At 72.6% G+C, this 40,799-nt stretch carries 35 protein-coding genes and 1 pseudogene; 6 read left to right on the top strand and 30 right to left on the bottom strand.

Going from position 1 to position 40,799, the window contains the following annotated elements:
- Positions 1 to 182 precede the first annotated feature (182 nt).
- On the bottom strand, positions 183 to 1,112 hold the full coding sequence (locus tag V7E45_RS22810; protein WP_333776058.1) for a LysR family transcriptional regulator: 930 nt from the start codon (positions 1,110 to 1,112) through the stop codon (positions 183 to 185).
- A 70-nt stretch (positions 1,113 to 1,182) separates the two neighbouring features.
- Between V7E45_RS22810 and V7E45_RS22805 the strand changes: the two genes are divergently transcribed.
- On the top strand, positions 1,183 to 2,343 hold the full coding sequence (locus V7E45_RS22805; RefSeq protein WP_333776057.1) for a TDT family transporter: 1,161 nt from the start codon (positions 1,183 to 1,185) through the stop codon (positions 2,341 to 2,343).
- On the opposite strand, the gene V7E45_RS22800 is transcribed toward V7E45_RS22805, so the two are convergent.
- Positions 2,255 to 2,974, bottom strand: coding sequence for a helical backbone metal receptor (locus V7E45_RS22800; RefSeq protein ID WP_333776056.1), 720 nt, complete (start codon positions 2,972 to 2,974; stop codon positions 2,255 to 2,257). The genes V7E45_RS22805 and V7E45_RS22800 overlap by 89 nt on opposite strands.
- Positions 2,974 to 3,546 (bottom strand): helix-turn-helix domain-containing protein, encoded by a 573-nt coding sequence (locus tag V7E45_RS22795; protein ID WP_333776055.1) that lies wholly within the window; start codon positions 3,544 to 3,546, stop codon positions 2,974 to 2,976. The genes V7E45_RS22800 and V7E45_RS22795 overlap by 1 nt, the downstream gene beginning before the upstream one ends.
- A 446-nt stretch (positions 3,547 to 3,992) precedes the next feature.
- Between V7E45_RS22795 and V7E45_RS22790 the strand changes: the two genes are divergently transcribed.
- The 3 genes from V7E45_RS22790 to V7E45_RS22780 all read left to right on the top strand — a co-directional run bounded on the left by V7E45_RS22790 (position 3,993) and on the right by V7E45_RS22780 (position 6,870).
- Positions 3,993 to 4,913, top strand: a complete 921-nt coding sequence (locus V7E45_RS22790) for a 5'-3' exonuclease (protein WP_333776054.1) — start codon at positions 3,993 to 3,995, stop codon at positions 4,911 to 4,913.
- Positions 4,914 to 5,025: 112 nt separating this feature from the next.
- A complete protein-coding gene (locus tag V7E45_RS22785) occupies positions 5,026 to 5,874 on the top strand; it encodes a siderophore-interacting protein (RefSeq protein ID WP_333776053.1) in 849 nt (282 codons plus the stop codon).
- A gap of 42 nt (positions 5,875 to 5,916) precedes the next feature.
- On the top strand, positions 5,917 to 6,870 hold the full coding sequence (locus tag V7E45_RS22780; RefSeq protein ID WP_333776052.1) for a pseudouridine synthase: 954 nt from the start codon (positions 5,917 to 5,919) through the stop codon (positions 6,868 to 6,870).
- Between the two features lie 25 nt (positions 6,871 to 6,895).
- Here the strand turns inward: V7E45_RS22780 and V7E45_RS22775 are convergent, their stop codons facing one another.
- From V7E45_RS22775 to V7E45_RS22700, 16 genes are all read right to left on the bottom strand, one after another.
- Positions 6,896 to 8,383, bottom strand: coding sequence for a cytochrome P450 (locus tag V7E45_RS22775; RefSeq protein ID WP_333776051.1), 1,488 nt, complete (start codon positions 8,381 to 8,383; stop codon positions 6,896 to 6,898).
- Between the two features lie 72 nt (positions 8,384 to 8,455).
- Positions 8,456 to 9,076: a GTP-binding protein gene (locus V7E45_RS22770; RefSeq protein WP_333776050.1), complete on the bottom strand. Its 621-nt coding sequence runs from the start codon at positions 9,074 to 9,076 to the stop codon at positions 8,456 to 8,458.
- Positions 9,057 to 9,470, bottom strand: coding sequence for a DUF742 domain-containing protein (locus tag V7E45_RS22765; protein ID WP_333776049.1), 414 nt, complete (start codon positions 9,468 to 9,470; stop codon positions 9,057 to 9,059). Before V7E45_RS22765 ends, V7E45_RS22770 begins: the two co-directional genes overlap by 20 nt.
- Complete coding sequence (locus tag V7E45_RS22760; RefSeq protein WP_020938984.1) at positions 9,467 to 9,871, bottom strand: roadblock/LC7 domain-containing protein; 405 nt, start codon at positions 9,869 to 9,871, stop codon at positions 9,467 to 9,469. The genes V7E45_RS22765 and V7E45_RS22760 overlap by 4 nt, the downstream gene beginning before the upstream one ends.
- Positions 9,868 to 11,532, bottom strand: a complete 1,665-nt coding sequence (locus V7E45_RS22755; protein ID WP_333776048.1) for an ATP-binding protein — start codon at positions 11,530 to 11,532, stop codon at positions 9,868 to 9,870. Before V7E45_RS22755 ends, V7E45_RS22760 begins: the two co-directional genes overlap by 4 nt.
- A gap of 467 nt (positions 11,533 to 11,999) precedes the next feature.
- On the bottom strand, positions 12,000 to 14,852 hold the full coding sequence (locus tag V7E45_RS22750; RefSeq protein ID WP_333776047.1) for a DEAD/DEAH box helicase: 2,853 nt from the start codon (positions 14,850 to 14,852) through the stop codon (positions 12,000 to 12,002).
- An 88-nt stretch (positions 14,853 to 14,940) separates the two neighbouring features.
- Complete coding sequence (tatC, locus tag V7E45_RS22745) at positions 14,941 to 15,882, bottom strand: twin-arginine translocase subunit TatC (RefSeq protein WP_333776046.1); 942 nt, start codon at positions 15,880 to 15,882, stop codon at positions 14,941 to 14,943.
- A gap of 48 nt (positions 15,883 to 15,930) precedes the next feature.
- A complete protein-coding gene (gene tatA / locus V7E45_RS22740) occupies positions 15,931 to 16,215 on the bottom strand; it encodes a Sec-independent protein translocase subunit TatA (protein WP_333776045.1) in 285 nt (94 codons plus the stop codon).
- A gap of 257 nt (positions 16,216 to 16,472) precedes the next feature.
- The gene (locus V7E45_RS22735; protein WP_333776044.1) at positions 16,473 to 16,667 is read right to left on the bottom strand and encodes a hypothetical protein; all 195 of its coding nucleotides are present in this window, start codon (positions 16,665 to 16,667) and stop codon (positions 16,473 to 16,475) included.
- A gap of 20 nt (positions 16,668 to 16,687) precedes the next feature.
- Complete coding sequence (locus V7E45_RS22730; protein WP_333776043.1) at positions 16,688 to 16,948, bottom strand: hypothetical protein; 261 nt, start codon at positions 16,946 to 16,948, stop codon at positions 16,688 to 16,690.
- Positions 16,949 to 16,994: 46 nt separating this feature from the next.
- Positions 16,995 to 18,032: a helix-turn-helix transcriptional regulator gene (locus V7E45_RS22725; protein ID WP_333776042.1), complete on the bottom strand. Its 1,038-nt coding sequence runs from the start codon at positions 18,030 to 18,032 to the stop codon at positions 16,995 to 16,997.
- Between the two features lie 19 nt (positions 18,033 to 18,051).
- Entirely contained in the window at positions 18,052 to 19,029 is a 978-nt protein-coding gene (locus tag V7E45_RS22720) for a helix-turn-helix transcriptional regulator (RefSeq protein ID WP_333776041.1), read from the bottom strand.
- Between the two features lie 147 nt (positions 19,030 to 19,176).
- Entirely contained in the window at positions 19,177 to 19,548 is a 372-nt protein-coding gene (locus V7E45_RS22715; protein WP_333776040.1) for an FKBP-type peptidyl-prolyl cis-trans isomerase, read from the bottom strand.
- Between the two features lie 93 nt (positions 19,549 to 19,641).
- Positions 19,642 to 20,652, bottom strand: coding sequence for an FKBP-type peptidyl-prolyl cis-trans isomerase (locus V7E45_RS22710; RefSeq protein WP_333776039.1), 1,011 nt, complete (start codon positions 20,650 to 20,652; stop codon positions 19,642 to 19,644).
- Between the two features lie 144 nt (positions 20,653 to 20,796).
- Positions 20,797 to 22,158, bottom strand: a complete 1,362-nt coding sequence (gene pafA / locus V7E45_RS22705) for a Pup--protein ligase (protein ID WP_020938995.1) — start codon at positions 22,156 to 22,158, stop codon at positions 20,797 to 20,799.
- Positions 22,159 to 22,167: 9 nt separating this feature from the next.
- A complete protein-coding gene (locus tag V7E45_RS22700) occupies positions 22,168 to 23,427 on the bottom strand; it encodes an MFS transporter (RefSeq protein WP_333776038.1) in 1,260 nt (419 codons plus the stop codon).
- A 104-nt stretch (positions 23,428 to 23,531) separates the two neighbouring features.
- Between V7E45_RS22700 and V7E45_RS22695 the strand changes: the two genes are divergently transcribed.
- The gene (locus V7E45_RS22695) at positions 23,532 to 24,554 is read left to right on the top strand and encodes a LacI family DNA-binding transcriptional regulator (RefSeq protein WP_333776037.1); all 1,023 of its coding nucleotides are present in this window, start codon (positions 23,532 to 23,534) and stop codon (positions 24,552 to 24,554) included.
- A gap of 864 nt (positions 24,555 to 25,418) precedes the next feature.
- On the opposite strand, the gene V7E45_RS22690 is transcribed toward V7E45_RS22695, so the two are convergent.
- The 8 genes and pseudogenes from V7E45_RS22690 to arc all read right to left on the bottom strand — a co-directional run bounded on the left by V7E45_RS22690 (position 25,419) and on the right by arc (position 36,441).
- Positions 25,419 to 29,747, bottom strand: a complete 4,329-nt coding sequence (locus V7E45_RS22690; RefSeq protein ID WP_333776036.1) for a cation-translocating P-type ATPase — start codon at positions 29,745 to 29,747, stop codon at positions 25,419 to 25,421.
- 90 nt (positions 29,748 to 29,837) lie between these two features.
- Positions 29,838 to 30,392, bottom strand: a complete 555-nt coding sequence (locus V7E45_RS22685; RefSeq protein ID WP_333776035.1) for a hypothetical protein — start codon at positions 30,390 to 30,392, stop codon at positions 29,838 to 29,840.
- A gap of 148 nt (positions 30,393 to 30,540) precedes the next feature.
- Positions 30,541 to 31,287 (bottom strand): proteasome subunit alpha, encoded by a 747-nt coding sequence (prcA, locus tag V7E45_RS22680; protein ID WP_333776034.1) that lies wholly within the window; start codon positions 31,285 to 31,287, stop codon positions 30,541 to 30,543.
- A gap of 58 nt (positions 31,288 to 31,345) precedes the next feature.
- A complete protein-coding gene (gene prcB, locus V7E45_RS22675; RefSeq protein ID WP_333776033.1) occupies positions 31,346 to 32,191 on the bottom strand; it encodes a proteasome subunit beta in 846 nt (281 codons plus the stop codon).
- Positions 32,143 to 32,385: pseudogene (locus tag V7E45_RS22670) on the bottom strand (endonuclease domain-containing protein); the annotation flags it as partial. The gene prcB and the pseudogene V7E45_RS22670, both read right to left, overlap by 49 nt.
- Positions 32,386 to 32,500: 115 nt before the next feature.
- Entirely contained in the window at positions 32,501 to 32,719 is a 219-nt protein-coding gene (locus tag V7E45_RS22665; RefSeq protein WP_020939002.1) for a ubiquitin-like protein Pup, read from the bottom strand.
- A 210-nt stretch (positions 32,720 to 32,929) separates the two neighbouring features.
- Complete coding sequence (dop, locus tag V7E45_RS22660; protein ID WP_443056143.1) at positions 32,930 to 34,441, bottom strand: depupylase/deamidase Dop; 1,512 nt, start codon at positions 34,439 to 34,441, stop codon at positions 32,930 to 32,932.
- Positions 34,442 to 34,674: 233 nt separating this feature from the next.
- The gene (gene arc / locus V7E45_RS22655; RefSeq protein WP_020939004.1) at positions 34,675 to 36,441 is read right to left on the bottom strand and encodes a proteasome ATPase; all 1,767 of its coding nucleotides are present in this window, start codon (positions 36,439 to 36,441) and stop codon (positions 34,675 to 34,677) included.
- A gap of 530 nt (positions 36,442 to 36,971) precedes the next feature.
- On the opposite strand from arc, the gene V7E45_RS22650 reads away from it, so the two are divergent.
- Positions 36,972 to 37,274 (top strand): ferredoxin, encoded by a 303-nt coding sequence (locus V7E45_RS22650; RefSeq protein ID WP_333776032.1) that lies wholly within the window; start codon positions 36,972 to 36,974, stop codon positions 37,272 to 37,274.
- 167 nt (positions 37,275 to 37,441) lie between these two features.
- Here the strand turns inward: V7E45_RS22650 and V7E45_RS22645 are convergent, their stop codons facing one another.
- From V7E45_RS22645 to V7E45_RS22635, 3 genes are all read right to left on the bottom strand, one after another.
- Positions 37,442 to 38,026 carry a hypothetical protein gene (locus V7E45_RS22645; RefSeq protein ID WP_333776031.1) on the bottom strand — a complete coding sequence of 195 codons (585 nt, stop codon included), beginning with the start codon at positions 38,024 to 38,026 and terminating at the stop codon, positions 37,442 to 37,444.
- 234 nt (positions 38,027 to 38,260) lie between these two features.
- Positions 38,261 to 39,160, bottom strand: a complete 900-nt coding sequence (locus V7E45_RS22640; protein WP_333776030.1) for a tRNA (adenine-N1)-methyltransferase — start codon at positions 39,158 to 39,160, stop codon at positions 38,261 to 38,263.
- A gap of 73 nt (positions 39,161 to 39,233) precedes the next feature.
- Positions 39,234 to 40,694, bottom strand: coding sequence for a site-2 protease family protein (locus tag V7E45_RS22635; RefSeq protein WP_333776059.1), 1,461 nt, complete (start codon positions 40,692 to 40,694; stop codon positions 39,234 to 39,236).
- Between the last annotated feature and the right edge of the window lie 105 nt (positions 40,695 to 40,799).

Raw genomic sequence — 40,799 nt, 5'->3', positions numbered from 1 at the left:
CTGCGGCGGGCTGAGCGGGGGGGTCGTGGGGGGCCGTTGAGCTTGCGGTGCGGTGTCGGGTGCGGGTGCGTTGGGGTTCTTCGCGCAGTTCCCCGCGCCCCTGGGGGGCCACGGTGCGGTGTCGGGTGCGGGTGCGTTGGGGGGTCTCGGCTTTGCCGGGCCGTTGTGTTGCTTCTGGAGGGTCAGGCTCGGGTGAGGGTGAGGAGGTCTCGGGCCGGGCCTGTGGGGCGGTGGCCCGTGGGCCAGACGGCGCGTAGGTCGCGGCGGAGGGAGACGCCCTCGACCGGGATGCTCACCAGGCGGCGCATGGCCAGTTCCTCGCCGACCGCCAGCTCGCTCAGGACCGAGGGGCCGGCGCCGCTGACCGCGGATGCCTTGACCGCCGTGGTCGAGGACAGTTCGATCAGCGGGCGGGCCAGGCCGCCCAGGGCGGTGTGCAGGACCTGGCGGGTGCCGGAGCCCCGCTCGCGCAGGATGAGCGGGGTGGCCGCGAGCTCCTCGGGGGTCAGCGGGCGCCGGCGGCGGGCCCAGGGGTGGCCTGGGGCGGTGACCACGATCAGGCGGTCGCGAGCGATCACCGTGGAGTCCAGGCCGGCCGGGACGGTGACGCCCTCCACGAAACCCAGGTCCGCCTCGTCGGCCAGCAGGAGTTCGGCGACCTTCGCCGAGTTGCCCGCGAGCAGGGACACCGCGGTATCGGGCCGTTCGGCGTGCAGGGCGAGGAGCCAGCCGGGCAGCAGGTACTCCGCGATGGTCATGCTGGCAGCGACCCGCAGCCGCGAGTCCCGCCGGTCGCGCAGGGCCCGCGCGCCCGCGTCGAAGGCCGCCGCCGCCTCCACCACCCGGCGGGCCCAGTCCGTCACCAGGGCGCCCGCGTCGGTGAGCCGGGAACCCCGCGGCGAGCGGTCCACCAGGGCGACGCCCAACTGCCGCTCCATGGAACGGATACGGCTGCTGGCGGCGGGCTGGGTGATGCCGACCTCCCGCGCCGCCGCCCCGAGGCTGCCGAGCCGCGCCACGGCCAGCAGGAGTTCCAGCGCGCCGAGGTCCGGCACCCGGTGGGCCAGCGAGCCGGTGGGGCCGCCGTCAACGGTCGCGTACTCCTCGCTCATAAGACCAGCTTATGCCCTCATAGACGCGTACTCCCTGGTCAGCGCGGCACGGCCACGGGACGGTGGTGTCATGGTCATCGCAGCAGCTCCGTCCGTGCCCCTCCCCCGGTCCGCCCGCGTGCGGCACCTGGGCCCCAACTGGTACGCGGCCGTCATGGGCACCTCCGTCGTCGGCACCGCCGGGGCCGCGCTGCCGGTCCGCGTCGAGGGACTGCGGGTAGTCGGCACGGCGGTCTGGGCGCTGGCCCTCGTACTGCTGGTGGTCCTGCTGGCCGGGCGCGTCCTGCACTGGACCCACCACCGCGACCAGGCGCGCGCCGACCTCCTCGATCCGGCCATGGCGCCGTTCTACGGCTGCCTGTCCATGGCGCTGCTGGCGGTGGGCGGCGGCGCGGTCACCGTCGGCCGGGACTGGATCGGCCTCCGCGCGGCCGTCGCCCTGGACTGGGTGCTCTTCCCGGCCGGCACGCTGATCGGGCTCGCGGCCGCCGTGGCCGTGCCGTACCTGATGGCGGTGCGCCACCGGGTGCGGGCCGCCGAGGCCACCCCGGCCTGGCTGCTGCCGCTGGTCGCGCCGATGGTCTCGGCCGCGGTCGGCCCGCTGCTGGTGCCGTACCTGCCGCCGGGCCAGCCGCGCGAGACCCTGCTGCTCGCGTGCTTCGCACTGTTCGGGCTCAGCCTGCTGGCGACACTGCTGATGCTGCCGCTGGTCTTCGCGCGGGTGATCGGCTCCGGCCCGCTGCCGCTCCCCCTCACCCCGGCCCTGTTCCTGGTCCTCGGCCCGCTCGGGCAGTCCACCACGGCGGTCGGCCTGATCGCCGACCGGGCCGACGGGGTCGTACCGGCCCCCTACGGCCACGGTCTCGGTGTCTTCGCCGTGCTGTACGGGGTGCCGGTCATGGGGTTCGCGCTGCTGTGGCTGGCGCTGGCCGCCGCGCACGTGGTGCGGGCCCGGCGCCGGGGCATGGGCTTCTCGATGACCTGGTGGGCGTTCACCTTCCCCGTGGGCACCTGTGTCACCGGCGCCGCAGCCCTCGCCCGGCACACCGGTCTCGCCGTGTACGACGGGCTCGCCGTCGGCCTGTACGCCCTGCTGGTCGCCGCCTGGCTGGCGGCCGGCACCGGGACCGTGCGCGGCCTGCTCAGCGGCGAGCTGCTCGCAGGGCCTCGGCCAGCACCCGCGGCGCCCGCGCCAGTGAGGGGCCGTACCACGTCAGATGGCGCCCGCTGACCAGGGCGCAGGGCAGGCCGGGGAAGGCCTCGGGCCCGTCGTCGGCGGTGAAGCGGTAGGGCTCGTCGGGCAGGACGACCAGGTCGGGGGCGGCCGCCGTCAGCTCGTCGAGGGGCACGCGTGGATAGCGGTCGGGATGGCCGCTGTACAGGTGGTGGACGCCGAGGCGGGCCAGGACGTCGCCCGCGAAGGTGTCGCGGCCGAGGACCATCCAGGGGCGGCGCCAGACCGGCACCACCGCCGTCCTGCGGCTCGCGGTCGCGGGCAGCGTGCTCCAGGTGGCCTCCGCCTCGTCCAGCCAGCGGGGCCGGGCCGATGCGCCGCACGCGGTGAGCACCCGCTCCAGCTCCCGAAATGCCTGCGGCACCGAGCGCACCTCGGTGACCAGGACCGGCAGGCCCGCCGCGCGCAGGGCGTCCAGGTCCGGCGCGCGGTTCTCCTCCTCGTTGGCGATCACCAGGTCGGGGGCGAGGGCGCGGATCCGGTCGACGGCTGGGTTCTTGGTGCCGCCCACCCGGGTCACGTCGAGGCCGGGCGGATGTGTGCACCAGTCGGTGGCGCCGGCGAGCGTCCCGGGCAGGGTCACGGCCACCGCCTCGGTCAGCGACGGGACGAGGGAGACGACCCGCACTAGCGGGTCCGGTCCTGGACCGCCTCGATGTGTTCGGCGACCGCCACCACGATGATCCGGGTGTCCGGGACGGTCGCCCGCCAGCGGTGGCGCACCCCGCCGGTCAGGTAGAGGGTGTCACCGCGGCCGAGGCGGTAGGCGCGGCCCTCGGCCTCGATCTCGACGGCGCCGTCGGCGACGTACATCAGCTCGTCGTTGCGGTGCTGGAACTCGCGTCCGGCGTCGTGGTCGCCGGTGTACTCGGAGGCGTGCAGCTGGTGGTGGCCGCGCACCAGGGTGCGGGTGCGGGGGGCGAAGTCGCCCTCGGCCGGGGCCTCGGCCCGGACGACGTCCACACTGGCCGCGGGGTCGGCGGCGGCGAGCAGCTCGACGGCGGTCGTGCGCAGGGCGTCGGCCAGCTTCTCCAGGGAGCTGTGGCTGGGGCGGGCCTTGTCGTTCTCGACCTGGCTGAGGAAGGGCACCGAGAGGCCGGTGCGCTCGGCCACGACGGCGAGGGTGAGCTCGAGCGCGCGGCGGCGCCGCCGGACGGCCGCGCCCACCCGCGCGGGCTGTTGCTCTTTGTGGTCGCCCATCGCTCCGGCTCCCTCCTTCACTCGTAGTGTCCCCTGCCGGGTGCCCGTCGCCGGGCACACCTCTGAGGAGTTCTCTGCACCCTACGCATGTTCGGCAAACCGTTTCAGGCGGCCGTCACATCCCTGTCACGTCGCTGGGCCCGCACCCTCACGGTTCGCGCCATGCGGCGGCTGCCCGCGCGGGACGGGTCTCCCCTGGTTCAAGGCGCGCGAGGCCGCGGGTGTTCCCGGGGCGACCGGGTGCACGGCACTGTGTGGTTGGCCGGATCCTTACCGTAGCCGGTGGGCGTCGCAGGACGCCGGGCGGTCGCCGGAAAGGCACGATTCGGGGGGCGACCGGGGGGGATTTGCCCACAGCGACCCGTTGGCACCTTCCCCGCCCCGCTCCCCCGCCGCTCTTGCGCCGTCGCCGGGGCGCTGTCGGTGCCGTGCGGCATGATGCGAGCGTGACCGGACGACTGATGCTCCTCGACACCGCCTCGCTCTACTTCCGCGCCTACTTCGGCGTGCCGGACTCCGTGAAGGCTCCGGACGGCACGCCGGTGAACGCCGTGCGCGGACTGCTCGACTTCATCGACCGGCTGGTGAAGGACCACCGGCCGCAGCAACTGGTGGCCTGCATGGACGCGGACTGGCGGCCGCAGTGGCGGGTGGACCTGATCCCGACCTACAAGGCGCACCGGGTCGCCGAGGAGCACGCGGGCGCGCCCGACGAGGAGCAGGTGCCGGACACGCTGTCGCCGCAGGTGCCGGTCATCGAGGCGGTGCTGGACGCGGCCGGCATCGCCCGGGTCGGGGTCCAGGGGTACGAGGCGGACGACGTGATCGGCACGTTCACCGCGCGCGCCGCCGGGCCGGTGGACATCGTCACCGGCGACCGGGACCTGTACCAGCTGGTCGACGACGGGCGGGGGATCCGGGTGCTGTACCCGATCAAGGGCGTGGGCACGCTGCAGCTCACGGACGAGGCGGTGCTCCGCGAGAAGTATGGGGTGGACGGCCGGGGGTACGCGGATCTGGCGCTGCTGCGCGGCGACCCGAGCGACGGCCTGCCGGGCGTGCCCGGCATCGGCGAGAAGACGGCCGCCAAGCTGCTCGCCGAGTTCGGCGACCTGGCCGGGATCATGGCGGCGGTCGACGACCCGCGGGCCAGGCTCACGCCGTCGCAGCGCAAGCGGCTGACCGAGGCACGGCCGTACGTGGCGGTCGCGCCGAAGGTGGTGCGGGTGGCGGACGACGTCCCGCTGCCGGACGTGGACACCGCGCTGCCCCGCACCCCGCGCGATCCCGCGGGGTTGGAGGCGCTGGCGGCCCGCTGGGGCCTGGGTGGCTCACTGCAACGGCTGCTGACGACACTGGCGGAGTGATCCTGATCGGAATATTCCGGCAAAGGGCGATCGCCGAGTCCTCAAGGGAGCCCGGCCGACTGGGGAGAGATGCTAACTTAGGTAAACCTAACCAATGCAGCAGGAGGCCGTGATGGCAGAGCGCCCGGGACGGAAGCCGCGCAAGCCCCATACCGCCCAGGTGGTGCGCACCGAGCGACTGACCCCGCACATGCAGCGCGTCGTGCTCGGTGGCGAGGGCCTCGCCGGCTTCGCCGCGGACACCTGCACCGACCACTACGTGAAGCTGCTCTTCGGCCCCGAGGGCGTGACCTACCCGGAGCCCTTCGACCTGGAGCGGGTCCGCGCGGAGTTCCCCCGCGAGCAGTGGCCGGTGACGCGGACCTACACGGTGCGCGCCTGGGACCCCGAACACCGCGAGCTGACCCTGGACTTCGTGATCCACGGCGACGAGGGGCTGGCCGGCCCCTGGGCCGCGCGGGTGCGGCCGGGCGAGAGCGTCCGCTTCATGGGCCCCGGTGGCGCCTACGCGCCCGACCCGAGCGCCGACTGGCATCTGCTCGCCGGTGACGAGAGCGCGCTGCCCGCGATCGCCCGCGCCCTGGAGTCGCTGCCCCCGGGTGCCGTGGCGCACGCCTTCGTGGAGGTGCCGGGTCCGGAGGAGGAGCAGAAGATCGACTCCGAGGTGCCGGTGGTCTGGCTGCACCGCGGGGACCGTCCGGTGGGTCAGGCACTGGTGGAGGCCGTACGGGGGCTTCGGTTCCCGGCGGGCCGCCCGCACGCGTTCGTGCACGGCGAGGCCGGTTTCGTGAAGGAGCTGCGCCGGCTGCTGCGGGTCGAGTCGCAGATCCCGCGCGAGGACCTGTCGATCTCCGGATACTGGCGCCTCGGCCACAACGAGGACGGCTGGCAGGCGTCCAAGCGGGAGTGGAACGCCCGGATCGAGGCCGAGCAGGAGAGCGGTGACGCGGCGGCCGCCTGAGCCCGGGCAGCCCGGGTCGCGGCGCCCGTACCCTTGTCCCTGATGAGACGCCGTACGCCAGCCCCGCCCGCCCCGCTCCCGCAGCGCGACGGTGTCGACCCGGTCCGGGTGCGGCTGCCGTTCGGCGGGGCGTGGGACACCGTGCGGGAGCATCTCGTCCACCGGCTGACGGGCGCCGGGCCCGGCATGGTCGAGGCGATGTTCGAGGCCGGGCAGGTCGTCGGGGCCGACGGACGGGCGGTGGCGCCCGACGCGCCGTACGAGCCCGGGATGTTCGTGTGGTTCCACCGCGATCCGCCCGCCGAGGTGCCGGTGCCGTTCCCGGTGGAGGTCGTCCACCGGGACGAGCACATCGTCGTCGCCGACAAACCGCACTTCCTCGCCACCACCCCGCGCGGCGCGCACGTCACCCAGACCGCGCTGGCCCGGCTGCGGCACGAGCTGGGCATCCCCACGCTGACCGCCGCGCACCGCCTGGACCGCCTCACCGCCGGACTCGTGCTGTTCACGGTGCGGCCCGAGGAACGCGGCGCGTACCAGGCCCTGTTCCGGGACCGCGCGGTACGCAAGGAGTACGAGGCCGTCGCGCCGTACGACCCCTCGCTCGCCCTGCCGCTGACCGTGCGCAGCCGCATCCTCAAGGAGCGCGGGGTGCCCGCGGCGCGGGAGGTCGAGGGCGAGCCGAACGCGGTGACCCGGGTGGAGTCGGCCGGCCACCGCGACGGCCTGGGCCGGTACCGGCTCGTCCCCGAGACCGGGCAGACCCACCAGCTGCGCGTCCATCTCAGCGCCCTCGGCGTGCCGATCCTCGGCGACCCGCTCTATCCGCTGGTGACCCCGCCGGTGCCGGCCGGTGACTTCCGGCGCCCCCTGCAACTCCTCGCCCGCAGGCTGGAGTTCACCGATCCGGTCACCGGCGCCGAGCACTCCTTCACCAGTGGCCGCACGCTCCGGGCCTGGGCGTCCCCGCGGGAGTGGACCGCCGGGACGCGGTAGCGGGGCCGGTTGCGCGGGCGGACGGTCATTCGCCGCGCCACCAGCGCAGCAGACGGTGCCACAGGGTGTCCCGGCGGGCGGGCTCCGGCGCCGCCGGGGCGGGCTCCACCGGGGCCTCGGGCGGTGCCACCGGCCGGGGGTCAGGGGCCGGCGCCGGGTCGGTGTGCAGGGTGCCGATCTGCCAGGTGGAGCGCTGGGGCGGGATGGGTGAGGAACTGGGCGGCAGGCCCACGTCCTGCTGGGGCTTGGGCTCGAAGCGGACCGGCAGGGCCACCAGGTGCCGCGAGGCGATCGAGGACCGCCAGCGCAGGTCCTCCTCGGGGCAGTCGAGCCGGATGTCGGAGAGCCGCGTCAGCAGGGCGTCCACACCGACGTCGGCGATGGCCCGGCCGATGTCCTGACCCGGGCACTCGTGCGGGCCGCCACCGAAGGCCAGGTGGGAGCGGTTGCCCTGCATGTTGGCCGACAGGTCCGGCCGCACCCGGGGGTCCACGTTGCCCGGGGCCGGTGCGAAGAGCAGCCCGTCGCCCTTGCGGATGCGCTGGCCGCCCAGCTCCGCGTCCTGCTTGGCGAAGTAGCCGAAGACGGTGCTGAACGGCGGCTCGTCCCACAGGGACTGCTCGATCGCCTCCGGCACGGTCATCTGGCCCCCGTTGAGCTGGGCGCGGAAGCCCGGCTCGGTGAGGACCATGCGCAGCGCGTTGGCGAGCAGGTTGGCGGTCGCCTCGTAGGCGGCGAAGAGGACCAGGCGCAGGTGCTCGCGGACCTCGTCGTCGCTCAGCCCGGCGGGGTGGGTGATCAGGTGGCTGGTGAAGTCGTCGTCGGGCCTGGCCCGCCGCCGGGTGGTGAGCCGGCTCAGCGCGTCCATGACGTAGCCGTGGCTCTCGATGGCGGTCTCGGTGCCCTTGAGCGCGTCCCGGGCGGCCTGCACCATCCGGTCGTTGTACTCCTCCGGCATGCCGAGGATCTCGCACATGACCGCCATCGGCAGGTGCTCGGCGAACTGGGAGACGAGGTCGGCATGGCCGCGTTCGCAGAACTCGTTGACCAGTTCCTGCGTGTGGCGGCCGATGTGACGGCGCATGCTGCGGTGGTCGATGGTCGACATGGCACCGGTGACCGCCGCGCGCAGCCGCTGGTGCTCGTCGCCCTCGGCGTGCGAGCAGATGGGCTGCCAGGCGATGTGCGGCATGAGCGGGTGGTCGGGCTTGACCATGCCCTCCTGCAGCGGGGTCCAGATCCGGCTGTCGCGGCAGTACTGGGAGGGGCTGCGCACCAGGTGCAGGTTCTCGGCGTGCCCGAGCACCACCCACATCGGTACGTCGTCGTGCAGGAGTACGGGCGCGACGGGCCCGTGCTCCTCCCGCAACCGCTCATAGAGGTCGCCGAGTTCCTCCACGTCGGGGCCGTAGAGCCGGTGCAGTCCCCCGGGCCCCAGGCCGTGCGCCGGGCAGCCCGGCGGTGGGCCGGAGGTGGGGTCGGTGCCGGTCAGGGATTGCTGTTCTGGCGTCACAGTGTCGCTCCGGGGACGGATGATGTGCGGGGTCCGGTCGGGTGGGGGCCGGTCGGTGGGCGGTCGCGCGGGTCAGGTGAGCGCGCCGGACAGGGCGAGCGTGTGCAGGAAGCGCATGAGGGCCATCAGCACGTCCCTGCTGGAGGCGCGGCGGCGCACGTCGCACTCCATGATCGGCACGTCCGGGGCCAGGTCGAGCGCGGTACGCAGCTCCTCGACCGGGTAACGGGGGGCGTCCGGGAAGGAGTTGACGGCGACGACGAAGGGCACGCCGCGTTCCTCCAGGCGCCCCATGACGTCGAAACTGACCTCCAGGCGCCGGGTGTCGACGAGGACGACCGCGCCGAGCGCACCCTCGAACAGGCCGTTCCACAGGAACCAGAAGCGCTCCTGGCCGGGGGTGCCGAAGAGGTAGAGCACCAGCTTGTCGGTGATGCTGATGCGGCCGAAGTCCATGGCCACGGTGGTGGCCGTCTTGGAGTCGGAGCCGTAGTCGTCGTCGACGCCGATCCCGGCCTGCGTCATGGTCTCCTCGGTGGTCAGCGGCCTGATCTCGCTGACGGAGCCGACCATGGTGGTCTTGCCCACGCCGAAGCCGCCCACGATCACGATCTTCACCGCGGCCTGCGCCGTGTGCGGGAGGTGGTCCTCCCTGCGCGGGCCGGGGATCGTGTCAGAGCCGTTGAAGTCCATGCATCACCGCTTCGAGGAGTGACCGGTCGGGGAGCGCCTGGCGGACGATCGGGGCGCGCGCCCGCACCAGTTCGTTCGTGATCAGCTCGGTGATCAGGACGGTCATCGCGCTGAACGGCAGGCTGAGATAGGCCGAGAGCTCGGCCACGGACAGGGGGGAGGTGCACAGCCGCAGCACGGCCGCCTCCTCCGGTGTGGCGGAGGGCGGCGGCGCGCCGCGCGCCACGATCAGGGTGACCAGGTCGAGTTCGGCCCGCCCGCCGTCGGCGCTGCCGGCGATGGTGTAGAGCCGCTCGGGGTTCCTGGGCGTCCCCTCGCCCCCCACCGGTTTCCTGGGCGGGGGCGGCGGGGGCGGCAGGTGCTGCCGGCGCCGTTTGCGTCGCGGAGGAGTCATACGGTCTGCCCGTTGCGTCGCGGCGGACTGGTGAGATGGGCGCCGATCCGGACGACGAGGTCGCGCATCATGCCGCTCATCCGGCCGGGTTCGCAGGTGACGTCGGCGAGCACCGCGAGGTAGGCGTTGGCGCCGGCGTTCATGAGGTAGAAGTAGCCGCCGTCGATCTCGATGACGACGAGCTTCATGTCGCCCGCGCCGGGGATCTCCTGGATGATGGCGCCGGCCAGGCTCTGCATGCCCGCGCAGGCGGCGGCCACCCGGTCGGCGGCGTCGGGGTCGCCGCCGTAGCGGGCGATGCGCAGTCCGTCGGCGGACAGCACCACGATCATCTCGATGCCCGGCACGCCGTCGTTCAACTGCTTGAGCATCCAGTCGAAGTTCGCTCGCTGCTGGATCACTTGAGGTCTCCCTCGTCGTCGGCCTCGGTGGTGGCCCCGGGGGCCGGGTCCGAATCGTTGAGCAAGTGCAGATACGCGGTCGGGTTCCGCGTGAAGTCGGTGAGCTCGGCCGCGGTGGCGTCCTCGGGCATGCCCTTGCGCAGGCCGTCCCAGAAGGCGTCGACCCACATGCCGGGCGGCCGGTCCCTGAGCTTCTGGCGCTCGGGATCGATCTCGGGCTCCGGTTCGGGCCGGGGCTGGGACCAGATGGTCGGCCTGCCCTCGCGCTCGGCGCGCTCGATGGCGGCCTGTTCGGCGACCCTCTGGTGCATCGGGGTCTTCACCCGGCTGCGGCGCTGGGGCAGGCCGCCCGCCGTCCACTCGGTGACCTCGGGGACGTCGTCCTCCATGGAGATACCGGCGGGGATGCGCGGGCTGGTGGGGCGGCGCTTCTTGGGCGGGCGCTTCGGGCCCTCGACGGCGCCGAGTTCGGGCTGCGGCACGGCGGTGGCGCCGATGCCGTGGGCGGCGCCGACACCGGGCTCGGTGGTGGTCATGCCGCGCGGGACGACGAGGATCGCGCGGACGCCGCCGTAGGCGGAGGCACGCAGCGAGACCTGCATGTCGAAGCTCTTGCAGAGGCGGCCGACGACGGCGAGGCCGAGGCGCGGGCTGGAGCCGAGGTTCTCGGCGTCGTCGCCCGCCATGGCGTCCGTGATCGCCTTCTCGATCCGGGCCCGGGACTCCTCGCTCAGGCTGACGCCGGCGTCCTCGATCTCGATGACGAGGCCGCTCTGCACCTCGGCGGCGGTGACGTGCACCTTGGTGGACGGCGGCGAGTAGCGGGTGGCGTTGTCCAGCAGTTCGGCGGCCGCGTGAATGATCGGCTCGACCGAGGTGCCCTTGATGTTGATGTTGACGATGGAGTTCAGCTCGATGCGCCGGTACTCCAGGATCCGGGACATGGCGCCGCGCAGCACGCTGTACAGCGACACGGGCAGCGGCCACTGACGGCCGGGACGGCCGCCGCCGAGCACGGAGATGGAGTCCGCGAGGCGGCCGATCAGCGCGGTGCCGTGGTCGATGCGCAGCAGGTCGTCGAAGACCTCGGGGTTGCGGCCGTGGTCCTCCTCCATCTCGCGCAGTTCGTTGGCCTGCTGGTGGACGATGGCCTGGACGCGGCGGGCGATGCTGACGAAGGACCGCTCGGTGGCGTCGCGCATCGAGATCTCGTGGTCGGCGCCGCGCAGCGCGTTGCGCAGCAGGGTGCGCTGGGAGTCGGGCATGTGGCGCAGTTCGGGGTCGAGGTCGACGACCTTGCGCATCACCTCCCGCAGCGGCTCCCCGGCCCGCAGCCGGCGCAGTCCGAGGGAGAGGACGTCGGTGCCGAGGCGGACGATGTCCGCGTCGTGGGCGGCGAGGCGGCGTTCCAGATACGCGGTGTGACGGGCGTGCTCGGCCTGCGCCTCGCGGAGCGCGCGTCCGCGGCGGACGGCTTCGGCGGCCGTGGCGAGGACCAGCAGCAGGGCCACGGCCCCGCACCCGCCGACGGCGATCCGGGCCGGGGCCGGGACCAGGGCGACCGCGGCCCCGGCCGCCGCGGCCATCACTATGGCGGGCAGCAACAGCACACGCGCGTAAGGACGTTCACGGCCACCGGGAGGCTTTTGAACACTCACCATGGATGCCTTCTGAGACGGATCGGCTGGGTGTCGGGGGAGCTCGTGGGGGGAATGTTCCCGGAACTGGCGGGACCTTCGGGAAGTTTGGGAACAGGCGCACGAATTCACCTCAACTCGGTGCGCCGCGGGCGAGCTTAGTCCGACCGGAACATCGCCGTGTCATATTCGGCAAGCACCTGAATTCGCCCATGCCCCAGGAGTACGCTCGAATCCATTTACACGCACGGCAGTTATTCGAACACCAGGAGTGACGGCGTTCGGGCATGCGAGGGTGACTCACCGTGAGGAGTGAACGGGGCACTCGGGTGGGCCCGGCGCCCGGCGCACGCGGGCGAGGCGCATGAAAAACCGGACCGCCCTTGAGGGCGGTCCGGTCGCTCGCCACGGCACCGGCGCACCGGCGTGCCGAAGGGGGCGCGGGAAGGCGCGCGCGCCGGCCGGGCGCGCCCGCGCCCGGCCGCCCGGCTTCACCCGACGGACGAGTAGGCCACCACACCCCGCAGCAACTGCTCCACCGCCTTGCGGGCGGCCTTCGCGACGGTCGAGCCCCCGGTGGGGGCCGCGGCGGAGATCTGCCCGAGCACGTCGATGACCTGCTTGCACCAGCGCACGAAGTCGCCGGCCGGCATCTCCGCCTCGCGCAGCACCTCGTCCAGCCCCTTGCCGGAGGCCCACATGTAGGCGGCCCAGGCGAAGCCGAGATCGGGCTCACGCTGCCCGACGCCTTCCGTCTGGTTGATCCGGAAGTCCTCCTCCACGGCGTCGAGGCGGCCCCAGATGCGGACCATCTCGCCGAGCGCGGCCTTCGCCTTGCCGGACGGCAGCTTGGGCGCCATGGCGTCGTCCCCGACCCGCGCCTCGTACACCAACGCCGAGACGCAGGCCGCCAGTTCGGCCGGGCCGAGATCCTCCCAGACGCCCTCGCGCAGGCACTCGCTGGCCAGCAGGTCGAGTTCGCCGTAGAGCCGCGCCAGCCGCTTGCCGTGCTCGGTGACCTCGTCGCCGCGCAGGTAGTCCAGCTCGGTCAGCAGCGCCACGATCCGGTCGAAGGTGCGCGCGATGGTGTTCGTGCGGCCCTCGATACGGCGCTCCAGCTGCGAGGTGTCGCGCATCAGGCGGTGGTACCGCTCGGCCCAGCGGGCGTGGTCCTCACGGTCGTCGCAGCCGTGGCAGGGGTGGGACCGGATCGCCGTGCGCAGCCGGGCGATCTCGCGGTCGTCGGCGGCCTGCGAGCGCTTCTTGCGGGCCCGCTCCGGCGGGATGTGCCCGGCCTTGGTGCGCAGGGCGGAGGCGAGGTCCCGGCGGGACTGCGGGGAGCGGGGGTTGAAGGACTTCGGGATGCGCATCCGGTCGAGCGCCTCGACCGGCACCGGGAAGTCCATCGACGCCAGCCGCTTGACCTGCCGCTCCGCGGTCAGCACCAGCGGGCGCGGGCCGTCCTGGTGGTCGAAGCCGCGGTGGCCGTTGGAGCGGCCGGCGGGCAGGCCCGGGTCCAGCACCAGCGCCAGGCCGGCGTACTTGCCCGTGGGCACGTGGATGACGTCGCCCGGCTTGAGCCGCTCCAGGGCGACCGCGGCCTCCGTGCGACGGCTGGCCGCGCCCTGCCGGGCCAGCTCGGTCTCCCGGTCCTTCAGCTCGCGGCGCAGCCGCGCGTACTCCTCGAAGTCGCCGAGGTGGCAGGTCATGGAGGCCTTGTAGCCCTCCAGGCCCTCCTCGTTGCGCTGCACCTGGCGGGAGATGCCGACGACCGACTTGTCGGCCTGGAACTGCGCGAAGGAGGTCTCCAGCAGCTCCCGCGAGCGGTGCCGGCCGAACTGCTCGACCAGGTTGACCGCCATGTTGTACGAAGGCTTGAAGCTGGAGCGCAGCGGATAGGTGCGGGTGCCCGCGAGGCCGGCCAGGTGCTCCGGGCTCATGCCGCGCTGCCAGAGCACCACGGCGTGGCCCTCGACGTCGATGCCACGCCGTCCCGCGCGGCCCGTCAGCTGCGTGTACTCGCCGGGGGTGATGTCGGCGTGCTGCTCGCCGTTCCACTTGACGAGCTTCTCCAGCACCACCGAGCGGGCGGGCATGTTGATGCCGAGCGCGAGGGTCTCGGTCGCGAACACGGCCTTGACGAGACCCCGTACGAACAGCTCCTCCACGACCTCCTTGAAGGTCGGCAGCATGCCCGCGTGGTGGGCGGCGATGCCGCGCTCCAGGCCCTCCAGCCACTCGTAGTAGCCGAGGACGTGCAGGTCCTCCGTCGGGATGGCGGCGGTGCGCTCCTCGACCAGCGCGCGGACCCGCTCGCGTGCCTCTTCGTCGTTGAGCCGCAGGCCCGCGTACAGGCACTGCTGGACGGCGGCCTCGCAGGCGGCACGGCTGAAGATGAAGGTGATCGCGGGCAGCAGCCCCTCGGCGTCGAGGCGCTCGATGACCTCGGGCCGGCCCGGCGTCCACACCCGGGAGCGCTGTCTGCGCTCCCGCTCCCGGTCGGCCTCGCGCATCGCCCGGCCGCGCCTGCGGTCCTGGTACGACGGCCGGCTCGCCTCCATGCGGGCCAGCCGGACGAGATCGGGGTTGACGGCCCGGCGGTGGCCCTCGCCCTCCTCGAACAGGTCGTACATCCGGCGCCCGGCGAGCACGTGCTGGAACAGCGGCACGGGCCGGTGCTCGGAGACGATCACCTCGGTGTCGCCGCGGACGGTGTCCAGCCAGTCGCCGAACTCCTCGGCGTTGGACACGGTCGCCGACAGCGACACCAGGGTCACCGACTCGGGCAGGTGGATGATCACCTCTTCCCAGACGGCGCCCCGGAAGCGGTCGGAGAGGTAGTGCACCTCGTCCATGACCACGTAGCCGAGGCCGAGGAGGGTCTGGGAACCGGCGTACAGCATGTTCCGCAGCACCTCCGTGGTCATCACGACCACGGGGGCGTCGGAGTTGACGCTGTTGTCGCCGGTGAGCAGGCCCACCTGCTCGGTGCCGTAGCGCCGGCACAGGTCGGCGTACTTCTGGTTCGACAGCGCCTTGATGGGTGTGGTGTAGAAGCACTTCTTGCCCTGCAGCAGGGCGAGGTGGACGGCGAACTCGCCCACGATCGTCTTGCCCGAACCGGTGGGGGCGGCCACCAGCACGCCCTTCCCCGCCTCGAGCGCCTGGCAGGCCTCGATCTGGAAGGGGTCGAGGCCGAAGTCGTACATCTCGCGGAAGGACGCGAGCGCGGTGGCCTGCTCGGCTGCCCGTCGCCGGGCTGCCGCGTACCGCTCGGCCGGTGAGAGGTCCTCTGTCATCGTGCTTTCGAGCGTACCGGGCCCCACTGACAACAGGACGATCATTATCCGGAACGTGCGCTGATCGACAAAGACGGCTGCCCCCGCCGGTCAGGGCGGGAGCAGCCGTCGTACACCGTGCGGTGGGCGGGCCTCAGGTCACGTCGTCGTAGCCGTTGACCCGGTCCGTGGTCGTCTGTTCGGGGAGCCGGCCGGCGGAGACGGGCTCGACCTCGCCGATCGCCGCCGGGGTGAGGTCCAGCTCGGACGCCTCGTCGTCACCGGGGCCGTCGGCCTCGCGGCGGGCCCGGCGTCGGTCGTTGATCAGCGCGATGGCCACGGCGATGAAGTACAGGCCCCAGATCGGCGCCGCGAGCGCCAGCATCGTCATCGGGTCCGGGCTGGGCGTGGCCACCGCGGCGAAGGCGGTGATGCCGACGACCATGCCGCGCCACCAGCCCAGCATCCGCCCGCCGGACAGGACCCCGGTGAGGTTGAGCATGACCAGCAGCAGGGGCATCTCGAAGGCGAGGCCGAAGACGACGACCATGCGCGTGACCAGGTCCAGCAGGTCGTCCAGCGGCAGCAGGTTCTCCGCGCCGGAGGGCGTCAGGTCGATCATCACCCGTGCCGTGGTGGGCAGCACGTGGAAGGCGAGGTAGCCGCCGCCGAGGAACAGCGGGAAGCCGAAGCCGACGAACGCGTAGGCGTACTTCTTCTCGGTGCGGTGCAGGCCCGGGGCGACGAACGCCCAGAGCTGGTAGAGCCAGACCGGCGACGCGAGCACGACACCGGTCATCAGCGCGACCTTCAGCGCCAGCGTGAACGGTGCCAGCAGGCCGCTGACCGTGATGTGCGCGCAGTGGACGTTCTTGGAGTCGGCCAGCTCACCGAAGGACTGGTGGCAGCCGATCTCGTCCAGCACCGGCTCGGTGATGAAGTTGATGATGTCCCTGTAGAAGAACGCCGCCACGATCGTGACGACCACGATCGCCAGGACACCCTTCGCGAGCCGGTTGCGCAGCTCACGCAAGTGCTCCGCGAGCGGCATCCGCCCCTCGGGATCCTTCTCCTTCTTGCGGGCAGACTTGAGCAACCCACATCCTCATCTCGTGCAGCGGACCGGACCGACCCGGCCCTCGCGTCAGCGCTGGGTCGTGTCCGTCGGCTCGTTGACCGGGCGTGAGCTGGTCACGTCGCCGGGGGCGGCCTGGATCGTGCGCTGCGCCGGAGCGGGGTCCTCGGTGGACTGGGCGGTGCCGGAGGGCTGCTTGCCCTCGTCCTTCATCGCCTTGGCCTCACTCTTGAGGATGCGAGCGGACTTGCCCAGCGAGCGCGCCATGTCCGGGAGCTTCTTGGAACCGAATACGAGGAGGATGACCAGGACGAGGAGCAGCAGGTGCCACGGCTCAAGTCCGTTGCGGAACATAAATCTTCACCTTCTCACCGAGGCGGGCATGTCCGACAGGTCAGACACTTGTCCGAACGTCTTGCTGGCTGCGATCGTAACGCGTCGGGGTGAACGCGGGACAATCCCCGGGCGTACTCCTGCTCTGCGGACCGCGCCTCGTTTCCGGGCCGCGACCAGCAGCGTACCTGGCTGGGTGGCAAAGGTGACAGAGTGATGTAACGGACCGCGCACGCCCACTCGCGAGGCGCAGGCCCCGGGTGCCCGCCACCGCTCGTTCACAGGGTGTCGACGGCCCGGGCCGTGCTCACCGCCGCCCGCTCCAGGTCCTCGGCCGCCCGGTTGATGCGGCGCGCGGAGTCCGCCACCTGCTGCCCGAGGCGCTTCGCCTCCAGGAACACCCGGACGGCGAGCACCCCCAGGACGGCGAGACCCAGGAAACCCACGGCTACCGCGAACATCGGCCAGAACATGACGCCGAGCCTAGACGGTCCTACACCGTGGAGTGCAGCCGCAGGGTCCGGACGCCGCCGCCGGTCAGCAGCTCGACGACGCGCTCCCCCGCGGGCTTGCGCACCGCGATCCCGCAGTCGGGGCAGGTGAAGGAGTAGAACGTGGTCCGGCTCGAGGCGCCGATGGCCAGGCGCAGGGCGCCCGCGGCGAGTTCGAACCGGCCCCGGCAGTCCGGGCAGCCGGCCCTGAAGACCACCGGGACGACTCTTCTCATCCCGGCGAAGGCCGCCGCCGCCGTCATTTCCCTCGGACCCCTCGCACCGGACACCGGAGACTCGCTCAACGCCCTAGCTCCTCTTTTCCTGGTCGGCCTGCCCGCCCCCGGCACCGTGCGCCGCGCCCGTCGGGCCCTCGTACGCCGCCAGTGCGTCGCGGGCCGCCCGGCGCGCGCTGTCGGTCAGCTCGGGCGGCGAGACGATCCGGCCGTCGCGGCCGAGGCGCAGGGCCAGCCGGCGCAGGGAGGCCGGGTCGGGGGTGCGCAGAGTGATACGCAGCCCGCCGTCGGGAAGCTCATCGGCGCTGTCGTGCGGGTAGTACTCGGCCACCCAGCGGCCACCCGGCCCGACCTCGATCACGACCTCCGGGTCCTCGGCGGCCGGCTGGACCAGTGCCTCGGACAGGTCCCGCAGCTCTATCTCCGGGGGCGCCGAGGGCTCGTCGAGGATCTTGATCTCGGCGACCCGGTCCAGCCGGAAGGTGCGCCGGGCCTCGGAGCGGCGGCACCAGGCCTCGACATAGGTGTGGCCGACGCTGACCAGGCGGATGGGGTCGATCTCGCGCTCGGTGACCTCGTCGCGCGCGGGCGAGTAGTAGCGGATCCACAGCCGGCGGCGTTCGGAGATGGCCCGGTCGACGTCGGCGAAGACGCCGCCCTCGGACTCGAAGGTCACCGAGAGCCGGGCGCTGGCGCCGGCCGCCTCGCCGGCCGCGGTCTCCACCTTGGCCGTGGCCCGCAGCAGGGCCTGCCGGTCGCTCTCGCGCAGGCCGGGCAGGGTGGACACCGCGCGGGCGGCCACCAGCAGGGCCGTGGCCTCGTCGGCGGCGAGCCGCAGCGGCTCGGCCGCCTCCTCGCCGAGCGCCGCCGGGTTGTGCCACCAGATGCGCTCGCCGTCGGTGTCGATGTCGAGCAGGTCGCCGCCGCGGAAGCTGGTGCCGCACATCGGCAGCAGATCGAGGTCGGAGACGAGTTCGTCCTCGGTGATGCCGAAGGCGCGCGCGACGTCGGCGATCCGGGCGCCGGGGCGCTCCCTGAGGTACGTGACCAGGGAGAGCATCCGCCGGGTCTGGTCGATGGCGTTCACGGGCCTGACCGGTTTGCCTGCCATGATGATGCTCCGCTCCCCCTCAGCCCTTGGCGACGGCGCGCAGCCGGTCCACCACGTCGGCCCGCAGCTCGGCCGGCTCCAGCACGACCACGTCCGGCCCGAACTCCACCAGCCAGGCGTCCAGGCCGTGCCCGTACGGAATCTCCAACTCGTCCCAGCCGTCGCCGAGTTCACGCACCCTGGTGGCCTTCGCCCGCAGCGGGTAGCCGGAGCCGGTGCGCAGCCGGATCAGCGCCGTGCCGTCGGCGATCTCGCCCGCCCAGCTCGCCACGGTCTCCCGGACGGTGACGACGTCGGGGACGGGAGCGGTGAAGGCGGCCCCGCGGGAGCGGACCCGGCCGGTGATGCGGGAGAGCCGGAAGACCCGCTCGGCACCCCGGTCGCGGTCCCATCCGGCCAGGTACCAGTGGCCGCGCCAGCACTCCAGCGCCCAGGGTTCGACGTGCCGGGGCTCGGGGTGGACGGCGGAGGCCTTGCGGTAGTCGAAGGCGACCGGGCGGCGGTCGCGGCAGGCGAGCATCAGCGGCTCGAAGGCGGCCTCGTGCACCGGGATGCGCGGCTCCAGGGCGCCGTGCGCCTCGTAGGGGTCGACGTCCTCGGGCAGGCCGGCCGCGCGCAGTTTCTGCAGGGCGCCGCTGGCCGCGCCGGCCAGCCGGGCCTGCTGCCAGACCTTGGCGGCCAGGCCGAGGGCGGCGGCTTCCTCGGCGTCCAGGGTGATCGGCGGCAGTCGGTTGCTGTCGCGGCGGGCGAGATAGCCCACCTCGCCGTCGAGGTTCTCGACGGTCTCGATGACCAGACCCAGCTCGCGCAGGTCGTCCTTGTCCCGCTCGAACATCCGGTTGAAGGAGTCGTCGCTGCTCGCCGCGCCCTTGTCCGGCCTCGACGCCTCGACGTAGGCCTCGATGGAGTCGCGCAGCTCGCGCTTGCTGAGCGGCCGCCGGGTCCCGAGCAGACACAGCGCGAGGTTCATCAGCCGCTCGGCCTTGGCAATGGCCATCGACGCCCTTCACCTTCCCTATGGTGCTTACGGACGATGACCGTACCGCCCCACCGGTGCGGGGCAAAGCCGAGGGCCCACGCCTGGACAGGCGTGGGCCCCAGGTGATCGGGTCCGGTCGGAACCCGTCAGCGGACTGTACGACGATCAGACCGCGATCAGGTCGACCACGAAGATCAGGGTCTCGCCGGGCTTGATCGCCGGGGTCGGGCTCTGGTTGCCGTAGGCGAGGTGCGCCGGGATGGTCAGCTGGCGGCGGCCACCGACCTTCATGCCCTGCACGCCCTGGTCCCAGCCCTTGATGACACGGCCGCCGCCCAGCGGGAAGCGGAACGGGGTGCCGCGGTTCCAGCTGGCGTCGAACTCCTCGCCGGTGCTGAAGGCCACGCCGACGTAGTGGACGGTGACGGTCTGGCCCGCCTGGGCCACCTCGCCGTCGCCCTCCCAGATGTCCTTGATCTCGAGGTCCGCCGGCGGCTCGCCGCCCGGGAAGTCGATCTCGGGCTTCTCGATGCTCACGTCAAAAGCTCCTGCTTGTGTACGACACGAAACACGGACAGTCTGTCATCTTCGCAGGTCTGGTGGCGCCGGGACGGGCGCGCCACGGACCCGCTACATCGCGGCGAGGATGTCCACCGAGAACACCAGCGTGGAGCCCTTCTTGATGGCTCCCCCGCTCGGCGGGTTGTCCCCGTAGCCAAGGTCCGGCGGGACGACGACCAGAACCCTGCTGCCGACCTTCTTGCCGGTCAGCCCCTGCGGCAGACCCTTGACGACCTGCTGCATCTGCTCCAGCGAGAACTGGCTGAGCCGACCGGAGCCGTACGTCTGCTCGAACGTCTTGCCGCTGTCCCAGACGATGCCCTTGAACTGGCACAGGATCGCCTGGTCCGCCTTCAGCTCGGGGCCGTCGCCCTCCAGGACGTAGGCCGACACCAGCTTCTTCGGCGGGGCGGTCTTCGGGACGGTGATCGAGGGGGCCTCGCCGTTGGTGTTGGTGCCGACCTTCGGCAGGGCGGCGTCGGTCTGCGGGACCTCCGTGCCCTTGGCGGAGCTCTTGGAGTTGAAGGAGTCGATCACGTCGATGACGAAGACCAGGGTGTCGGTGCCCTTGATGCCCGCCTGCGCGTTCCCCGACTTGCCGTAGCCCCAGGTGGGCGGGACGGCGATCTGGACCCGGCTGCCGGTCTTCTTCCCCGCGAGGGCGTAGCGCCAGCCGTCGATGATGCTGCCCTGGGCGAGCTGGATGACCAGCGGGCTCTTGCGGTCGTAGGAGTTGTCGAAGACCTTGGCCGTGCTCCAGATCTGGCCCAGGTAGTTGGCCTGGATGAAGTCGTTCTCCGCGACCGTGCGGCCGCTGCCCGCGATCACCGTCTTCACCGCGAGGTCCTTGGACGGCTCGCCCGGCCCCTTCGCGACCGTGGGCTTCTCGTCGAACTTGGTGCCCGCCGTGATCGCCGGCAGCGGCCCGTCAACGATCTTGGGCGGGGGCGGGGCGGACGCCGAGGCCGACGGTGACGGCGAGGGCGCGGCCTTGCTCGAGTCGGACTTGCCGTCGCCGCATCCGGCGAGCGTGGCGAGCCCGGCGGGCACGGCTGCGAGGAGGAGTGAGCGTCGGCGCACGGAGATGCCTCGTAATCGGTCGATCTTGTGGACTGGCGTGCGCGCAACTCTACGGCGTGACACGGGCGCCGTACGGGAAACGTACGGCGCCCGTGTGGCGCTCCGGCATTCCTGCCCGGAACCGCTTGACTCGTGGGCCTTTCGCTACATTCCGGCGATCAGCTTCTCCACCCGGTCGTCCACCGAACGGAACGGGTCCTTGCACAGGACGGTGCGCTGCGCCTGGTCGTTGAGCTTCAGGTGCACCCAGTCGACGGTGAAGTCCCGGCGCTGTTCCTGGGCCCGGCGGATGAAGTCGCCGCGCAGCCGGGCCCGAGTGGTCTGCGGGGGAACCGACTTGCCTTCGAAGATCTTCAAGTCGTTGCAGATCCGGGTGGCTTGGCCCTTCTTCTCCAGCAGGTAGTACAGGCCACGACGGCGGTGGATGTCGTGGTAGGCGAGGTCTATCTGGGCGACCCGCGGGTGCGACATGGTCATGTTGTGCTTGGCCCGGTACCGCTCGATGAGCTTGTACTTCATGACCCAGTCGATCTCGGTGCCGATGCGGTCCAGTTCCTCGGTCTCGATCGCGTCGAGGGTGCGGCCCCACAGCTCCAGGACCTGCGCGACGGTGCCGGTGCGGATGCCGCGGCGGTCGCAGAAGTCCACGGCCTTGTCGAAGTACTCGCGCTGCACCTCCAGCGCGGAGGCCTCCCGGCCGCTGGCCAGGCGCACCTTGCGCCGGCCGGTGATGTCGTGGCTGACCTCGCGGATCGCCCGGATCGGGTTCTCCAGGGTGAGGTCGCGCATGACGGTGCCCGCCTCGATCATGCGCAGCACCAGGTCGGTGGCGCCGACCTTCAGCAGCATGGTCGTCTCGGACATGTTCGAGTCGCCCACGATGACGTGCAGGCGGCGGTAGCGCTCGGCGTCCGCGTGCGGTTCGTCGCGGGTGTTGATGATGGGCCGGGAGCGGGTCGTCGCCGAGGAGACGCCCTCCCAGATGTGCTCCGCGCGCTGGCTGACGCAGTAGACGGCGCCGCGCGGGGTCTGCAGGACCTTGCCCGCACCGCACAGCAGTTGCCTGGTCACCAGGAAGGGGATGAGAATGTCCGCGAGCCGGGAGAACTCCCCGTGCCGGGCCACCAGATAGTTCTCGTGGCAGCCGTAGGAGTTGCCCGCCGAGTCGGTGTTGTTCTTGAAGAGGTAGACATCGCCTGCGATTCCCTCCTCGTGCAGGCGTCGTTCCGCGTCCACCAGGAGTCCTTCGAGAATGCGCTCGCCGGCCTTGTCGTGGGTGACCAGTTCGGTCACGTTGTCACATTCGGGTGTCGCGTATTCCGGATGTGATCCCACGTCGAGATAGAGCCGGGCGCCGTTTCGCAGAAAGACATTGCTACTGCGGCCCCATGACACGACACGGCGGAAGAGGTACCGCGCCACCTCGTCAGGAGACAGGCGGCGCTGTCCCCTGAACGTGCACGTGACGCCGTACTCGTTCTCCAGCCCGAAAATGCGGCGGTCCATGACTGAACATTACGCCCGATCCCCTGAGCTGAAACGGGGTTCGACAGCACGATTTGGATCATTTTCCGATGAAGCCGCAACGACCCCGCCTCGCACGGGAGCTGCGAGGACCCGTCCGGTGGCGAGCAGGACCAGCAGGGACACGGCCCCGGCGGCGGCCGGCAGCGCGAATCCCCACAGCGCGCCACCGGTCTGGACGACCGGGCCCGCGAGGCCCGTTCCGACCGAGGCGCCCACGGTGAACGTCGTCACCAGCCAGGAGAACGCCTCGGTGACCGTGCCGCTCGGCGCGTGCCGGTCGACGATGATGAAGGCGCAGGCGATGCAGGGCGCGAGGAAGATTCCGGCGACCAGGGTGAGCAGCACCATGGCGACCGTGTCCGGCATCAGTGTGAGCGGCAGGTAACAGACCGCCAGAAGGGCCACCAGGAGCCGCAGTCGCCGTTCGGGGGTGCCGCCCCACTGGCGGGCCCCGTAGACGGTGCCGCCGACGAGCGCCCCGAGGCCGAGCGCGGCCATCAGCCAGCCGTAGACGGCGTCGCCGCCGTGGTCGTCGGCGTAGGGCACGGAGGCGACGGTGATGGAGCCGAGCGCGATGCCGATGAACAGGAAGGCGCCGAGCAGCGCGAGCAGGCCGGGCGAGCGCAGGGCGCCCAGCCAGTGCGCCTCGCGGGGTGCCGAGCGCCACGCGCGCGAGGGCGGCGAGACGACCACCGAGAGGGCGCCGAGGACGCCGAGGGCGTTCAGCACCAGCAGGGCGGCGCGCTCCGACCACAGCGACACGCACAGGGTCACCAGCAGCGGGCCGACGGTGAACATGATCTCCTGCGCGATCGCGTCCATGGCGTACGCGGTGTGCACCTGCTCCTCGCGGCGGAGCACGGAGGGCCACAGGGCGCGCAGGCCGCCCTCGAGGGGCGGGGTGAACAGCCCCGCGGCCGCGACGCAGACGTGGGCGAGGGGCAGCGGGTCGGTGCCGGAGAAGGCGAAGGCCGTCATGGCGAGCGCCGCCAGGACGGCGGCGGGGAGCTGTACGCGCGGCTGCCCGTGCAGGTCCACGAGCCGGCCGAGGACCGGCTGGCCGACCGCGTTGGCGACGCCGTACACCGCGGCGAGCGCCCCGGCCAGGCTGTAGGTGCCGCCCTCGGCGCGGACGAACAGCACCAGGGCGATCGCGGCCGTCGCGTTGGGCAGCCGGCCCACCAGCGTGCCGGTCAGCAGCCGGGCCGCGTGTCTCGCCCTGAGGATCTCCAGGTATCCCGCGGCCATGCCCGCCTCCAAGTGTTACGTATAACCCCGCTGCTCATACGTACCATGTGCGCTGTTCACACGTCCAGACGAGCGGCAACCCCACGAAGAGGAGCAGGCCCACGGTGCCACGCAGCAGCACGCGCCCGACCAGCCGTGACGTCGCGCAGGCGGCCGGGGTGTCCCAGGCGGCCGTCTCCCTCGTACTCGGCGACAAGTGGCGCGGCCGGGTCTCCGAGGCCACCGCCGAGCGGGTCCGCGCGGCCGCGCGCGACCTGGGCTACCGGCCCAACCTCGCGGCCCGCAACCTGCGCCTCGGCCGCACCCGCACCGTCCTGCTCGTGGTGCCGGCGCTGACGACCGAGTTCTTCGCCGGCGTCTACACCGGCGCGGCACGCGTGGCGGGCCGGCACGGCTTCGGTGTCGTGCTGTACCCCTCCCCCGAGGGCATCGGCCCGGCCCGTGACCCGTTCGCCTCCGCGCAGGCCGCGCTGGACGGCGTCATCGCCTCCTCCATGGCCGCCGACGCCCTCACCGCCATCCGCGGCGACCAGCTCCCGCTGGTCATGCTGGACAGCGACCCCGAGGGCAGCCTCGGCGCCGCCACCGTGAACCTGGACATCGCCGACGGCGTCCGCCAGGTCACCGAGCACCTGCTCGGCCTCGGGCACCGCCGCGTCCTGCACCTCGCGGCCGACGTCCCCTCCTGGACCTTCGAGCTGCGCGCCCGTGAACTGGCCGCGCGCCTGGCCGCCGTCCCCGGCACCGAGATCCGCACGGCCGCGGCGCCGATCTCCATCGACGACGCGGTCGCCGCCGCCGAGGCCGCGCTCACCCGGCCCGGCCCCCGGCCGACGGCGGTGGTCTGCGACGACGACAAGCTGGCCGCCGGCGCCTACAAGGCCATACGCCGCCTCGGCCTCCGCGTCCCCGACGACATCTCCGTCACCGGCCTCGACGACCTCGCACTGGCCACCGCCCTCGACCCGGAGCTCACCACGGTACGGCTGGACGCCGAGCGCTTCGGGGAGCGCGGCATGGAGGCCCTGCTGGCGGTCCTGGACGGCCGCGAGCCCGAAGGCGGCGACATCCCCGTGCAACTGGTCGTACGAGGCTCCACCGCACCGGCGCCCACACCGGGCCCCTAGGACCGGCCGAACGCCGGAAACGGCCGACCGGCCGGGGCGCTACGTCCGGAGGCCGGGCTGCCGGTGCCCGGGCTATGACGGCTGGAGCGCTACGTCCGGAGGCCAGACCGCCGGCGGCGGAACGGCTGCGGCTGAATGCCCAGCAGCGGCGAGACGGCCGCGGCCGGAGACGAGCCCACCGGTGCCCGGGCGAGGACGGCCGGGGCTTACGCCCGAAGGCCAGGCCACTGGCAGCGGAACGGCTGCGACTGGATGCCCAGCAGCGGCGAGACGGCCGCGGCTGGAGGCCGGGCCACTATCTGGCGGCGGCGGGACGGCTGCGGCCAGAGACCAGCCCACCGGTGCCCGGGCTAGGACGGCCGAGGCGCTACGCCCGGAGGCCAGACCGCTGGCGGCGGAACGGCTGCGGCTGAATGCCCAGCAGCGGCGACACGACCGCGGCCGGAAGCCGGGCCACTATCTGGCGGCGGCGGGACGGCTGCGGCCAGAGACCAGCCCACCGGTGCCCCGGGCGAGGACGTGCCGAGGCGCTACGCCCGGAGGCCAGACCGCCGGCGGCGGAACGGCTGCGGCTGAATGCCCAGCAGCGGCGGGACGGCCGCGGCCGGAGGNCGGAGGCCAGACCGCCGGCGGCGGAACGGCTGCGGCTGAATGCCCAGCAGCGGCGGGACGGCCGCGGCCGGAGGCCGGCCCACCGGTGCCCGGCGGGCGACGGCGAGACGGCTGCCGGGCGAAGGCGGGCCACCAGCGGCCGGGCGGCGGCGAGACAACTGCGGCCGGAGACCAGGCCACCGACGGCCGGGCGGCGGGACGGCTGCGGCCGGAGGGCGGGCCACTGCTGGTCAGACGGCGGGGCGGCTGCGGCTAGGCGGCGCTCGGCCGGGCGGCTGTCGGCACCAGGCGGCTCACCGTCTCCTCCAGGCGGGGCAGAGCGCGCTGTCCCGCCAGGGCGGCCACGATGCCGAGGGCGACCCCCGCCCAGGCCATCGGGCCCAGCGGGGTGCAGCCGAACGCGCCGCTCACCCCGGGCGTCTCGATCAGCGCGACCAGGGCCAGCGCCGAGCCCAGCGCAGTGAACCGCACCAACGCGCTGTCCCGGCGGTCAAGCAGCGTCTGGACGAGCTGTGTGCCCACCACCCCGCACAGCGCCATGGTGCTGGACCGGCGCTCGGTCCCCGGCGTGAAGCGGCCCACCAGCCACGCCGTCAGCGCCCCCACGGACGTGGTCAGCGCCCGGTGCCGGATCTGCCGGATCAGCGGCTCCCCCAGCACCCCGCCGGCCACGTCCTCCGGGGACCGGGGACCCGTCTGCCGGTCGGCCTCCTGCCCGGCCTTGGGCGTCACCGCCACCGCCATCGCCGGGAACAGGTCCGTGAACAGGTTCACCAGCAGCATCTGCCGCGTCGACAGCGGCGCCCGGCCCGACACCAGCGTCCCCAGCAGCCCGAACCCCACCTCGCCGGCGTTCCCGCCGATCAGGATCGCGATGGCGTCCGCCACGCTGTGCCACAGGGCACGGCCCTCGCCGACCGCCGCGATCAGAGCGGTCAGGTCCTCGTCCGTCAGGACGATGTCGGCGGCGTTGCGGGCCGCGGCCGATCCGCGGGCGTTGATCCCCACGCCGATGTCCGCCGCCCGGATCGCCGCCGCGTCGTTCGCGCCGTCGCCCACCATGCCGACCACCCGGCCCGCGTCCCGCAGCGCCTCGACCACCTGGAGCTTCTGCTCGGGAGCCACCCGGGCCACCACGGACGCGTCCCGCAGCATCCGCGCCCGGGCCGAGCGGTCCGCCGACGCCAGCTCGTCCCCCGTCACCACCACCGGCTCCTCCGGCCAGCCGAGGCCGCGCGCGATGGCCCGCGCCGTCTGCGGATGGTCCCCCGTGAGCATGACCGGACGCACCCCGGACTCGTACAGCCCCTGCACCAGCGCCGTCGACGTCTCCCGGGGCACGTCCGAGAGGCCCAGCAGTCCCGTGAAGCGCAGTCCCCCCAGCGACTCCTCCAGGCCCGCCGCCTCGTCCTCCCCCTCGGCCAGCCGCCGCTCGGCCACGGCCAGCACCCGCAACCCGTCCCGCGCCAGGTCGTGAGCGGCGTCGGAGGCCCCCGGCGTCAAGCCCTCGCAGGCGGGCAGCACGGTCTCCGGCGCGCCCTTCACGACCAGCACCGGGGCCCCGTCGCCGACTCGTCCCACGGCGGCCGCGTAACCCCGCCCGGCCTCGAACGGCAGCCCCTCCGACTGCGCCCATCCAGGATCGGCACCGGCCGCGTCGAGCACCGCCTCGTCGGTGGCGTGCACCGGGCGCTCCGACCCGCCGTTCAGCCGGGGGCAGGCGCGCGCGGCGACCCGTACGGTCTCCTCCACCGCCGCGTCGTCCGCGGCGCTCACCCCGCCCTCGGCGTCCGACGCCCGTACCAGGCGCAGCCGGTTCTCGGTGAGCGTGCCGGTCTTGTCGAAACAGATCGTGTCCATGCGACCCAGCGCCTCCAGCGTGCGCGGGGTGCGCACGAGCACGCCGCCGCGGCTCAGCCGCCGTGCCGCCGCGAGCTGCGCCACGGTGGCCACCAGCGGCAGCCCCTCGGGCACCGCGGCGACGCCGACCGCCACCCCGCCGCTGACCGCCTCCCGGATCGGCGTACCGCGCAGCAACGCCACGCCGGTCACGGCCGCACCGCCCGCCAGCGTCCACGGCAGTGCCTTGGCGGTCAGCTCCTGCAGCCTGGCCTGCACGCCGCCCGCCGGGGGCGTCCGCGCGGCCAGATGGACGGCGCGGGCGGCCTCCGTGTGGTCGCCGGTGTCCACCACCACCGCCCTGGCCTGTCCCGCCACCACCGTCGTGCCCTCGAACACCATGCAGTGCCGGTCCGCGACCGGCGCGTGCGGCGTCGGATCGGTCTGCTTCTGGACCGGCAGCGACTCACCCGTCAACGCCGACTCGTCGACCTCCAGGCCGTCCTCCCACAGCAGGCGCGCGTCCGCCGGCACCACGTCGTCGCCCTTCAGCTCGATCACGTCACCCGGTTCGAGGCGTCCGGCGTCCACCGTGCGCGTGCCGCCGGCCGGCGCCTCGCTCTCCGGCGGCGCCACCCGCGCCTTCTGCTGCTGGTCCGCCACCAGACCGGACAGCGCCCGCTCGGCGCGCAGCCGTTGTACGCCCCCGACCAGCGCGTTCAGGTCGAGCGCTCCCAGCACGAGCAACGCGTCGACCACGGAACCGAGGATCGCCGACGCCGCCGAACCGACCGCCAGCACCGGCGTCAGCGGGTCGTGCAGCTCACCCCGCACCGCCCGGCCCAGTTCCACGGTCCACCGCGCCGGAGCGACGGCCGGGTGCCGCGTCACCGCACGGGCGGCACCCCGCATCCCCTCGCCCGCCCGCCGCAAGGGCGTGGGTGAACCGGCCTCCGACTCCCGTTCCAGCCGCTCGCGCGCCTCGCGCGGGTCCAGATCGTGCCAGTGCACCCGGGGCCGGGGCCGCGGAGCCCCCGCCATCGTCACGGACAGCGCCGCTCGCGCCCCCGACAGCAGGGCACCCGCCGCTCCCACGTCCACCGGCGCGTGCCGCAGGCCGGGCAGCACCGCGATCCGTCCACGCCCGCCGCCGGACTCACCGATGGCCACGAGCAGCCCGGACAGCGCCGCGCCCGAGCGCGCCAGCGTCTGGGAGCGGCGGCCGACCGTGCGGGCCGCCGGGACGGCCGTCAGCAGCCGCCACACGTCCTGCAGACCGTGCAGGGCCAGCACATCCGCGCCCCACACCACGGCGCCGCCCGGATCTGCCAGCGCCACCGCCACGTCGCTCGCCCGCAGCCCCGTCAGGACGTCCCGCTCCCGCGCCGAGCCCAGCCGGGCGACCGTCAGCACCGCCCGCTCGTCCTGACGCAGCTCGTACACCACGTCGTCGAACGGCCGCCTGGCGTCCACCACCTGGTCGGCCAGCCCGGTGAAGTCCTCCAGCACCGGATCGTCCACCACGACGACCCGCAGCCCGGCCCGTCGCGCCGCGTCCAGCACCGGTTCCACCCACGGGTCGGCCTCGCCGTCCGCCGCGCGCAGCGCGCTCGGATGCAGGACGACCGTGCCCACCAGCTCCAGTTGCCGCAGCCGCTCCGGATCACGGACCAGCACCCCGGAGCGGGCCAGCATGCCCCCCAGCACCGCGTGGAAGACGGCGGGCCCGTAGCGCGCCGCCTTCGGTGAACCGGCAAGCACCGCCTCCGCGGCCTCCGTCGCGTCGTGCTTGACCAGCAACGTCGCCAGCGCGCCCAGCACGCTGCCGGTCGCGGCGTGCGTCGCGTACTCCTGCGCCGGGGTCGTCCGGGGCTCCGGACGCGGCGAGCCGTCCGCGCCCACGCTCACCCGTTCCGGCGCGCACAGCTCGTCGTGAACGGCGTCGAAGGCGGCGGCCCGCGCCACCGCCTCGGCGAGCTGGCAACCGCGCAGCGACCCGTCGAGCACCAGCGACGACGGAGTCTGCCCGGCGCCGTGCGCCGCCGCGTTCACGCAGGCCAGTGCCAGATCCATGCCCGGCCCGCCGAGCGTCCCGCGCAACAGGGCACGCACCCGCGGGTTCTCCCGCAGGAACGTCACCGCCGCGGTCACCTCGCGCGGCGACGGCGGCAGCCGCAGCGCGTACGCCGTCAGCGCCGCACCCACCCCCAGCACATCCGCGGCCAGGGCCGCCGCGGCCACCCGCACCGCCACCGGGTCCGCCGGGTGCGTGATCTCCTCCGGACCCGCGTCCGCCAGCACCAGCCCGTGCCGCTCCGCCACCTCCTGCACGTGGTCCAGCACCTGGTCGACGAGCCGCTCCTCGGTGGCCGTCACCACCAGCCGCGCCAGACCCTCGTCCCAATAAGCCAGCAGCACGTCCGGGTGTTCCGCCAGGGCCGCCGCCACCCTGCGTGCCACCTGCTCCATGCCGTGCCGTGCGGCCTCACCGTCCGCCGGCCGCAGCGCCAGGTGCTGGCGGGCCCCGGCCCGCCAGCGGGCGCCGCCGCCCGGCAACGCGTTGCCGGCGACCCGCGCCACCCGCACCGTGGCGTCCGCCGTGCGCACCCCCGCGCGCGCCGTGCCCGCCGCCATCCCCGCCGCCGCGCCCACGGCGGGCGCCGCCACCCGCGCGAGCAGCCTTGGGGCCACCGGCAGGATCCGTGCGGCGGCTGAGGGCACCGAAAGGAATGTGAAGGTCATGGGGCATCCTCGGTGGCTCGTGGAGCGGTTGAGCGGTCCGGCGGTTGCCGGAGAGTCGTCAGTGGGTCGCCGGCGCGGCGTCGCGGGTCGTCAACGGGTCGTGCGACTGGGCCGGGCCGTGGGCCCCATCCGGCCGCCCGCCGTCGTGTTCCTGACCGGTCCGGGCGCCTCGTGCCCGGGCTCCTCCCCGTGCGGTCCCGCGTGGGTGGCCGCCCGCACCACGGCCTCGTCGTCCGGGTCCGCCGTGACGCCTTCCGCTTGCCTGCCGTGCCGCCGGTGTCCGTGCCGCCCGGGCCGGGACGACTCGGGACGCCCCGGTCTGCCGGCCCGCCCGGACTGCCCGGTCCCTTCGGCCCGGACGTCGTCCGAGCCGGACCGTTCGCGGTCCCCGGGCCGCGCCTGTGTCAGCCACGCGACCGCCGCACCGGTGACCGCCACCGGCCACTCCACGACTCCCGCCGCACCGAGCACTCCGGCTCCGGTGTACACGGCGAGCCGGCGGCTCCGCGGCGACACGGCACCCATCTTGTCCAGAGCACCCTCGGCCACCCTGCCGACGGTCCCCGCACCCGGCAGCCGGCCCAGCACCGAGGCCGCGCCGCGCACGGGAGCGGTCAGGACCGTGGACGCATTCCGCTCAGCCATCGCTCACACACCTCCGGGACACACATCTCCCCGTGGCCCCCGAGTGCCCACGACCACGCAGTTCATCCCGCCACTACCAGGGAACACCAGCCGCGGTGCGTTGCTCAGCGGTGCGTCGCGAGGGCGCGGTGCCTCGCGACGGCGCGGTTCACTCCTCGTCGGACTCCTCGGAGCTCTCCGCCTCGGTGGTCGCGCCCCCCGCCTCCAGGAGACGCGCGAGCTGACGGCCGACGATGCGCTTGAACTTGCGCTGCTGCGGGCGCGTACGGTCAAGCACGGCGACCTCGAGGCGCTCGGCGGGGATCTCCCGCTCGCTGCCGTTGGTGTCGCGGGACAGGGCCTGGACGGCCAGTTTCAGCGCTTCCGCCAGCGACATCCCGTCCCGGTGGCGCTGGTCGAGGAAACCGCTGATCTGCTCCGCGTTGCCGCCCACCGCGACCGAGCCGTGCTCGTCCACGATGGAGCCGTCGTGCGGCAGCCGGTAGATCTGGTCGCCCTCGGGGGTCTCCCCCACCTCGGCGACGACCAGCTCCACCTCGTACGGCTTCTCCGCCGCGGACGAGAAGATGGTGCCCAGGGTCTGCGCGTAGACGTTGGCCAGACCCCGGGCCGTGACGTCGTCGCGGTCGTAGGTGTAGCCACGCAGGTCGGCGTAGCGGACGCCGCCGATGCGCAGGTTCTCGTACTCGTTGTACTTGCCGGCGGCCGCGAAGCCGATCCGGTCGTAGATCTCGCTGAACTTGTGCAGCGCGCGGGACGGGTTCTCGCCGACGAACACGATGCCGTCGGCGTACTGCAGCACGACCAGGCTGCGGCCACGGGCGATGCCCTTGCGGGCGTACTCCGCCCGGTCGGCCATGGCCTGCTGGGGTGAGACATAGAACGGCGTCGACACCGGTTATCCGTCCCTTTCTGTCATGGTCACTGGATCACCTCGAAAAGAACCGGCCCGCTCAGAGCAGGGCGGCCTTGGGGCCGTCCGGCTCCTCCAGGCGCCGCTGGAGCACCGAACGGGAGAGCTCCGAGGCCTCGTCATCGGTCAGCCGGCGGAAGCCGTCCTCGGTGATCACGGTGATGATCGGATAGATCCGGCGGGCGACATCGGGACCACCGGTCGCCGAGTCGTCGTCTGCCGCGTCGTACAGGGCCTGGACCACCAGGGTCGCGGCCTGCTCCTCGGTCAGGTCGTCACGGAACAGCTTCTTCATCGCGCCCCGCGCGAAGACCGAGCCCGAACCCGTCGCCGAGAAGTGGTGCTCCTCGGAGCGGCCGCCGGTGACGTCGTAGGAGAAGATGCGCCCCTTCGCACGGTCCAGGTCGTACCCCGCGAACAGCGGCACCACGGCCAGGCCCTGCATGGCCATGCCGAGGTTGGACCGGATCATGGTCGACAGCCGGTTCGCCTTGCCCTCCAGCGAGAGCTGGGCACCCTCGACCTTCTCGAAGTGCTCCAGCTCCAGCTGGAACAGCTTCACCATCTCGACGGCGAGACCGGCGGTGCCGGCGATGCCGACGGCCGAGTACTCGTCCGCCGGGAACACCTTCTCGATGTCCCGCTGCGCGATCACGTTGCCCATCGTGGCCCGGCGGTCACCGGCGAGGACCACGCCCCCCGGGAACGTCACGGCGACGATCGTGGTCCCGTGCGGCGCCTCGAGCACGCCCTGCACGGGCGGCAGCTGCCGCTTGCCGGGCAGCAGCTCGGGCTGGTGCTCGGAGAGGAAGTCCATGAAGGAGGAGGACCCTGGCGTCAGGAAGGCAGCTGGTAGACGCCCGGTGCCACGATTATTGGCTTCCACGAGTTTCCTTCCAGGTAGGCGGCGGCCCGGCGGACGGCGTCGGGGTCGCCCCTCAACTTGCCGATGGCCGAATTGCAGTTGAAGCACAGTACGCCAGGGACCCTACCCGCCTTGTGGCAGTGATCCACATGCGCGGCGGGGGCCGTCGGACAGATCATGTGCGCGGGCGGCCGTGCGTCCGCGCCGCACCCCGGGCACCGCGTTCCCGACGGCCTCCGGGCAGCACCCGGAGGCCGTCTCGCCGATACCTGTCCCTCGCGGACGCTCCCCCGCCACCTTCACTTGGAAGGCGACGCGACCGGGGCGCTCTTACTCTCCGCCCTTTTGCACGAAGGAGCGCACGAAGTCCTCGGCGTTCTCCTCGAGCACGTCATCGATCTCGTCGAGGACGGAGTCCACGTCGTCGCTCAGCTTCTCGTGGCGCTCCTTGAGGTCCTCGGAAGCCTGCGCGTCCTGCGCCTGCTCCTCGACCTCCTCGGTGGAGCGCGTCGCCTTCTGCTGACCGCCGCCGGTGTCCTTGGTTGCCATAACCCTCACCCCGCTCAGTTCGCCCGACATGGTCGACGGGTCGGCATTCCTGCCGATCGGTGATGATCAGACCCTACAAGCCGGGTCCGACATCGGCCCCGCAGTTTCGACAACGTGCGGGGGCCATCTCGATGATTCCCGGACGCCGGGGTTTCCACCCTGCGCGCCCGGGTCGGTCCGGGTACCCGTGGGAGTACCCGCTGATCACCCTCATCCGCCGGACAGGACCCTGACCAGGTCTTCCGCCGTGCGGCAGCGGTCCAGCAGCTCCTTGACGTGATTTCGCGTTCCGCGAAGCGGTTCGAGGGTTGGGACGCGCTGGAGGGAGTCGCGGCCCGGCAGGTCGAAGATGACCGAGTCCCAGGAGGCGGCGGCCACGTCGTCCGCGTACTGCTCGAGACAGCGCCCGCGGAAGTAGGCGCGGGTGTCCTCAGGAGGCGTCGTACGGGCCTTGTCGACCTCGGACTCGTCCAGGAGGCGCTTGATGCGGCCGCGGGTCGCCAGGCGGTTGTACAGGCCCTTCTCGGCGCGTACGTCGGCGTACTGGAGGTCGACCAGGTGCAGCCGGGCGGCGTCCCAGTCGAGCCCGTCGCGGCGGCGGTAGCCCTCCATGAGCTCCCGTTTGGCGACCCAGTCCAGCTCGCCGGCCAGGCTCATGGGGTCGTTCTCCAGCCGGTTGAGGGTGTCCTCCCAGCGGCTGAGCACGTCCTTGGTCTGGTCGTCGGCGTCCGCCCCGAACCGCTCCTCCACGTACTTGCGGGACAGCTCGAAGTACTCCATCTGCAACTGCACGGCGGTCAGCGTCCGGCCGCTGCGGAGGGTGATGAGCCGCTTCAGCGATGGGTCGTGGGAGACCTGGTGGAGGGTGCGGACGGGCTGGTCGACCGCGAGGTCCACGGCGATGAAGCCGTCCTCGATCATGGACAGGACCAGGGCGGTCGTGCCCAGCTTGAGGTAGGTGGAGATCTCGGAGAGGTTGGCGTCGCCGATGATCACGTGCAGCCTGCGGTACTTCTCGGCGTCCGCGTGGGGCTCGTCGCGCGTGTTGATGATCGGGCGTTTGAGGGTGGTCTCCAGGCCGACCTCGACCTCGAAGTAGTCGGCGCGCTGACTGAGCTGGAAACCGTGCTCGTGGCCGTCCTGCCCGATGCCCACGCGGCCGGCGCCGGTGACCACCTGGCGGGAGACGAAGAAGGGCGTGAGGTGGCGCACGATGTCCGAGAAGGGGGTCTCCCGCTTCATCAGGTAGTTCTCGTGCGTGCCGTAGGACGCGCCCTTGTTGTCGGTGTTGTTCTTGTAGAGGTGGATCGGCTGGGCGCCGGGGAGCTGCGCGGCCCGCTCGGCGGCCTCGGCCATGATGCGTTCACCGGCCTTGTCCCACAGCACCGCGTCGCGCGGGTTGGTGACCTCCGGGGAGCTGTACTCGGGGTGGGCGTGGTCGACGTAGAGGCGCGCGCCGTTGGTGAGGATCACGTTGGCCAGGCCGATGTCCTCGTCGGTGAGCTGGCTGGCGTCGGCGGCCTCGCGGGCGAGGTCGAAACCTCGCGCGTCCCGTAGCGGGTTCTCCTCCTCGAAGTCCCAGCGGGCCCGGCGGGCCCGGTGCATCGCCGCCGCGTAGGCGTTGACGATCTGGGACGAGGTGAGCATGGCATTGGCGTTGGGGTGACCGGGGACGGAGATGCCGTACTCCGTCTCGATGCCCATTACTCGCCGTACGGTCATGCGGCCCTCCTTGCCCGGCGGCGCCCTCGGTCGTGGGCGCCGCTCACTACCGCTGGCGCTCCGGTGCGTGTGCGGTGCCCGTCCCCGCACTGCGCGACTCGGCGGTAGGAAAGAGCCTAGAACGCCTTTGCGCTGGTGGGGAGATCATTTGCGTCATTGCCTGCTCCGGTCGTGGCCCGAAAAAACAGTCGGCTGCGGGTACCCCGTCGAGGGCACCCGCAGCCGCCCTGCCCTTACAGGTACTGACCGGTGTTCGCCACCGTGTCGATGGAGCGTCCGGTGTCCGCGCCCTGCTTTCCGGTGATCAGCGTACGGATGTAGACGATCCGCTCGCCCTTCTTTCCGGAGATCCGGGCCCAGTCGTCGGGGTTGGTGGTGTTGGGCAGGTCCTCGTTCTCCTTGAACTCGTCCACGCAGGCCTGGAGGAGATGGGAGACGCGGAGACCCTTCTGGTTCTTCTCCAGGAAGTCCTTGATCGCCATTTTCTTGGCGCGGCCCACGATGTTCTCGATCATGGCGCCGGAATTGAAGTCCTTGAAGTACAGGACTTCCTTGTCGCCATTGGCGTAGGTGACTTCCAGGAAGCGGTTCTCCTCGGATTCGGCGTACATGTGCTCGACCGCGGTCTGGATCATGCTGCCGACCGTGGTGGCCTTGTCGCCGCCGTGCTCGTCGAGGTCGTCCGTGTGCAGCGGGAGACGCTCGGTGAGGTACTTGCCGAAGATGTCCTTGGCCGCCTCGGCGTCCGGACGCTCGATCTTGATCTTCACGTCGAGACGGCCGGGGCGCAGGATGGCCGGGTCGATCATGTCCTCGCGGTTGGAGGCGCCGATCACGACCACGTTCTGCAGGCCCTCCACACCGTCGATCTCGGCGAGCAGCTGCGGGACGATGGTGTTCTCCACGTCCGAGCTGACACCGGAGCCGCGGGTGCGGAAGAGGGACTCCATCTCGTCGAAGAAGACGATGACGGGAGTGCCCTCGCTGGCCTTCTCACGCGCACGCTGGAAGACGAGGCGGATCTGCCGCTCGGTCTCGCCGACGTACTTGTTGAGGAGCTCGGGGCCCTTGATGTTCAGGAAGAAGCTCTTGCCGGCGGCCTGGCCGGTCACCTCGGCGACCTTCTTCGCCAGCGAGTTGGCCACGGCCTTGGCGATGAGTGTCTTGCCGCAGCCGGGAGGGCCGTAGAGCAGGACGCCCTTGGGCGGGCGCAGCTCGTGCTCCTTGAAGAGGTCCGGGTAGAGGTACGGCAGCTCGACCGCGTCGCGGATCGCCTCGATCTGGTTGCCCAGACCGCCGATCTGCTCGTAGCCGATGTCGGGGACCTCTTCGAGGACGAGCTCCTCGACCTCGCTCTTGGGCACGACCTCGTAGACGTAGCCGGAGCGCGGTTCGAGCAGCAGGGCGTCGCCGGGACGGATGGTGACGTCCAGCAGCGGCTCGGCGAGCCGCACCACCCGTTCCTCGTCGGTGTGCCCCAGTACGAGTGCGCGCTCGCCGTCCTCGAGGATCTCCTTGAGGGTGACGATGTCGCCGACGCTCTCGTACTCCATGGCCTCGACCACGTTGAGCGCCTCGTTGAGCATGACTTCCTGGCCGCGCCTGAGGTCGTCGAGTTCGACGCTCGGGCTGACGTTCACCCGCAGTTTGCGGCCGCCGGTGAAGATGTCGGCGGTGCCGTCCTCGTTGGCCTGCAGGAAGACACCGAAGCCGGCCGGCGGCTGTGCGAGCCGGTCGACCTCCTCCTTGAGGGCCACGATCTGGTCGCGAGCCTCGCGCAGGGTGTTGGCCAGTCTTTCGTTCTGCGCGGAGACGCCGGCCAGATTCGTCTGCAGCTCGACGATCCTCTCTTCGAGGATCCTCGTGTGCCGCGGAGAGTCGGCGAGCTTGCGTCGCAGGACGGCGATCTCCTGCTCAAGGTAGGCGATCTGCCCGGCCGGGTCGTCGGACCCTCGTCCCGGGCGGATGCCGCGGTTCATGTCGTCGTCGTGGGCTGCCACGGTCCTCACCTCCTCCAAGGGGAGCTGGACGCTTCCAGACCCTACCTGGGTGGGTGTCGATTGAAACCCCTAGATCACAAAGACTGTCAAGGTGTGTCGTCGGTCACCCGGTGCGCTCCCTCTCGCACGGAGGGGATACCCACTCAACGTGATTCAGAAGCCGCTTGTTCCATGTCGGGAACGGCCAAAACCCTTCAGGAGTGGCCTGAGTTGCCCCTTTCCGGCCGGTCGACCGGTACGGGGGCAGCCCGAAGACCGCTCTGTCGGTCATCTGTCGGTCATCACGCAGAGCGACGGTCGAGGCGGTCGGCGTCACACGGGGGGCGGCTTGAAGTGTTCGCCCCGGGGCCCGGGGCTCCCTTCCCCGGTCGGGCGCTGGTACCCGACGCGGCGGGCGAGGAAACCCGCTGCCCCGCCGGACACCGGCGGAAATCGGGCGGAGGTAGGGTCGGGGTGTCCAACAGCCGCTGGAGCGGACCCGGCTGGCGTCAGCGCCGGGGAAACCGCCCGGCCAACCGACGGCAGGAGAGATGACCGTGCAGCAGGAGGCCCCGGGCGGCGAGGCGCTGGAGGTCTGGATCGATCAGGACCTGTGTACCGGCGACGGGATCTGCGCCCAGTACGCCCCGGAGGTGTTCGAGCTGGACATCGACGGGCTGGCCTACGTGAAGGGCGCGGACGACGAGCTGCTGCAGGCGGCGGGGGCGGCGACGCCGGTACCGCTGCCGCTGCTCACGGACGTGGTGGACTCGGCGAAGGAGTGTCCCGGCGAGTGCATCCATGTGCGCCGGGTTTCGGACAGGGTCGAGGTGTACGGCCCGGACGCGGAGTGACTCCGCCCCGACCGGGCACGGGGTGAGTCCCGGCCAGGTCCGGCCAAGGAGCGAGCCCCAGGGGGCCCGGCACGGGACGAGTCCCGGCCGGGCCCCCTGTCCGTGAGCCTGTCCATGGACCCGCGGGGCGTGTGCGCGGGCGTGCGTGCCGGTCGGGCGCCGGAACGTCACACGCTGTGCGCGACGGTGCCCGTGGAGCGGAGGAACGCGCTGCCGTTCCACCGCCACTTGGCCGGAGTCCTCAGATCGGGGCAGCAACTGGGCACGTCGGACGACGAGTAGCCGAGCAGGGTGGCGCTGACGGCCCCCTCGCGCAGGGCGAACTCGGTGACGGTGACCCGGTCCTTGGGGTCGACGAGGGTGGCGACCACGCGGGCCGCGCCGCCGTCCTTGCCGTGGGTGAGGACGTAGACGCCGTCCGGCGGGGTGCCCATGGGGGCGTCGCAGTGCACGACCGCGACGGTCTCGGGTATGCCGTCCCCGTCGAGGTCCCCGGTGGCCTTCTTCACCACCAGCGCCTTGACCGGTCCGCAGGTGAGCGGGAAGGCCACACCCCTGGTGCCGGGTGGCGCCACCGCGGCGGCGGGGGCGGACTTGGCCTCGGTGCCGGGGGCCGGCTGGGCGGCCGTGGCCGATCCGGGCTGCACGACGGAGGACAGGGCGATCACACCGGCCACGGCGGTGGCGGTGGCGACCCAGTGGATGGGCCGGGTGTGCGTGTGGGCGAGCTCCGGAACGGCGGATTGCTGCACTAGGAGTGTCTCCTGTGAGGGCTGTGCCGGTGGGGGGGTGGCCAGCATGGTGCCACACGTCACAGGGCGAGGGAACGGCGGGGTGGGTACGGGATTCCCGCAGGCGAACAGCTCGCGCGGGCGGAAGTCGCACGTGTCCTGGTGCCCGGTCAACGCACGGACGCCGTGGCCCAGTTCCCGGTGCGGTCCGGGAGGCGGGTCACGGCGCCCTGTGGCGTCTTCGGCCGGGACGGGTCAGCGGCCGCCGCCGTCGGCGTTGGGTCCGGCGTAGTCCTCGCCGTAGGCGCCCTTGGCGGGGCGGCGGCGGCGCATGGGCGGCTCGACGCCGTCGGCGAGCCGGCGGGCGGTGAGCAGGAAGCCGGTGTGGCCGATCATCCGGTGGTCGGGGCGGACGGCGAGGCCCTCGATGTGCCAGTTGCGGATCATCGTCTCCCACGCGGTCGGCTCGTTGAAGGAGCCGATCTCCCGGATGGACTCGACGGTCCGGGCGAGCTGGGTGGTGGTGGCCACGTAGCAGCACAGGATGCCGCCGGGGACGAGGGCCTTGGAGACGGCCTCCAGGCACTCCCAGGGGGCGAGCATGTCGAGGATGACGCGGTCGACGTCGGTGTCGGACAGGTTGTCCTGGAGGTCGCCGACGGTGAGCTGCCAGGCAGGGTGGGGGCCGCCGAAGTAGCGCTCGACGTTCTGCCGGGCGATGTCGGCGAAGTCCTCGCGGCGCTCGTAGGAGTGCAGCATGCCCTGGTCGCCGATGGCGCGCAGCAGGAAGCTGCTGAGCGAGCCCGAGCCGACGCCGGCCTCCACGACGCGGGCGCCGGGGAAGATGTCGGCGAAGGCGAGGATCTGTCCCGCGTCCTTCGGGTAGACGACGGCTGCGCCTCGGGGCATGGACAGGACGTAGTCGGGGAGCAGGGGGCGCAGCGCGAGGTAGGCCACGTTGCCGGTGGTGCGGACAACGCTGCCCTCGGGAGCACCGATCAGTTCGTCGTGCGGGAAGGAGCCCTTGTGGGTGTGGAAGTTCTTCCCGGCTTCGAGCGTGAACGTGTAGTGGCGGCCCTTGGGGTCGGTCAGCTGAACCTGGTCCCCGACCTTGAAGGGCCCGCGCCTGCGGGCGGCACCGGTCGGTTCGGACATGTGAACAGACTACCGGCCTTTGCGGGGGCCGCCGACCACGGGAAGCGGGGCGGGACGCGGGGCGGGAGGCGCGTCAGGAGCCCGGCCGGGCCATGGCCTTGACGAAGGCCCGCTCGACGTCGGCGGCCGAGAGGACGCCGTAGATCTCGCCGGTCTCCTCGACCACGAGGTACTCGGTGGCCGGGGTGGCCCGCAGCGTGTCGAGGAGCTCCTCGCCCGCCAGTTCGGCGGAGACGCGCATGCCGTCGGTGAGTTCCTGGGCGAGACCGCTGACGGCGACCCAGGGGCGGCGGTGCTCGGGCACCCCGACGATGGCCGCCTCGCGGACGAGGGAGAGCGGGTTGCCGTCGGCGTCGACGACGACGAGGGCGCGGGCGCCGGCGGCGTTGGCGCGGCGCAGGGCCTCGGAGAGCGGGGTGTCGTTCTCGACCGGTACGGCCCGCCGGGTCAGGGTGCGGGCGCGCAGCTCGGGGAGGTGCTCGCGCAGCCGGGCCATGCGCAGGCTGTTGCCGGCGCCGGTCCAGATGATCGCGGCGAGGATCGCGGCCAGGAGGGCGTCGGTGACGGTGTCCATGCCGCTGATGTCCTCGTTGCCGCCTCCGAAGGCGCCGGACCGGTTGAGCAGCGGCAGGCCGACGAGGACGGAGATGGCGAGGGCGCGGCCGACCCAGGCGGCGGCGACGGTGCCGCTCATGGGCTTGCCGGTGATCTTCCAGACGACGGCGCGGAGCATGCGGCCGCCGTCCAGCGGGAGGCCGGGCAGCAGGTTGAAGGCGGCCACGATGAGGTTGGAGATCATCAGGCCGGCGAGCAGGACGCCGGGGACGGTGTCGGGCTCGACCGGCTTCATGGCGAGGTAGAAGATCCCGGCCAGGACGAGGGAGAGCAGGGGCCCGACGAAGGCCAGGACGAATTCCCGCCCCGGGGTCTCGGCCTCCTTCTCGATCTCGGAGACGCCGCCGAAGAACTGGAGCTGGATGCGGCGGACCGGGAGCCGGAAGCGGATCGCGGCGACCGTGTGGGCCAGCTCGTGGACCAGTACGGAGGCGTAGAAGGCGACGGCGAAGAACAGCGACACCAGGTAGCGGGCGGCGCCCAGTTCGGGCAGCACCCGGTCGAGCTGGCCGCCGAAGACCCAGGTGATCAGCGCGGCCACGAGGAACCAGCTCGGCGCGACGTAGACGGGCACCCCGAAGGGGCGTCCCATGAGCAGGCCGCCGCCCGGTCCCTTGGGGCGGGGCTGGGGCGGCTCGCCCTTGGCGATGCCGGCGTGGGCGAGGGAGCGGTGCTCGCCGGAGGCCGTCCGTTCGCCCTCCTCGGCGGTCGCCGGGTGGCGCCGGGCCGGGCCGGCCTCACCGCGCCGTGCCGCGTCGTCGGGGGCCGGCTGGTCGTCCTCGCCCGGTGCCGGGCGGGGGCTCTCGGACGGCGTGAGCTTGCCGGGGCCGGGGCCGCTGTCCGTGCCGGTGCCGGTCGCGCTCTCCGCGTCGTCACCGGTGTCGGTCGGGGTGTCTGCACCGGCACCGGCGCCGGTCACGGTGTCGGTGCCGGCGTCGGCGTCGGCGTCACCGTCGGCGTCCGTTCCGGTGCCGGTCGGCGTCTCGGTGTCCGGGGCGGCCGGGCGCGGGGCCCGGGGGCCGGC

It is taken from the genome of Streptomyces sp. IBSBF 3136 (assembly GCF_036815105.1).
Taxonomy (GTDB): domain Bacteria; phylum Actinomycetota; class Actinomycetes; order Streptomycetales; family Streptomycetaceae; genus Streptomyces.
This window is presented reverse-complemented; position numbering and strand designations above follow the sequence as displayed.

Coding starts and splice junctions, on each gene's coding strand:
- V7E45_RS22725 (WP_333776042.1), bottom strand. CDS start 18,032: ATGGCAGGCAAACCGGTCAGGCCCGTGAACGCCATCGACCAGACCCGG.
- tatA (WP_333776045.1), bottom strand. CDS start 16,215: ATGTTCCGCAACGGACTTGAGCCGTGGCACCTGCTGCTCCTCGTCCTG.
- V7E45_RS22700 (WP_333776038.1), bottom strand. CDS start 23,427: ATGGCCGCGGGATACCTGGAGATCCTCAGGGCGAGACACGCGGCCCGG.
- V7E45_RS22690 (WP_333776036.1), bottom strand. CDS start 29,747: ATGACCTTCACATTCCTTTCGGTGCCCTCAGCCGCCGCACGGATCCTG.
- V7E45_RS22795 (WP_333776055.1), bottom strand. CDS start 3,546: ATGGGCGACCACAAAGAGCAACAGCCCGCGCGGGTGGGCGCGGCCGTC.
- V7E45_RS22750 (WP_333776047.1), bottom strand. CDS start 14,852: ATGATCGTCCTGTTGTCAGTGGGGCCCGGTACGCTCGAAAGCACGATG.
- V7E45_RS22805 (WP_333776057.1), top strand. CDS start 1,183: ATGGTCATCGCAGCAGCTCCGTCCGTGCCCCTCCCCCGGTCCGCCCGC.
- V7E45_RS22755 (WP_333776048.1), bottom strand. CDS start 11,532: ATGGTGAGTGTTCAAAAGCCTCCCGGTGGCCGTGAACGTCCTTACGCG.
- V7E45_RS22765 (WP_333776049.1), bottom strand. CDS start 9,470: ATGACTCCTCCGCGACGCAAACGGCGCCGGCAGCACCTGCCGCCCCCG.
- V7E45_RS22780 (WP_333776052.1), top strand. CDS start 5,917: ATGAGACGCCGTACGCCAGCCCCGCCCGCCCCGCTCCCGCAGCGCGAC.
- V7E45_RS22770 (WP_333776050.1), bottom strand. CDS start 9,076: ATGGACTTCAACGGCTCTGACACGATCCCCGGCCCGCGCAGGGAGGAC.
- dop (WP_443056143.1), bottom strand. CDS start 34,441: ATGACCGTACGGCGAGTAATGGGCATCGAGACGGAGTACGGCATCTCC.
- V7E45_RS22735 (WP_333776044.1), bottom strand. CDS start 16,667: ATGTTCTGGCCGATGTTCGCGGTAGCCGTGGGTTTCCTGGGTCTCGCC.
- V7E45_RS22785 (WP_333776053.1), top strand. CDS start 5,026: ATGGCAGAGCGCCCGGGACGGAAGCCGCGCAAGCCCCATACCGCCCAG.
- V7E45_RS22650 (WP_333776032.1), top strand. CDS start 36,972: ATGACCGTGCAGCAGGAGGCCCCGGGCGGCGAGGCGCTGGAGGTCTGG.
- pafA (WP_020938995.1), bottom strand. CDS start 22,158: ATGGACCGCCGCATTTTCGGGCTGGAGAACGAGTACGGCGTCACGTGC.
- V7E45_RS22720 (WP_333776041.1), bottom strand. CDS start 19,029: ATGGCCATTGCCAAGGCCGAGCGGCTGATGAACCTCGCGCTGTGTCTG.
- V7E45_RS22685 (WP_333776035.1), bottom strand. CDS start 30,392: ATGGCTGAGCGGAATGCGTCCACGGTCCTGACCGCTCCCGTGCGCGGC.
- V7E45_RS22810 (WP_333776058.1), bottom strand. CDS start 1,112: ATGAGCGAGGAGTACGCGACCGTTGACGGCGGCCCCACCGGCTCGCTG.
- V7E45_RS22640 (WP_333776030.1), bottom strand. CDS start 39,160: ATGTCCGAACCGACCGGTGCCGCCCGCAGGCGCGGGCCCTTCAAGGTC.
- V7E45_RS22665 (WP_020939002.1), bottom strand. CDS start 32,719: ATGGCAACCAAGGACACCGGCGGCGGTCAGCAGAAGGCGACGCGCTCC.
- V7E45_RS22730 (WP_333776043.1), bottom strand. CDS start 16,948: ATGACGGCGGCGGCGGCCTTCGCCGGGATGAGAAGAGTCGTCCCGGTG.